Annotated in this window: 50 protein-coding genes and 1 tRNA gene (1 of these 51 running past the window's edge); 29 read left to right on the top strand and 22 right to left on the bottom strand. The window is 63.2% G+C overall.

Annotated elements, in window-relative coordinates:
• The 3 genes from NKH03_RS20945 to NKH03_RS20935 form a co-directional block, all read left to right on the top strand.
• A protein-coding gene (locus tag NKH03_RS20945) for an ABC transporter substrate-binding protein (RefSeq protein ID WP_352970240.1) crosses the window boundary here: on the top strand, nt 1–1,221 show its 3' portion. It extends 429 nt beyond the left edge of the window; only the last 1,221 of its 1,650 coding nucleotides appear in the window; its start codon lies off the left edge, out of view; its stop codon occupies nt 1,219–1,221.
• Between the two features lie 95 nt (nt 1,222–1,316).
• Nucleotides 1,317–1,796: a DUF3828 domain-containing protein gene (locus NKH03_RS20940; protein ID WP_352970238.1), complete on the top strand. Its 480-nt coding sequence runs from the start codon at nt 1,317–1,319 to the stop codon at nt 1,794–1,796.
• A 4-nt stretch (nt 1,797–1,800) separates the two neighbouring features.
• Complete coding sequence (locus NKH03_RS20935) at nt 1,801–2,415, top strand: YqhG/Tai3 family protein (RefSeq protein ID WP_352970236.1); 615 nt, start codon at nt 1,801–1,803, stop codon at nt 2,413–2,415.
• 8 nt (nt 2,416–2,423) lie between these two features.
• Here NKH03_RS20935 and queF read toward each other — a convergent pair whose 3' ends face one another.
• Nucleotides 2,424–2,885, bottom strand: coding sequence for a preQ(1) synthase (gene queF / locus NKH03_RS20930; protein ID WP_352970234.1), 462 nt, complete (start codon nt 2,883–2,885; stop codon nt 2,424–2,426).
• Between the two features lie 100 nt (nt 2,886–2,985).
• Here queF and NKH03_RS20925 point away from each other — a divergent pair, with 100 nt between their 5' ends.
• Complete coding sequence (locus NKH03_RS20925; RefSeq protein ID WP_352970232.1) at nt 2,986–5,031, top strand: oxidoreductase; 2,046 nt, start codon at nt 2,986–2,988, stop codon at nt 5,029–5,031.
• Nucleotides 5,032–5,167: 136 nt separating this feature from the next.
• On the opposite strand, the gene NKH03_RS20920 is transcribed toward NKH03_RS20925, so the two are convergent.
• Nucleotides 5,168–5,575, bottom strand: a complete 408-nt coding sequence (locus tag NKH03_RS20920; RefSeq protein WP_352869490.1) for a hypothetical protein — start codon at nt 5,573–5,575, stop codon at nt 5,168–5,170.
• A gap of 119 nt (nt 5,576–5,694) precedes the next feature.
• Between NKH03_RS20920 and NKH03_RS20915 the strand changes: the two genes are divergently transcribed.
• Entirely contained in the window at nt 5,695–6,123 is a 429-nt protein-coding gene (locus NKH03_RS20915; protein ID WP_352869492.1) for a MarR family winged helix-turn-helix transcriptional regulator, read from the top strand.
• Nucleotides 6,124–6,345: 222 nt separating this feature from the next.
• Here NKH03_RS20915 and NKH03_RS20910 read toward each other — a convergent pair whose 3' ends face one another.
• Nucleotides 6,346–8,412, bottom strand: coding sequence for a putative bifunctional diguanylate cyclase/phosphodiesterase (locus tag NKH03_RS20910; protein WP_352882205.1), 2,067 nt, complete (start codon nt 8,410–8,412; stop codon nt 6,346–6,348).
• Between the two features lie 303 nt (nt 8,413–8,715).
• Here NKH03_RS20910 and NKH03_RS20905 point away from each other — a divergent pair, with 303 nt between their 5' ends.
• Together NKH03_RS20905 and tdh are read left to right on the top strand one after the other, a co-directional pair.
• Nucleotides 8,716–9,903 (top strand): glycine C-acetyltransferase, encoded by a 1,188-nt coding sequence (locus NKH03_RS20905; RefSeq protein ID WP_352970230.1) that lies wholly within the window; start codon nt 8,716–8,718, stop codon nt 9,901–9,903.
• A 52-nt stretch (nt 9,904–9,955) separates the two neighbouring features.
• Entirely contained in the window at nt 9,956–10,990 is a 1,035-nt protein-coding gene (gene tdh / locus NKH03_RS20900; protein ID WP_352869498.1) for an L-threonine 3-dehydrogenase, read from the top strand.
• Nucleotides 10,991–11,064: 74 nt separating this feature from the next.
• Here the strand turns inward: tdh and NKH03_RS20895 are convergent, their stop codons facing one another.
• Nucleotides 11,065–11,532 carry a MarR family winged helix-turn-helix transcriptional regulator gene (locus NKH03_RS20895; protein WP_352882209.1) on the bottom strand — a complete coding sequence of 156 codons (468 nt, stop codon included), beginning with the start codon at nt 11,530–11,532 and terminating at the stop codon, nt 11,065–11,067.
• An 87-nt stretch (nt 11,533–11,619) separates the two neighbouring features.
• On the opposite strand from NKH03_RS20895, the gene hmgA reads away from it, so the two are divergent.
• From hmgA to NKH03_RS20870, 5 genes are read left to right on the top strand one after another with little or no spacing between them, the layout of a single operon-like run.
• Complete coding sequence (hmgA, locus tag NKH03_RS20890; RefSeq protein ID WP_352970227.1) at nt 11,620–12,933, top strand: homogentisate 1,2-dioxygenase; 1,314 nt, start codon at nt 11,620–11,622, stop codon at nt 12,931–12,933.
• 11 nt (nt 12,934–12,944) lie between these two features.
• Nucleotides 12,945–13,832 carry an MBL fold metallo-hydrolase gene (locus NKH03_RS20885; RefSeq protein ID WP_352970271.1) on the top strand — a complete coding sequence of 296 codons (888 nt, stop codon included), beginning with the start codon at nt 12,945–12,947 and terminating at the stop codon, nt 13,830–13,832.
• The gene (locus NKH03_RS20880) at nt 13,829–14,842 is read left to right on the top strand and encodes a fumarylacetoacetate hydrolase family protein (RefSeq protein WP_352970225.1); all 1,014 of its coding nucleotides are present in this window, start codon (nt 13,829–13,831) and stop codon (nt 14,840–14,842) included. The genes NKH03_RS20885 and NKH03_RS20880 overlap by 4 nt, the downstream gene beginning before the upstream one ends.
• A 4-nt stretch (nt 14,843–14,846) precedes the next feature.
• Complete coding sequence (locus tag NKH03_RS20875) at nt 14,847–15,146, top strand: hypothetical protein (RefSeq protein ID WP_352970224.1); 300 nt, start codon at nt 14,847–14,849, stop codon at nt 15,144–15,146.
• Nucleotides 15,143–15,679 (top strand): DinB family protein, encoded by a 537-nt coding sequence (locus NKH03_RS20870; protein WP_352882216.1) that lies wholly within the window; start codon nt 15,143–15,145, stop codon nt 15,677–15,679. The genes NKH03_RS20875 and NKH03_RS20870 overlap by 4 nt, the downstream gene beginning before the upstream one ends.
• Nucleotides 15,680–15,692: 13 nt before the next feature.
• Here NKH03_RS20870 and NKH03_RS20865 read toward each other — a convergent pair whose 3' ends face one another.
• The 3 genes from NKH03_RS20865 to hppD all read right to left on the bottom strand — a co-directional run bounded on the left by NKH03_RS20865 (nt 15,693) and on the right by hppD (nt 17,474).
• Nucleotides 15,693–16,070 (bottom strand): type II toxin-antitoxin system VapC family toxin, encoded by a 378-nt coding sequence (locus NKH03_RS20865; protein WP_352970222.1) that lies wholly within the window; start codon nt 16,068–16,070, stop codon nt 15,693–15,695.
• Complete coding sequence (locus tag NKH03_RS20860; protein ID WP_023780515.1) at nt 16,067–16,291, bottom strand: type II toxin-antitoxin system Phd/YefM family antitoxin; 225 nt, start codon at nt 16,289–16,291, stop codon at nt 16,067–16,069. Before NKH03_RS20860 ends, NKH03_RS20865 begins: the two co-directional genes overlap by 4 nt.
• A 70-nt stretch (nt 16,292–16,361) precedes the next feature.
• Nucleotides 16,362–17,474 (bottom strand): 4-hydroxyphenylpyruvate dioxygenase, encoded by a 1,113-nt coding sequence (hppD, locus tag NKH03_RS20855; protein WP_352970219.1) that lies wholly within the window; start codon nt 17,472–17,474, stop codon nt 16,362–16,364.
• A 137-nt stretch (nt 17,475–17,611) separates the two neighbouring features.
• Here hppD and NKH03_RS20850 point away from each other — a divergent pair, with 137 nt between their 5' ends.
• Complete coding sequence (locus tag NKH03_RS20850; RefSeq protein WP_023762149.1) at nt 17,612–18,079, top strand: Lrp/AsnC family transcriptional regulator; 468 nt, start codon at nt 17,612–17,614, stop codon at nt 18,077–18,079.
• A gap of 13 nt (nt 18,080–18,092) precedes the next feature.
• Here the strand turns inward: NKH03_RS20850 and NKH03_RS20845 are convergent, their stop codons facing one another.
• The 6 genes from NKH03_RS20845 to aztA form a co-directional block, all read right to left on the bottom strand.
• On the bottom strand, nt 18,093–18,431 hold the full coding sequence (locus NKH03_RS20845) for a protein tyrosine phosphatase family protein (RefSeq protein WP_352869514.1): 339 nt from the start codon (nt 18,429–18,431) through the stop codon (nt 18,093–18,095).
• Between the two features lie 68 nt (nt 18,432–18,499).
• A complete protein-coding gene (locus NKH03_RS20840) occupies nt 18,500–18,937 on the bottom strand; it encodes a DUF6691 family protein (RefSeq protein ID WP_352970216.1) in 438 nt (145 codons plus the stop codon).
• A 4-nt stretch (nt 18,938–18,941) separates the two neighbouring features.
• Entirely contained in the window at nt 18,942–19,364 is a 423-nt protein-coding gene (locus NKH03_RS20835) for a YeeE/YedE family protein (RefSeq protein ID WP_352970215.1), read from the bottom strand.
• Between the two features lie 119 nt (nt 19,365–19,483).
• Nucleotides 19,484–20,425, bottom strand: a complete 942-nt coding sequence (gene aztC, locus NKH03_RS20830; RefSeq protein WP_352970213.1) for a zinc ABC transporter substrate-binding protein AztC — start codon at nt 20,423–20,425, stop codon at nt 19,484–19,486.
• A 28-nt stretch (nt 20,426–20,453) separates the two neighbouring features.
• Entirely contained in the window at nt 20,454–21,329 is an 876-nt protein-coding gene (gene aztB, locus NKH03_RS20825) for a zinc ABC transporter permease AztB (protein WP_352970212.1), read from the bottom strand.
• Nucleotides 21,329–22,126: a zinc ABC transporter ATP-binding protein AztA gene (gene aztA / locus NKH03_RS20820; protein ID WP_352970210.1), complete on the bottom strand. Its 798-nt coding sequence runs from the start codon at nt 22,124–22,126 to the stop codon at nt 21,329–21,331. Before aztA ends, aztB begins: the two co-directional genes overlap by 1 nt.
• A gap of 227 nt (nt 22,127–22,353) precedes the next feature.
• On the opposite strand from aztA, the gene NKH03_RS20815 reads away from it, so the two are divergent.
• Nucleotides 22,354–22,698 carry a RidA family protein gene (locus tag NKH03_RS20815; RefSeq protein WP_352869526.1) on the top strand — a complete coding sequence of 115 codons (345 nt, stop codon included), beginning with the start codon at nt 22,354–22,356 and terminating at the stop codon, nt 22,696–22,698.
• Nucleotides 22,699–22,744: 46 nt separating this feature from the next.
• Here NKH03_RS20815 and hutC read toward each other — a convergent pair whose 3' ends face one another.
• Both hutC and NKH03_RS20805 read right to left on the bottom strand, forming a co-directional pair.
• Entirely contained in the window at nt 22,745–23,485 is a 741-nt protein-coding gene (gene hutC, locus NKH03_RS20810) for a histidine utilization transcriptional repressor HutC (RefSeq protein ID WP_352869528.1), read from the bottom strand.
• On the bottom strand, nt 23,482–24,834 hold the full coding sequence (locus NKH03_RS20805) for a formimidoylglutamate deiminase (RefSeq protein WP_352970208.1): 1,353 nt from the start codon (nt 24,832–24,834) through the stop codon (nt 23,482–23,484). Before NKH03_RS20805 ends, hutC begins: the two co-directional genes overlap by 4 nt.
• A gap of 96 nt (nt 24,835–24,930) precedes the next feature.
• Here NKH03_RS20805 and hutI point away from each other — a divergent pair, with 96 nt between their 5' ends.
• The 8 genes from hutI (at nt 24,931) to NKH03_RS20765 (ending at nt 43,081) form a co-directional block, all read left to right on the top strand.
• Nucleotides 24,931–26,166, top strand: a complete 1,236-nt coding sequence (gene hutI / locus NKH03_RS20800; protein WP_352970269.1) for an imidazolonepropionase — start codon at nt 24,931–24,933, stop codon at nt 26,164–26,166.
• On the top strand, nt 26,163–27,698 hold the full coding sequence (gene hutH / locus NKH03_RS20795) for a histidine ammonia-lyase (RefSeq protein WP_352970206.1): 1,536 nt from the start codon (nt 26,163–26,165) through the stop codon (nt 27,696–27,698). The genes hutI and hutH overlap by 4 nt, the downstream gene beginning before the upstream one ends.
• 64 nt (nt 27,699–27,762) lie before the next feature.
• Nucleotides 27,763–28,581 (top strand): N-formylglutamate deformylase, encoded by an 819-nt coding sequence (gene hutG / locus NKH03_RS20790; RefSeq protein ID WP_352970204.1) that lies wholly within the window; start codon nt 27,763–27,765, stop codon nt 28,579–28,581.
• 30 nt (nt 28,582–28,611) lie between these two features.
• The gene (hutU, locus tag NKH03_RS20785) at nt 28,612–30,282 is read left to right on the top strand and encodes a urocanate hydratase (RefSeq protein WP_352970202.1); all 1,671 of its coding nucleotides are present in this window, start codon (nt 28,612–28,614) and stop codon (nt 30,280–30,282) included.
• Between the two features lie 11 nt (nt 30,283–30,293).
• Nucleotides 30,294–30,881: a HutD/Ves family protein gene (locus NKH03_RS20780; protein ID WP_352970200.1), complete on the top strand. Its 588-nt coding sequence runs from the start codon at nt 30,294–30,296 to the stop codon at nt 30,879–30,881.
• A 267-nt stretch (nt 30,882–31,148) separates the two neighbouring features.
• Nucleotides 31,149–39,752, top strand: a complete 8,604-nt coding sequence (locus NKH03_RS20775; protein WP_352970198.1) for a glycoside hydrolase family 94 protein — start codon at nt 31,149–31,151, stop codon at nt 39,750–39,752.
• 511 nt (nt 39,753–40,263) lie between these two features.
• Nucleotides 40,264–42,045, top strand: a complete 1,782-nt coding sequence (locus NKH03_RS20770) for a glucan ABC transporter ATP-binding protein/ permease (protein WP_352869544.1) — start codon at nt 40,264–40,266, stop codon at nt 42,043–42,045.
• Nucleotides 42,046–42,277: 232 nt separating this feature from the next.
• The gene (locus NKH03_RS20765) at nt 42,278–43,081 is read left to right on the top strand and encodes a heme ABC transporter permease (protein ID WP_352970197.1); all 804 of its coding nucleotides are present in this window, start codon (nt 42,278–42,280) and stop codon (nt 43,079–43,081) included.
• Nucleotides 43,082–43,197: 116 nt separating this feature from the next.
• Here NKH03_RS20765 and NKH03_RS20760 read toward each other — a convergent pair whose 3' ends face one another.
• Nucleotides 43,198–44,256: a D-TA family PLP-dependent enzyme gene (locus NKH03_RS20760; protein ID WP_352970267.1), complete on the bottom strand. Its 1,059-nt coding sequence runs from the start codon at nt 44,254–44,256 to the stop codon at nt 43,198–43,200.
• 272 nt (nt 44,257–44,528) lie between these two features.
• Between NKH03_RS20760 and NKH03_RS20755 the strand changes: the two genes are divergently transcribed.
• A complete protein-coding gene (locus tag NKH03_RS20755; RefSeq protein WP_352970195.1) occupies nt 44,529–45,215 on the top strand; it encodes a D-lyxose/D-mannose family sugar isomerase in 687 nt (228 codons plus the stop codon).
• A gap of 438 nt (nt 45,216–45,653) precedes the next feature.
• Entirely contained in the window at nt 45,654–46,034 is a 381-nt protein-coding gene (locus NKH03_RS20750) for a hypothetical protein (RefSeq protein ID WP_352970193.1), read from the top strand.
• A 413-nt stretch (nt 46,035–46,447) separates the two neighbouring features.
• Here the strand turns inward: NKH03_RS20750 and NKH03_RS20745 are convergent.
• Together NKH03_RS20745 and NKH03_RS20740 are read right to left on the bottom strand one after the other, a co-directional pair.
• Nucleotides 46,448–46,521 (bottom strand) — tRNA-Gln (locus NKH03_RS20745).
• Nucleotides 46,522–46,693: 172 nt separating this feature from the next.
• On the bottom strand, nt 46,694–47,626 hold the full coding sequence (locus tag NKH03_RS20740) for a lysylphosphatidylglycerol synthase domain-containing protein (protein ID WP_352970191.1): 933 nt from the start codon (nt 47,624–47,626) through the stop codon (nt 46,694–46,696).
• Between the two features lie 299 nt (nt 47,627–47,925).
• Here NKH03_RS20740 and NKH03_RS20735 point away from each other — a divergent pair, with 299 nt between their 5' ends.
• Together NKH03_RS20735 and NKH03_RS20730 are read left to right on the top strand one after the other, a co-directional pair.
• Nucleotides 47,926–49,365, top strand: a complete 1,440-nt coding sequence (locus tag NKH03_RS20735; protein WP_502913539.1) for a Ppx/GppA phosphatase family protein — start codon at nt 47,926–47,928, stop codon at nt 49,363–49,365.
• A gap of 171 nt (nt 49,366–49,536) precedes the next feature.
• Nucleotides 49,537–50,283 (top strand): RlmE family RNA methyltransferase, encoded by a 747-nt coding sequence (locus tag NKH03_RS20730; RefSeq protein WP_352874033.1) that lies wholly within the window; start codon nt 49,537–49,539, stop codon nt 50,281–50,283.
• Nucleotides 50,284–50,289: 6 nt separating this feature from the next.
• On the opposite strand, the gene NKH03_RS20725 is transcribed toward NKH03_RS20730, so the two are convergent.
• Nucleotides 50,290–51,711, bottom strand: a complete 1,422-nt coding sequence (locus NKH03_RS20725; RefSeq protein WP_352970187.1) for an MFS transporter — start codon at nt 51,709–51,711, stop codon at nt 50,290–50,292.
• Between the two features lie 286 nt (nt 51,712–51,997).
• Here NKH03_RS20725 and guaB point away from each other — a divergent pair, with 286 nt between their 5' ends.
• The 3 genes from guaB to NKH03_RS20710 are packed head-to-tail and all read left to right on the top strand — an operon-like array spanning nt 51,998 to nt 54,531.
• The gene (gene guaB / locus NKH03_RS20720) at nt 51,998–53,500 is read left to right on the top strand and encodes an IMP dehydrogenase (protein WP_352970185.1); all 1,503 of its coding nucleotides are present in this window, start codon (nt 51,998–52,000) and stop codon (nt 53,498–53,500) included.
• Nucleotides 53,451–54,074, top strand: coding sequence for a hypothetical protein (locus tag NKH03_RS20715; protein ID WP_352874038.1), 624 nt, complete (start codon nt 53,451–53,453; stop codon nt 54,072–54,074). The genes guaB and NKH03_RS20715 overlap by 50 nt, the downstream gene beginning before the upstream one ends.
• Before the next feature lie 52 nt (nt 54,075–54,126).
• Nucleotides 54,127–54,531, top strand: coding sequence for an MAPEG family protein (locus NKH03_RS20710; RefSeq protein WP_352970265.1), 405 nt, complete (start codon nt 54,127–54,129; stop codon nt 54,529–54,531).
• A 51-nt stretch (nt 54,532–54,582) separates the two neighbouring features.
• On the opposite strand, the gene rnd is transcribed toward NKH03_RS20710, so the two are convergent.
• From rnd to NKH03_RS20695, 3 genes are all read right to left on the bottom strand, one after another.
• Complete coding sequence (gene rnd / locus NKH03_RS20705) at nt 54,583–55,734, bottom strand: ribonuclease D (RefSeq protein ID WP_352970183.1); 1,152 nt, start codon at nt 55,732–55,734, stop codon at nt 54,583–54,585.
• 75 nt (nt 55,735–55,809) lie between these two features.
• Nucleotides 55,810–57,054, bottom strand: a complete 1,245-nt coding sequence (locus NKH03_RS20700; protein ID WP_352970181.1) for an MFS transporter — start codon at nt 57,052–57,054, stop codon at nt 55,810–55,812.
• A gap of 75 nt (nt 57,055–57,129) precedes the next feature.
• Nucleotides 57,130–57,498, bottom strand: coding sequence for a hypothetical protein (locus tag NKH03_RS20695; RefSeq protein WP_352970179.1), 369 nt, complete (start codon nt 57,496–57,498; stop codon nt 57,130–57,132).
• Between the last annotated feature and the right edge of the window lie 173 nt (nt 57,499–57,671).

Genomic DNA, 57,671 nt, shown 5'->3' with positions numbered 1-57,671 from the left:
GCCGATGATGTCGTTCAAAATCTGACGCGCTGGTGCGAGAAAAGCGTCGCCGGCAACTCCATGGCCGCACGCGTCGGCGCACTGATCGTCGCAAAGACCGGCAAGGCTAGGGATGGCGCGATCACCAAGGTCGATGACAACACGGTCAAGCTGAAACTGAACGAACCCGACATTTCGCTGATCCCGAACTTCACCGACTATCCGGCGCTGGTGGTTCATCGCAACTTCGATGCCGACGGTGCCGATCCGATCAAGAAGCCGATCGGCACCGGGCCGTTCGAACTGGTCTCCTACGATGTCGGCCAGAAGGCGGTCGTCAAGCGCCGTGAGAACGGCAAGTGGTGGGGTGGGGAAGCGCCGCTCGACAGCGTCGAATTCATCGATTACGGCACCGATTTCAACGCTTCGATCAATGCATTCGATTCCGGCGAGATCGACCTCAATTTCGAGACGCCCGCCGACTTCATCGACATCCTCGACAAGATGGGTCTGGTGAAATCGGAGGTTGCGACGGCGACGACGCTCGTTGCCCGCACCAACATCACTCACAAGCCCTATGACGACCAGCGGGTCCGCAACGCCCTGCAAATGGCCGTCGACAACAACGCGGTTCTCGAACTTGGCTACGCCGGGCGAGGCACCCCTGGCGAAAACCACCACGTCGCGCCGATCCATCCGGAATACTATCCGCTGCCCAAGAAGACACGCGACGCCGCCGGCGCCAAGAAGCTGATGGCGGAAGCCGGGCAGGCCGACTTCGAGCATGAACTGATCACCGTCGAGGACGATTGGCAGAAGAACACGGGCGACGCGATCGCCGGCCAGCTGCGCGATGCCGGGATCAAGGTCAAGCGCACGGTGCTGCCGGGTTCGACCTTCTGGAACGACTGGACGAAATATCCCTATTCCATGACGATCTGGTACATGCGCCCGCTCGGCGTTCAGGTGCTGGCGCTCGGCTATCGCACCGGCGAGGCCTGGAATGAAACGGCGTACTCAAATCCTGATTTCGACGCCAAGCTCAAGCAGGCGCTTTCGCTCATCGACGTGGAGAAGCGCAAGGAGGTGATGAAGGATGTCGAGCAGATCCTGCAGGATTCGGGCGTCATCGTTCAGCCGTTCTGGCAGAAGCTCTACAGCCACATGAACAAGAAGGTAAAGAACTACGGTGTCCACCAGACCTTCGAGATGGACCTGCAGAACGTCTGGCTGGATGGTTGAAACAAGCGTTACGGGGCTTCATGAGCCGAAAAAAAGCCGATATGCAGGATGCGTGGTATTGGTAGGCTCAAGCCATCAAAAGCCGGAGATTCTGCATGAGACCGACAGTGCTCGTTGCCGCCCTTTCGATAGCCTTGCCGGCGGCCGCCGTCGCCGGACCGGCGTCCAACGCCGTGAAGTTCTTCTATGTTCCCGCAGTCAAGTTCGAGGCCGACGAGCAATACCGGGATCGGTTCACCGAGCCGGTGACGAAACTGTTCGACCTGAACGACCAGGCAACGAAAAAGAACCCGGACCAGGTCGCCTGCATCGATTTCGATCCTGGCCTGGACGCCCAGGATTTCGATCAGAAGACCGTCTCGAAAACGCTGAAACTGTCTGAGAAGCTGGATGGCGACAACGCAGAGGTTACAGCATCCTTCAGCCTTTTCTCCGAGGGCGACGATTCCAAACGCGAAATGGTCTGGTCGCTCAAGAAGATCGACGGCAAGTGGAAGATATCGGACATCGCCTCGAAGACCAGCGACTGGAAGCTCAGCGCGCTGGAATGCATGGCCGGCCAGACACCGGAGTGATGCGATGGCCCATCGCCCGTTCCTGGCACTGTCGACCATGTGCCTGCTGGCGGTGGGTCTGAGTGGCGCCGCCGCGCAAGGTTTATTGGGTGCGCCGCCGGCAAACGCGCCGGCTGACACTGCGCCGGGCGACAGCGGGGCGCCGCTCGCGAATGCGCCCGGCGGGGCCGTGGAACCGGCAACGCCCCCGGTCGGATGGTCGCCAGCCGAGGCAGCGCCGGCAGCACCCGTCCAGCAGGGATCCCCGACCGCTGTGGTGCGGCCGTTTTACGATCAGGTCGGGCTGGAGATCGATCCGTCAGAGCGCAGCCATTTCATCGATCCGGCGAAAACCGTGCTCGACAAGAGCGACGCCTTGCGCAAGTCCGGACAGGGCGAGTGCCTCGACCACAACATGGCGCTGGACAATGCGGATTATGACAAGGCGGAGATCGACAAGAGCCTGAAGACGCTCGAGGCGATCAAAGGCGACCAGGCCAAGGTCATCGTCGCCTTCGTCATCGCTGGCAACCCGCACCGGCTGGAGTGGAAGTTCAAGAAGGTCGACGGCGACTGGAAGATCACGGATCTGTTGTCGGTGACCGGTGAATGGGCACTCAGCCAATATCAGTGCGAATGATGAGCGAGCTAGCCGCGCCCGCGATAGGGCGCGACGCCGGTGTCAGGCAGCCAGGCGCCTTCGGGCGGCGCGCCGGTCTGCCAGAACACGTCGATCGGAATGCCGCCGCGCGGATACCAATAGCCGCCTATGCGCAACCACAGCGGCTTGGTTGCCCCCACAATGCGCCGGCCGATCATGACGGTGCAGTCTTCATGGAAGGCGCCATGGTTGCGAAACGAGGTCATGAACAGCTTGAGCGACTTGGATTCCACCAGCAGCGCATCGGGCGCGTAGTCGATGACGATATGGGCGAAATCCGGCTGGCCGGTGACCGGGCACAGCGAAGTGAATTCCGGGCAAGTGAAGCGCACGATCGCCGGCGGCCCGTCGCCGCGCGCAAACGGCACGGTCTCCAGGACCGCTGCTTCGGGGCTCTGTGGCGTCTCGACGTGCGCGCCGAGCTGGGTGAGGGTCCTGGTGTCGATCATAAACGGGTTCCTTATCGCATGTCGCCGGGAAGTGTGGGGACGACATGCTTGAAAACGAATTTTGCCGCTCATTAGCACAATTTAAAACCGCAGGAAGACGATGACCAGCAGCGATCCGCTTCTCCAGCCCTACCAGCTCAAACATCTGACGCTGAAGAACCGGGTCATGTCGACCAGCCACGAGCCGGCCTATTCCGAGGATGGCATGCCGAAAGAGCGCTACCGGCTCTACCATGCCGAAAAGGCCAAGGGCGGCATGGCGCTGACCATGACCGCCGGCTCGGCGATCGTTTCGCGCGACAGTCCGGCGGCCTTCGGCAACCTGCATGTCTATGAGGACAGGATCGTGCCGTGGCTGGCCGAACTCGCCGATGCCTGCCACGAGCACGACTGCAAGGTGATGATCCAGATCACCCATCTCGGCCGCCGCACCGGCTGGAACAAGGCCGACTGGCTGCCGGTGCTCTCGGCTTCGCCCGTGCGCGAACCGGCGCATCGCGCTTTCCCGAAGACCATCGAGGACTGGGACATAGAGCGGATCGTCGCCGATTATGCCTCAGCCGCGCAGCGCTGCCAGGCCGCCGGCCTCGACGGCATCGAGTTCGAAGCCTATGGCCATCTGATCGACGGCTTCTGGTCGCCGGCCACCAACCACCGCGATGACGAGTTCGGCGGTTCGCTCGACAACCGCCTGCGCTTCACCAACATGGTGCTCGACGCCGTGCGTGCGGCGGTCGGCGACAAATTCGTCGTCGGCATCCGCATGGTCGCCGACGAAGATTTTGAAAAAGGCCTGTCGAAGGCGGAAGGCGTCGAGATTGCAAAGCGGCTGGCCGGCTCCGGCAAGGTCGATTTCCTCAACATCATCCGCGGCTCGATCGAGAGTGACGCGGCACTGACCAAGGTTATCCCGGTGACCGGCATGCGTTCGTCGCCGCATCTCGATTTCGCCGGCGAGGTGAGGGCGGCGACAAAATTCCCGACCTTCCATGCGGCGCGCATTTCCGACGTAGCCACCGCGCGGCACGCCATCGCCACCGGCAAGCTCGACATGGTCGGCATGACCCGCGCCCACATCGCCGATCCGCACATCATCAAAAAAGTGATGGAGGGCCGCGAGCACGAGATCCGCCCTTGTGTCGGCGCCACCTATTGTCTGGATCGCATCTACGAAGGCGGTGAAGCGCTGTGCGTCCACAATGCGGCGACCGGCCGCGAGGCCGACATCCCGCACATCATCGTCAAGACCGAAGGGCCGAAGCAGAAAGTCGTCGTCGTCGGCGCCGGCGCCGGCGGGCTGGAGGTGGCGCGGGTCGCGGCCGAGAGAGGCCACAAGGTAACGATCCTGGAAGCGTCGAGCCAGGCCGGCGGCCAGGTTCGGCTGGCGACGCAGAACCCGCGCCGCAAGGAATTGATCGGCATCATCGACTGGCGGCTGGCCGAACTCGACCGGCTCGGTGTCGAGATTCGCTACGACACCTGGGCGGAGAAGGACGACGTTCTGGCCCTGTCGCCCGACGTGGTGGTGGTCGCCACCGGCGGCCTGCCGCAAAACCCGCCGCTGACGGCTGGCGACAACCTTGTCACCTCGAGTTGGGACATCATGGCCGGCAGCGCCAAGCCGGCCGAAAATGTGCTGCTCTATGACGACAATGGCGGCCATCAGGGCATGGGCGCGGCCGAACTGATCGCCAATGCCGGCTCAAAACTCGAGCTTGTCTCGCCGGAGCGGTTCTTCGCACCGGAAATGGGAGGCATGAACCACGTGCCCTATATGCGCGCCTTCCAGGAAAAGGGCGTCACCATCACCATCAACACGCGGCTGCGCTCGGTATGGCGCGAGGGCAACCAGTTGGTCGCGGAACTGGCCTCGGACTTTGCCGATGGCTGGCGCGGCGAGCGGCGGGTCGACCAGGTGGTGGTCGAGCACGGCACGTTGCCGCTCGACGATCTCTATCTCTCGCTGAAGCCGCTGTCGAAGAACGGCGGCGCGGTGGATTACGAGCGGCTGGTGAGCGGCGGCGACATTTTTCCGGCGCGCAACCCAGAAGCACGCTTCGTGATGTTCCGGATCGGCGACGCGGTCGCCTCGCGCAACATCCATGCCGCCATTTATGACGGCATCAGGTTCGGCTTGCGGATTTGAAATTCGTTATCGCGAGAATTGGTGGCGCGCGGTCGGACCTGCGTACGAGAGCCCGTGTACTTCGGTCCGACCGCGCGCCCGCACGTCATTGGCTCGTCGCCAGACAACGTACGATTCCGTGAAGTTGTGCCGCGCCTCAAACCATCCGCGCGACGGCCATGCATAGCACGGTGATGACCAGTAGACCGCCGGCGATGCGCTCGCCTCTTGTCATTTTCGCGCGCAACCTGGCTTCCGTCGCCGCGTCGGCGCCGGCAAGCTTCCTGGTGGCGGAACCCACCAGCGCGCCCTGTACGCCGGCGGCAATTAGAGCCGTGGCGATGCCCAGCGCCAGCACCTTCTCCATCGGGCCGAAAAGGCCTTCATGGAAGAAATACCAAAGCAGTATGCCGGTGAGGAAAACGAGACCGGCCGCGCCCATTTGGGGCCGGAAGAACCGTTCCGCCCGGATCTCCGGATCGCGGCCGACCGCGATGGTGGTGCCGGCCCAGAACACGCCCGCCATGACATGAAGACCGAGGACGACGATGTAGACATATTGCATGACCGCATTTCCTCTTTTCTGCCCGCTGTTCGCATATAATTAGATATCAAATGATTAGATGTCAATGTATAACCTGTCACTCGGTTCCCTCTACGGAAAACACCGTCTAGTGTCCGACGATGACGCCCTTTGACCGCCCACCAGTCGGCATGAATCTTGGCCGCACAGCCAAACTTGTCGCCCAAGCCTTCGATGCTGCTCTTGTCGAAGCGGGCGGTACGTTGCCGGTCTGGCTCACTCTGCTGTCTGTCAAGTCGAGCAAGCTTGCCAATCAGCGCGAGCTTGCCGGCATGATCGGCATCCAGGGGGCGACGCTGACCCACCATCTCAACGCGATGGAGGCGCAGGGCCTGCTGGTGCGCCGCCGCGATCCCGTCAACCGCCGGGTTCATCTGGTCGAACTGACCGCAGCCGGAGAGGCGATGTTCGAGACGTTGCGCAAGGCCGCGCTTTCCTTTGACAAGCGGCTGCGGGTCGGACTGTCCGACGAGCGGCTGGCGGAGTTCGCGCAGGTGCTGGCGGCATTGCGGGCGAATGTGGAAAGCTAGGGCAGGATAGGGCTCAGTCGTCGTAGCCCCGGATTGTCCCAAGGGTTAATGGCGCAGCTTCAGCGTGGTGATCAAGTTGATCAGCTTCGTCTTGCCGTCGAAGCCGTCCTGGAACATGTCGCCCAAAAGTGCGCAGCGGTTTTGAGATAACGACATGCACAAAACAAAGACGCAAAGCGCGTCGCTCGACTCCGCTCAAGCGCGACGCGCTTTGGGCAATGGCTATGCCAGGCTTCCCTGCAGCACGGTCAGCTTGGCCTTCTTCGGCATGCGGGCGGTCAGCCATTCCAGCGCCTTGTCGTGCGGCATCGGGAAGGCGATGGAGTAGCCCTGCACCTGGTCGCAGCCGATCGCCATCAGCGATTCGAGCTCGGCTTCGGTTTCGGCGCCTTCGGCGACGATGGAGATGCCGAGGCCACGGGCAAGCTCGGTGATGGCGCGCACGATCTTCGAGTTGTCGCCATTCTCATGAATGTTCTGGACGAAGCGGCGATCGATCTTCAGCCGGTCGATCTCGTTCGGATTGACATGGCTTAGCGAGGCATAACCGGTACCGAAATCATCGAGTTCCAGATGGACGCCGGCTGCCCGGATGTGACGCAGCTTGGCGGCGATACCCGTTTTCTCGTCGTCGAGGATGACGGATTCCACGATCTCCAGCGACAGTTTCTGTGGCGGCAGCCCGGCCTTTTCCAGTGTCTCGAACAGAAACGCATCGAAATCGGGCTCGCGCAATTCGGTGCCGGAAACATTGACCGCAAGGCGGCCGAAGGCAATGCCGGCGCGGTTCCATTCGGCGGCTTCCTTGATCGCCTTGGTGATGACGATGCGGCCGATCTCGGGCATGAAGCCGCATTTTTCGGCGACCGGGATAAATTCGCCCGGTGGGATCATGCCGCGCTCGGCATGGTTCCAGCGCACCAGCGCCTCGATGCCGCTGATCGTACCGTTGGTCAGCGAAACCTGCGGCTGGAAATAGACCTGGAATGCCCGCTCCGCGATGGCGACCTTGATGTCGTGCTCGAGCTGCTTGCGATAGTCGAGCTCGCGGCGCAACTCTTCGGAGAAGAAGGAGAAGTTGCCGCCGCCCAGCTTCTTGGCGGAATAGAGCGCCAGATCGGCATGAACCAGCAGATCCTGAGCATTGTCGGCGTCGATCGGGTAAACGGCGATACCGGCGCTGGCGCCCGGGAGAATGGTCGTGCCCTGGAAGACGATCGGCTCGTTGATATGCGCCAGGATGCGCCGCGCCAGCATGTTGATGTCTTCGGTGCCGCCGGCGCCACCGAGGATCATGACGAACTCGTCGCCGCCCAGGCGTACGCAGAGATCCGAAGCCCGGCAGGAATCGCGCATGCGCTGTGCCGTGACAACCAGTACATAGTCGCCGGCGGCGTGGCCGAGCGTATCGTTGATCTGCTTGAACCGGTCGAGGTCGAGCTGGACGACGGCAAGTCGCTCGCGACGCCTGTGCGTGCCCTTGATCAGCGTATCGAAATGATCGGTCAGAAACGTGCGGTTGTGCAGGCCGGTGAGGCCGTCATGCACCGCGATGAAGGCCATGGAATTGCGCGCGTCGATCAGCTCATGCGTCTTGCGCAGGATAGCGTTCGACATCGGCCTGAAGATGAAAAGCGCCACCAGTACGATGACGCCCAGGGTGGCGTAGAACAGCGTGCGGTGGAGAGCGAGCAGCTTCTCGGAACGCTCGTCGGCATCGGCGCTGATGCGCTGGCCAAGCGCGGCGTAGCCCGACAAGCTCGCATTGGCGACGGAGGCGTCGAGGTTGACGCGCTCGTCGCCACCCTTGTAGCCACCATTGCCAGTGAACTGGGATTCATAGGCCGAGATCAGGCGGTCGCCATTGGCGATCAGCCCGACCGAGAAATAGTCGAGGTGAAAGGGCTTGGCGAAAAGGACGCTCTCGATCGACTTTGGGTCGAGCTTGGCCGGCGATTGCGGATCGGCTCCCGTCTGCTCGAGCAGCAGATCGTAATTCGTCTCGAACTCCGCCGTCGCCTGCTTGAGCGCGCTGACCAGCGCCGGCTGTTTGTCACGCGAAGCAGCGCCCGTTGCGCCGGCCAGGAAGACGATGCGCTGCGAAAGCGTCTTTTGCGTGCTGACGATGTCGAGCAACGTGTTGTTGTGCTGTTGGGTGGCCATCATCTGCTGCAGCAGGATGAAGGAGGCTATCACCATGGCGGCAATGATCAGGAGGGCCAGCCAGTAGCCAGCTTTGATCAGCAGTATAAGTTTGCCTGAAACGGTTTGCGCCGGCTGCTGCGACATTTTCGGGGGCGGTCCTCTCGCCAACGGATTCCTGCTGCGAAGACCATTGGCCTGCAAACATTAACAGGTCTGGAAATCGACAGCCGTCCGGCAAGGGGGAGACGTGGAAAGATCGCGAAATGGTTATCGGCCCGTTTAGCGCCGTGCCGGCATTTGAGCGATCCGCCAGAACCATTTGTAGTAGCGTCGCTTTTGCGACCATCGAGGCCGCATCGGGCCGCTTGCCACCGATCCGGTCGTTTTTGCGATGGATTTTTACCTCGGACGAGACGACAGTCGGCCCACATCAAACGAGGCCCGACCATGACCGCAGCATTCCTCTCTCACATCGACAGCGAGCTCGCGGGGCTCAAATCAGCCGGCCTCTATAAATCCGAGCGCGTGATCTCCTCGACCCAGTCGGCTGAGATCGAGGTCGGTGGGCAGAAAGTGCTCAACTTCTGCGCCAACAACTATCTCGGCCTCGCCGACAGCGCCGACCTGCGTGCGGCGGCCAGCCAGGCGCTCGACCGCTATGGCTATGGCATGGCATCGGTGCGTTTCATCTGCGGCACGCAGGAGGAGCACAAGCAGCTCGAGGCGACGATTTCATCCTTCCTCGGCCTGGAAGACACCATCCTTTACGGCTCCTGCTTCGATGCCAATGGCGGCCTGTTCGAGACGTTGCTCGGTGAAGAGGACGCGATCATTTCCGATGCGCTGAACCACGCTTCGATCATCGACGGCGTGCGGCTGTCGAAGGCCAAACGCTTCCGCTACGCCAACAACGACATGGCCGATCTCGAGGCGCGCCTGAAGGAAGCCGGGGACTGCCGCTTCCGGCTGATCGCCACCGACGGTGTGTTCTCGATGGATGGCATCATCGCCAATCTCAGGGGTGTCTGCGACCTCGCCGACAAATACGACGCCATGGTGATGGTTGACGACAGCCATGCGGTCGGCTTCGTCGGCCAGAACGGCCGCGGCTCGGCCGAGCATTGTGGCGTCGAGGGCAGGGTCGACATCATCACCGGGACGCTCGGCAAAGCGCTTGGCGGTGCATCCGGCGGCTACACATCGGGCAAGAGGCAGGTGGTCGATTGGCTGCGCCAGCGCTCGCGGCCTTATCTCTTCTCCAACACGCTGATGCCGGCGATCGCCGGCGCTTCGATCAAGGCGTTCGACCTGATCCGCAATGGCGATGGCTTGCGCGAGCACCTCTATGCCAATGCGGCGCGGTTCCGGTCGCGGATGGGCAAGATCGGTTTCACGCTGGCCGGCGCCGACCATCCGATCATTCCAGTGATGCTGGGCGATGCGACGCTGGCGCAAGAGATGGCGGCGCGCATGCTGAAGCGCGGCATCTATGTCATCGGTTTCTCCTTCCCGGTGGTGCCGAAGGGCCAGGCGCGCATCCGCACGCAGATGTCGGCGGCGCATTCCGCCGCGGACATCGACCGCGCGGTTGAGGCATTCGAAGCGGTCGGCAAGGAATTGGGCGTGATTTCCTGAAAGGCCGGGATCGAAAAGCGATTCCGGATCAAGAGATTCAAGGGACAAAAGCATGTCGAACATGATGAAGGCGCTGGTGAAGGCCAAGGCCGAGCCGGGCATCTGGATGGAAGAGGTGCCGGTGCCGGAGATCGGCCCCAACGACGTGCTGATCAAGATCCGCAAAACGGCGATCTGCGGCACCGACGTCCACATCTACAATTGGGACCAGTGGGCGCAGAAGACGGTACCGGTGCCGATGGTCACCGGTCATGAATTCGTCGGCACGGTTGCCGATTTCGGCGCCGCGGTCACGGAATACAAGATCGGCCAGCGCGTGTCGGGCGAAGGTCATATCGTCTGCGGCCATTGCCGCAACTGCCGCGCCGGGCGAGGGCATCTCTGCCGCAACACGCTCGGTGTCGGCGTCAACCGTCCCGGCGCCTTCGGCGAGTATCTTGCAATCCCGCAGCACAATGTCGTGCCGATCCCCGACGATGTGCCGGATGAGATCGCCGCGATCTTCGATCCCCTGGGCAATGCCGTCCACACCGCACTGTCCTTCGATCTGGTCGGGGAGGATGTGCTGGTCACCGGGGCCGGACCGATCGGCATCATGGGCGCGCTCGTCGCGCAATGCGTCGGCGCGCGCAAGGTGGTCATCACCGACATCAACCCTGTGCGGCTGGCGCTGGCGAAAAAGCTCGGCGTCCAGCATGTCGTCGACGCCTCGCAGGAAAAGCTGCGCGACGTCATGCCTGCGCTCGGCATGACCGAGGGTTTTGATGTCGGCCTCGAAATGTCGGGCGCCGCACCCGCCTTCCGCGACATGATCGACACCATGAACAATGGCGGCAAGATCGCCATCCTGGGGATTGCGCCCACCGGTTTCGAAATCGACTGGAACAAGGTCATCTTCAAGATGCTGCATCTGAAAGGCATCTACGGCCGCGAGATGTTCGAAACTTGGTACAAGATGATCGCGCTGGTGCAAGGTCCGCTCGATGTTTCGGGCCTGATCACGCACCGCATCGGCATCGACGATTTTCAGGCCGGCTTCGATGCCATGCGCAGCGGCAGCTCGGGCAAGGTGGTGATGGATTGGTAGCGCCTGACAGGAGGTGTTGCGATCCTTCGCGCCTCCCCTCTGTCCCGCCGACATATCAACAATTCTCCTGGTACCTAGTCTTTCCCCAAGGCCGTTTCTAGCGCTGCCAGTCCTTCTATGATCGCCCCACGCTCTTTGGCGCTCAATTTCGACAACAACTGCCGCTCGAACGCCTTCGCCAGCGGCACCATCTCGCGATAGGCGGCGAGGCCTGCCCTGGTCAGCGTCAGATGTTCGAGACGGCGGTCTTTCTCATCTGGCGTGCGCGTTAGCCAACGCCGCCGTTCAAGCTCAGCCACCGCGCGCGAAACCTTGGTCTTGTGCATGGCCGACTGCTCACCGAGTGCGGACGCCGTCATTGTGCCGTGCTGCCCAAGCCCGGAAAGGGTGCGCCATTCCGGCCGTGTAAGGCCATGGCTGTCCTTGTATATCCGCGAAAATTCGCGGCTGACGGCGTCGGCAAGCCGGTAGAGCCGGTAGGGCAGGAAATTTTCCAGGTTGAGAATTTCAGGCGCGTCGGACACTTCGCTCTTGATCGCCATTTTTCAAAGCCGCCATTGATGGTTACATTTTCGATGGTTACAAACGAAACCAGTTTCGTCAATTGAGATCCATTCCGGGAGGAAGCGATGGCCTTTTCCTACATGCCGGGCTTCGGCAACGATTTTGAAACCGAGACTTTGCCGGGTTCGCTGCCGCAGGGGCGGAATTCGCCGCAGCGGCCGGCCTACGGCCTCTATGCCGAGCAGCTTTCGGGCTCGCCCTTCACCGCCCCGCGCGGCACCAACGAGCGTTCCTGGCTCTATCGCATTCGGCCGAGCGTCAAGCACACCGGCCGCTTCAAACCGGCGAGCTATCCCTTGTGGAAGAGCGCGCCCAATGTCGGCGATCACGAACTGGCGCTCGGCCAATACCGCTGGAATCCGGTGCCGATGCCGAAGGAGCCGACCGATTTCATCGCCGGCATGCGCAGTATCACCACATCAGGCGATGTGCTGGGGCAGACCGGCATGGCAGCGCATGTCTACGTCGCCAACCGCTCGATGGCGGACGATCATTTCTTCAACGCAGACGGCGAATTGCTGATCGTGCCGCAGGTCGGTGCCTTGCGCTTCGTCACCGAGATGGGTGTGATCGAATTGAGGCCCGGCGAGATCGCCGTGCTGCCACGCGGTCTGGTCTTCAAGGTCGAGCTGGTCGACGCCGAAGTGCGCGGCTATGTCTGCGAGAACTACGGCGCCAAGCTTACGCTGCCTGACCGAGGCCCGATCGGCGCCAATTGCCTGGCCAATCCGCGCGATTTCAAGACGCCTTGCGCCTGGTTCGAGGAGAAGGAAACGCCGTGCCGGCTGGTGGTCAAATGGTGCGGCAATTTCCATGTCACCGAGATCGGTCATTCGCCGCTGGATGTCGTCGCCTGGCACGGCAACTACGCGCCTTATAAATATGATCTGGCAACCTTTTCGCCGGTGGGCGCGCTGCTGTTCGACCATCCCGACCCGTCGATCTTCACCGTGCTGACCGCGCCGAGCGGCGAGGAAGGCACCGCCAACATCGACTTCGTCATCTTCCCGCCGCGCTGGCTGGTTGCCGAAGATACGTTCCGGCCGCCCTGGTATCACCGCAACATCATGAGTGAGTTCATGGGGCTGATCCACGGCCAGTACGACGCCAAGGAAGAGGGTTTTGTGCCCGGCGGCATCAGCCTGCACAACCTGATGCTGGCCCATGGGCCTGACTCGACAGGTTTTGAAAAAGCCTTCCGCGCGGACCTGAAACCGGTCAAGCTCGACAACACCATGGCTTTCATGTTCGAGACCCGCTTTCCGCAGATGCTGACCCGCTACGGCGCCGAACTGGAAACCCGGCAGGATAATTACATCGACTGCTGGGCGGACCTGAAGAAGCGTTTCAACGGCACGCCAGAGGGCGACTGGTCTTGAGCACCGAGCCAATGCCGGACCAACTGGTGATTTTGGGCTCGAAGGGTGGCCCGGCGCTGCGGCCGGGTGGTCCATGGCCGAGTTCGTCGCTGCTGCAGATCGGCGGCCGCACGGTCGTTGTAGACTGCGGACTTGGCGTGACGCGCGGCCTGGTCGACGCCGGCATCAGCCTGAAGTGGCTTGACCTGATCTTCATCACGCATCTGCATTCCGACCACGTGCTGGAACTAGGGCCGTTGCTCCACACCGCCTGGACGGCAGGTCTGGCCACGCCCGTCGGCGTGTTCGGCCCGCCCGGCATAGGCCACTACTGGCGGCGCTTTTGTCAGGCGATGGAGTTCGACATCGAGATCCGCATCGTCGACGAGGGCCGGCCGGATATCCGCGAGCTGGTTTCGATCGTCGAATTCGGCGAAGGCCAGGTGGTCGAGCAACGCGGCCTGAAGGTCTCGGCACTGCGCGTCGACCATCCGCCGGTGACCGACTGTTTCGCCCTGCGCTTCGAATACGCTGGGAGAAGCGTGGTCTTCTCCGCCGATACGGCCTTTTATCCGCCGCTCGCCGATTTTGCCCGGGGCGGCGATATTCTGGTTCACGAGGCCATGCTGGAACAAGGCATCGAGCGGCTGGTGGCCAGGACCGGCAATGGCGCGCGGCTGAAAGAGCATCTGCTTGCCAGCCACAGCTTTGCCGAAGAGGCCGGGCGCATCGCCAGCGATGCCGACGTAACGAGGCTGGTGCTCAATCACCTCATTCCGGCCGACGATCCCGAGATCGGCGAAGCCGAATGGATCGCCGCTGTCAGGAAAACATGGGCCGGCGACTTGACGATCGCCCGGGACGGCCTTGTTGTGGAGTTAAGCAGCGCCAAAGCTGCACAAGGAGGGGAAACCGCATGAAGCTTGCCACATTGAAGGACGGAACGCGCGACGGAAAACTCGTCGTCGTCTCGCGCGACCTGACACGCTTCACCGACGCCTCGTTCCTGGTGCGCACGCTGCAGGCGGCGCTCGACGACTGGCGGCGCATCGCACCGCACCTCACGACAATAGCGGAATCGCTGGAGAACAACGCGGTGCCGGCGGAGCGCTTCCACGAGCATGACGCCCACTCGCCGCTGCCGCGCGCCTATCAATGGGCCGACGGCTCGGCCTATGTGAACCACGTCGAGCTGGTGCGCAAAGCCCGCGGCGCCGAGATGCCGGCGAGCTTCTGGACCGACCCGCTGATCTACCAGGGCGGCTCGGACTCCTTCACTCCGCCACGCGATCCGATCCGGATAGTCGACGAAGCCTTCGGCATCGACATGGAAGGCGAAGTCGCGATCATCGTCGACGATGTGCCGATGGGTGCAAGCCTCGATGAAGCGCGCGCCGCGATCCGGCTGATCATGCTGGTCAACGACGTCACGCTGCGCGCGCTCACCGGACCGGAGTTGGCAAAGGGTTTCGGCTTCTTCCAATCAAAGCCGTCCTCGGCGTTTTCGCCTGTCGCGGTGACGCCGGACGAACTGGGCGACGCATGGGACGGCGGCAAGGTCAGCCTGCCGCTGCTCGCCGATCTCAACGGCGAGCCGTTCGGCCGGGCCAATGCCGGTATAGACATGACCTTCGACTTTCCGGCGCTGATCGTTCACGCGGCAAGGACACGGCCATTGGCCGCCGGCACGATCGTCGGCTCGGGGACTGTCTCCAACAAGCTCGACGGCGGGCCGGGCAAACCTGTCTCGGCTGGCGGCGCCGGCTATTCCTGCATCGCCGAACTGCGCATGATCGAGACCATTGTGTCAGGCGAGCCCAGAACGCCGTTCCTGCGCTTCGGCGACACGGTGCGCATCGAGATGAAGGACAGGACGGGTCATTCGATCTTCGGCGCCATCGAGCAGAAGGTCGAGAAATACGAGAGGTGAGGGAATGACGGGGGATGCATTCTATCGGCTGGTGGGCATCTGGGCCCTTGCCTTGCTGGCAGCCTTCACCCAGGCGATCCGGCTGGGTTACCGCATCGAGGCGCGCTCGCCCGGCCTGACCAACCGCAGCGGCTTTCCGCGCAAGGCGATGATGTTCCACACCATCACCAACATCAACGTCGCGCGGGACGAGGAAACCCAAGCGATGCGGCGACGGATGAGCCGGTTGCTGCTGATTGTGCTCGCTGGATTCGTGGTCATGGGTGGGCTTGTATCTGATCCGCTCCTCAGGGTGAGGGCATGAACCTGCTTGATCATCTGCGCCGCATGGCCGCCAACAATCTTTGGTCGAGCGACCGGCTCTACCGGGCGGTGTTATCCCTTCAGCCCGGCGAGTTCGAGGCCGTGCGCACCAGCTTCTTTCCGTCGATCAAGGCGACGCTCAACCACATACTGGCGGTCGATCTTCTCTATCTCGATTTTCTCGAAGAGGGCGGTCTCGGCGCGGCCGCCCATGACGATTTCGTGCCTTTCGACGAGCCGCGGGCGCTGTTTGCCGCGCAGACCGTGGCCGATCGGCGACTGATCGCTTTTTGCGACGGGCTGTCGGAGGCTGATCTCGACCGCCGCGTCATCACCGACCGGCGCCGTGACGGCATGATTCCTGAGCGCATCGGCGATATCCTCGCCCATGTCTTCCTGCACGACATCCATCATCGCGGTCAGGTGCATGCAATGCTGTCGGGCACGTCAGTCAAGCCGCCGCAGCTCGACGAGTTCTTGCTCGATTATGATGCGAAGCTCAGGAAAGCGGAAATCGAGCGGCTGCGTTTGTAAGCCAGGCCGCCAATCATGCCAGAGCGACATCGTAACGGGCGAAATGTCGGTCGGATGTAAGGATGGTCAGATTCTCCAGTTGCGCTTGCGCAATCAGCAGCCTGTCGAACGGATCGCCATGGTGGTGAGGGAGGCCGCTGACGGCATCCGCATGCTGGAAGGTTATGCCAAGCGGCTGAAATTGCATCTGTGGAAGCAGCGTCGGCAGATCGTCCGGTGCATGGAGTTTGCCGACAGAACGCTTAATGGCAATTTCCCAAACGCTTGCCGCGCTCGCGAACACCACCGCCTCCGAAGCCAGGATAGCGCGGTGTTGCTCGCTGAGACGCAGATCGTCCGAAATCGACCAAAGGATGATATGGGTGTCGGCGAGAAACGGGCCGACAGTCATTTCACGTACTCGTCCCATTCGGGACCGAGTTCGTCAAAGTCGTCCGCAATCCAGATCTTGCCTTTCAAGGCGCCGATACGCGGCAGGGGTTCGGCTACTGCCGGTGGTACGATACGCGCGGCCACCTTGCCGTGGCGTGTGAGCACGATCTCCTCACCGGCTTCCGCGCGGCTGACGAGTTCCGACAATTTGGCCTTGGCCTCCGCGATGGAAACATTCATGGCGTGATCCTTTATGACCATAATTTAGGTCATAATTGGCCGCACCACAAGAGTCTCAGTTCGGGTCGACTCATTCCGCCGCCTGAACCTTGATCACCCCGCGCTTGATCTGGTCCTGCTCGATCGATTCGAACAGCGCACGGAAATTGCCCTCGCCAAAGCCTTCGTCGCCCTTGCGCTGGATGAACTCGAAGAAGATCGGTCCGATCACGGTTTTCGAAAAGATCTGCAGCAGGATCTTGGTCGTGCCGCCGTCCACGACACCTTCGCCGTCGATCAGGATGCCGTGCTTCTTCATCCGCTCGATCGGCTCATCATGGCCGTTCACCCTGGCATAGGACATGTCGTAATAGGTATCCGGCGGGCCGGGCATGAATTTCAGCCCGTTTTCGGCTAGCCTGTCGGTGGCGGCATAAATCTCGTCGGTGCCGACCGCTATGTGCTGGATGCCTTCGCCATTGTACTTCTTCAGGTATTCGGCGATCTGGCTGGTCTCGTCCTTGGACTCGTTCAGCGGAATGCGGATCTTGCCGCAGGGCGAGGTGATGGCGCGGCTGACAAGGCCGGTGATCTTGCCGTCGATGTCGAAGAAATGGATCTGCTTGAAGCCGAACAGATTGCGGTAGAAATCCCACCATTTGTCCATCTGGCCGCGATAGACATTGTGGGTCAGGTGATCGAGGTAGTAGAAGCCGACGCCTTCCGGCCGCGGGTCACGCTCGCCCAGCCATTCGAACTCGGCATCATAGGCCGAGCCCTTCTTCCCGTAGGTCTCGATGAAATAGAGCAGCGAGCCGCCGATGCCGACGATTGCCGGCACGTCGAGCGCCTTGTCGGCGCCTTCGTAAGGCGTGGCGCCTTTGGCGACAGCGTGGTCGAAAGCGTGTTTGGCATCGACCACGCGCCAGGCCATCGAGGCGGCGCAGGGGCCGTGCTTGTCGGCGAATTTCACCGCATGCGAGCCGGGCTCGGCATTGACGACATAGTTGATGTCGCCCTGGCGCCAGACTGTGATGTCCTTGGTGCGGTGCTTGGCCACCGCGATATACCCCATCCGGGTGAACAGTTCGGCGAGCTTCCGCGGCTCCGGATGCGCGAATTCGACGAACTCGAACCCATCCGTGCCGGCGGGGTTGTCCTTGCTGATCTTGGCGGGTGGGGCGTCGTGCGGGAAGGGGCCCATGATATTCCTCCGAATCTGGCTTGGCCTGGAAAGGCCATCTGACGCCATCATAACGCGGACGCGGTGCATGGTGCTTGCATTCAAACGCTTGAAATGGTCATCTCATGCGCGAAATATGCATGATGTGGACCAAAGCCATGGATGAGACGCGCATTGACCAGTTCGACCGCAAGATAATGGCGCTGTTGCAGGGCGATGCGCGGCTGACTAACAATGACCTTTCGGAGCGGGTGAACCTGTCGGCGTCGCAATGCTCGCGCCGCCGCCAGCGGCTGGAGGAGGACGGCTTTATCAAGGGGTATCGGGCGGTGCTCGACCGCGACAAGCTCGGTTTTTCCTTGGTCAACGTCATCTCGGTGACATTGGCCACTCACAATCGCGACAATGCGCGGCGCTTCGGCGAACTGGTGGCGCGGCTGCCCGAGGTGCAGGAAGCGCACGCGCTGACCGGCGAGATGGACTACATCTTGAAAGTGGTGACGCCCGATTTGAAGTCGCTGTCGGAATTCGTCAACGGCGTGCTCCTGCCGCACGAATCCGTGCAGCATGTGAAGACGGCGATCGTGCTGGAGACACTGAAGGAAACCGGCGCGCTGCCGATTTGACCCTTGAGCCGATCTAACCCTTCGACTGCTGGATCAGCCCGTAGAGATTGGTGCAGCGCGCCCCGGAGCGGCAATAGGCGAAGACCGGGCCGTCGAGCTCATCCAGTGCCTCGGCCTGATCCTCGACATTCTCGGCCGTGATCTGGCCGCTGATGACGGGGATATAGCGGAAGGCGAGACCGGCGGCTTCGACGGCCATCTTGAGCGTGTCGGCCGAAGGCTGGCCGGGCTGCTCGTCGTCGGGTCGGTTGCAGATGACGCTCTTGAAGCCGGCGGCCTTGATGGCGGCGACGTCTTCGGGCTGGATCTGGCCCGAGACCGAATAGTCCTCGCTGATCTCACGATATTCCATGACGATGTCCTCGCAATCTGATTTGCCGGGAGTCTTGCCATTCCCTGACGTGGCCGGCAACTCGAATCCTATGCCGCGGCCGGCTGAGCGAGCCTTGCCCTGGCGAAACGCGCCACGACGATACCGGCAATCACTGCCGCGACAAAGATTGGTGTCGCTGAATCGCCAAGGCCAAGGGCAGGGATGGCACCGCCGGGACAGAAGCCGGCAATGCCCCAGCCGATACCGAAGATTGCGGCGCCGCCAATCAGCTCCGCGTCGATGGCGCGCTTCGTCGGCAGCGCGAAGGCGATTTCGAACACCGGCGCCTTGCGGCGGCCGAACACCAGCCGGTAACCGGCGAAGGCGACCACCAGACCGCCGCCCATGACGAAGATCAGGCTTGCATCCCATGTACCGGCAATGTCGAAGAAGTTCAGTACCTTTGCTGGATTGATCATTCCGGAAACGGCAATGCCGAGGCCGAAAACCCCGCCGATCAGGAATGCCGAGACGAGCTTGTTCATGGGTTCAGCCTCCGACCACGTGGCGGACGATGAAGACGGTGGCGAAGGCGGTGATCATGAAGGTCGCGACGGCAGCGAACGAGCGTGGCGACAGGCGCGCCATGCCGCAAATGCCGTGACCGCTCGGGCAGCCGGCGCCGAAATGCACGCCGACGCCGACGAGCAAGCCGCCGACGATAAGTGCGAGCGTCGGCACGGGCACGCTGAAGGCGATGTGTCCGCCGACAGCTTGGTAGGCAAGCGGCGCCGCAACGGCGCCGACGAGAAAGGCGGCCCGCCACCGCCATTCGGAGGAAAGTGGCGGGATGATACCCGTGAGGATGCCGGTCATCCCGGCAATCCGGCCATGAAAAGCCATCAGCAGCGCCGCCGACAGGCCGATGAGAGCGCCGCCAAGCAGCGACTGGAACGGGGTGAAGTCTGTCATGGAGCGCCAGCTTTCGAACTGAGGTATATCCGCGTGAGACGATTATAACGCGGATATACATTTCCGGCGGAAAATCCGGCTGGGCTATCTCGTCCGGCCGGATCGAAGGTGTCGGTCAATCAGCTGCCGAGGATCGCTCCTTTTATTTGGCGGATGTTGTTGTGCATCATGTCGATATAGGTCGAGGCCGGGCCGTCGGGCTGCGACAGCGCATCCGAATAGAGAGTGCCGCCGACCTTGATGCCGGTCTCGCTGGCGATTTGCTCGATCAGGCGCGGGTTGGTGATGTTCTCGACGAAGATCGCGGCCGCCTTGTCCTGCTTCACCTGGGTGACCAGCTTGGCGACATCGGCGGCGGACGGTTCGGAGTCGGTCGAGATGCCTTGCGGAGCCAGGAAGGTCAGGCCGTATGCGTGTTCGAAATAGCCGAAGGCGTCATGCGAGGTGATGACCACGCGCTTCGCTTCCGGGATCGAGGCGATCGCCGCTTTCACTTCACCTTCGACCGCATCGAGCTTCTTGGTGTAGGCGGCGGCATTGGTCTGGTAGCTGACGCAGCCGTCGGAGTCGGCCGCGCAGAAGGCCTCGGCGATGTTGTTCACATAGATCTTGGCATTGGCGATCGACTGGAAGGCGTGCGGATCGGTCACCGTTTTGCCGCCGCCGGTGCCGGCACCTTCGGCCGCGTCGGCATCGGCGAATTCAGGCTTGAAATCGATCGGCGTCACGCCCTTGGTCAAGGTGACGATCGAGGCCTTGGTGGCGCTGGCATCGACAAGCCGCTGCAAAAAACCTTCGAAATGCAGGCCGTTGACCAGCACGATATCGGCCTTGGCCATGGCCACCGCGTCGGCCGGGCTCGGCTCGTAGACATGGGCGTCGCCATCCGGCCCGACAATGGTGGTAACATCGATGCGGTCGCCGCCGACATTTCTGGCGAAATCGGCGATGACGGTGAAGCTGGCGACCACCTTCAGCGGTGCCGCGAAGGCCGACGATGCGCCAAAGGCGGTTAATGTTATAACGCTCATCGCCAGGGCGGCGCGGATCGATTTCAACATGGGCGGGTCTCCTTTTAGGGGCGGGGGATCAGGCCGTTCTGTGACGGTGATGGATGATGCGGGCGCGCAGGATGCCGCGCGTGCCAAACAGGATCGAGGCGAAATAGATGACACCGGCCGACAGGATGATAGCCGGGCCGGACGGCAGCGACGCGTTATAGGACAAAAGCAGCCCGGCGACGCAGGAGGCAAAGCCGATCAGCACCGCCAGCACGCACATCGGCTCGACGCGCACGGTCCAGAAACGGGCGGCGGCGGCCGGCAGCATCATCAGACCGACCGAAAGCAGCGTGCCGAGCGCCTGGAAGCCGCCGACGAGATTGAGCACGACGAGGCCGAGGAAGATGAAATGCACCGGACTGCCGAGCCGGCTGACCGAACGCAGGAACAGCGGGTCGAGGCATTCGGCGACCAATGCCCGCCAGAAGATGGCGAGGCTGACCAGTGTCACCGCGACGATGCCGCCGATCAGTGTCAGTGCTTCATCGTTGAGCGCCAGCACGGTGCCGAACAGCACATGCATGAGATCGACGCTGGAGCCGCGGATCGACACCATCAGCACGCCGATGGCGAGCGAAATCAGATAGAACGCCGCCATCGAGGCGTCCTCGCGCTGGATGGTGAAGCGCGATACGGCGCCTGCGCCGAGCGCGACGATGATGCCGGCGATCAGGCCGCCGATGGTCATCGGCAGGATCTTCAGCCCATAGAGCAGGAAGCCGGCGGCAGCTCCGGGCAGGATGGCATGCGCCATGGCGTCGCCCGACAGGCTCATGCGCCGCAGCATCAGGAAGACGCCGACCGGGCAGGCACCGAGCGACAGCATCAGCGAACCGATCAGGGCCCGCTGCATGAAGCCGAAATCGGCGAAGGGCGCGATGAAAAGACCGTAAAGCGTGTCCATCAGGCGGCCCTCGGTCCGATGCCATGGTGATGGTGGTGATCGTGCCCATGGCCGTGAGCCTGCTCGTCTGGCTCGCACCAGGGCGCATTCTCTTCCCAGGCTTCGTGGAAGCGGCGAGCGCGCAGCAGGTTTTCGGGCTTCAGCGTTTCCCTTGTCTCGCCCCAGGCAATCGGCTGGCGGGCGAGAAGCAGCGTTTCGGGGAAATTCTGCCGCACCAGATCGAGGTCGTGGACGACCACCATGATGGTCCGTTCCTCGCCATGCCAGTGCTTGATCAGGGCAATGAGGTCGCCGACCGTCTTGGCGTCGACGGCGTTGAACGGTTCGTCGAGCAGGATGAGGTCGGCGTCCTGCAGCAGGACACGCGCAAACAGCGTGCGCTGCAGCTGGCCTCCCGAAAGTGTGTCGATCGGACGCTTCTCGAAGCCGCCGAGGCCGACCGCCATCAGCGCCTTGCTGACGTCGTCGCGATCTTGCCTGGTGTAGCGGCCAAGCAGGCCACGCCGTGGCCACAGGCCAAGCGAGACCAGATCCACCACCCGTGCCGGAAAGGAGCGGTCGAGTTCCGATTGCTGCGGCAGGTAGGCGGCGCGAACGCCAGGCGCACGGATGACCTCGCCGGCCATTGGTTTCAGCACGCCGACAATGCCTTTCATCAGCGTCGATTTGCCGGAGCCGTTGGCGCCGACGACAGCCGTCAGCGAGCCCTTGCGGATGGTGCCGTCGAGATGATGGATCGCCGGATGGCTGCCGTAGCCAAGCGTCAGGTCGCGGAATGTCAGGCAGGTGTTTGTCATTCTGCGATCCGTGGGGCGGCGAAATCCGGCTGCTGTTAGCGGCCGATTGGATATGTGATGTTATTACATTAGTCAACAAGCCAATCCGGCGGAATTGCGGCTGCCGGGTCAACTTGCCGTGTAAGGACGTCACGCGCCGTTGGCCCAAGGGGATTTGACCGGGCGACCTTGCCCGAAGTCGGCTGCAACTTTAAAGAGACGCAACCGACACTGGAAGGAACCATCCAATGAGCATTCGTCGCATCGATGTTGGCCCGCGCATGAGCCAGATCGTCATCCACGGCAACACCGTCTATCTGGCCGGTCAGGTCGGTCAGCCGACCGGCAACGTCGCTTCGCAGACCAGGGACATCCTGGCGGCCGTCGACGAACTGCTGGCCAAGGCCGGCTCCGACAAGACCAAGATCCTGCAGGCGATCATCTGGCTGGCCGATATGGGCACCTTCGCCGAGATGAACGCGGAGTGGGACAAGTGGGTGCCGCAAGGCAACACGCCGGCCCGCGCCACCGGCGAAGCAAAGCTCGCCGGACCGGAATATCTGGTCGAGATTATTATCACTGCCGCGATCTGAGGCGACGGTGAAGCTGCTGATCTCCCCCACGAGGGGGAGATCAGCCTCACCCCTGCGACGGCTTGAACCGCGCCACCAGCGTGTGGCTCTCCGCCGCATAGGTGAAGCGCACATGAGTGACCGGATGTTCGGCGCTCCATGTCCGCCGTTCGACCACCAGGCACGGCGCGCCGGCTGCGATATCGAGCGCGGCCGCGATATGCCTGTCGGCGGCGACAGCGCGAATCCGGTGCTCGGCTTCGCTCCACGGCACACGGCCGATCAGCCATGGCCCTGGCGCGATGGCGAGAAATTCCTCGTCGGCTGCTTCAGGCACGGCGGCAAGGTTGATCACCCGCTGTTCATGCGCGAATGGCCGCTCGCCGGCGAAATGCCGACACTCCAGCGCCAGCACCGGCCCGGCCACGCCCAACTCCAGCAGCGCGCGATCCTCGGCGCTGCTGAGCCTCTTGTGTCGCGCCACGCGCTCGTAGCGATAGGCTAGGCCGAGCGCTTCGACCTCGATGCGGATGTCGTGGATTTCCAGCACCGCCGCCTGCGACTGCGGCCGGCGGACGAAACTGCCCGAGCGACGCCGGCGCTCGATCAGCCCGGCCTTGGCCAGTTGCGACAGCGCCTTGTTCACCGTCATGCGCGAGCAATTGTATTGCGTGCTCAGTTCGTGTTCGAACGGAATGCGGTGACCAGGCGCCCAGGCGCCGGACATGATGCGTTCGCTGATGTCGGACAGGATGCGCTGGTGCAGCGAGCCGCCGCCTTCCGTCCCTATTGTCCCGGTCATGCTCATGCCGAAAGCGCCATCATCACGCTGCGAAACCGCTCAGCGATGGCCTCGCGCTTGACATGCCTGCCGCCGCTGACCTGTTTTTGGCCATGCACCCAAACGCAATCGACCTTGCTGCCGTCGGCAAAGATCCAGGCGTCGAGGATAGCGTCGCCGAATTTGCCGGCCAGCGAAGGACTGCCGGCGTCGAGCGAGACGAGATCGGCGGGTGCGCCGGCGGCGATCGCTGAGGCGCCGGCACCAAGCGCGACGCTGCCGCCGTCAAGCGCGGCGTCGAACAGCGCGCGGCCGGTCGAGCCGCCGGCGACCGCGAGCACGTTGCGGGCGCGGTGGGCGAGGCGCTGCGAATATTCGAGCTGGCGCAATTCGTCGGGCAGCCCGATCAGAACGTTGGAATCGGAGCCGACCCCGAAGCGGCCGCCATGCTCTCTGAACAGCGGCGCGGCAAAAGTGCCGTCGCCGAGATTGGCCTCGGTGATCGGGCAAAGACCGGCAATCGCGCCGCTCTTGGCCGTGCCGATCGTTTCCGCATCGGTCATATGCGTGGCGTGGATCAGGCACCAGCGTTGGTCGACCTCGGCATGGCCAAGCAGAAATTCGACCGGCCGCGCGCCCGACCAGGCAAGGCAGTCCTCGACTTCCTTCACCTGCTCGGCGACGTGGATGTGGATCGGCCCGTCCGGCGCAATGGCAGCCACCTCGGCTAATTCCTGTGGTGTCGCCGCACGCAAACTGTGCGGGGCTACCCCGATAACCGCTTGACCCAAAGCGCGAAGGGATTCCCGGCTTTTCTCAACAAGCCGGGAGAACCGATTCACATCGTTGACGAATCGCCGCTGGCCTTCGTTTGGAGCGGCGCCGCCGAAAGACGAGTGCGCATAAAACACGGGCAGCAGTGTCAGGCCGATACCCGTTTCGCCGGCCGCCGCCGCAATGCGTTCGGCCATCTCGGCGAGGTTGGAATAGGGTTTTCCGTCGCTGTCGTGATGCAGATAGTGAAATTCGCCGACGCGCGAAAAACCGGCCTCCAACATCTCGACATAGAGTTGCGCCGCAACCGCCTCGACCTGATCGGGCGTCATCGACAGGGCGAAGCGGTACATCACCTCGCGCCAGCTCCAGAAACTGTCGGCGGAGGGGCCGCGAAGCTCGGCAAGGCCCGCCATGCCGCGTTGGAAGGCGTGGCTGTGCAGGTTGGGCATGCCGGGCAGCAGGATCGCGTGACGTTCGTCGCCGGCCAGCGCTGTGGCTCCAGGTTCGACGGCCGTGATGCGTCCATTGGCGCAGGTGAGCCGCACATTGTCGTGCCAGCCATTGGGAAGGAGTGCCTGTTCCGCGAAGATATCAGTCACTTTTCTCTCCGGTTCTCTGTCTCTCGTGCGATGATGGCTTGCAGTGCGTTTCAATATGTATATACATAATCGCCATCGATTGAAACGGAAAAGATGATGGTTGCAGAGAGCAAAAGCCGGGCGGGGGCGATTCGCATCTGGCGCGACGCACGCTTGGCGACGTTGGCCGAAAACGCGGCCGGACTAGGCATCGTCGAACATGGCGCGATCGCCGCACGTGACGGCCGGATAGTCTATGCCGGTCCCGAATCGGAGATCCCCGCGGCATTTGCCAAGGGTGCCGAGACGATCGATTGCGAGGGCCGCTGGATCACGCCAGGCCTGATCGATTGCCACACCCATCTGGTCCATGCCGGCAACCGCGCCAACGAATTCGAGATGCGGCTGGCCGGCGCCACCTATGAAGAGGTCGCCAGGGCCGGCGGCGGCATTGTCTCCTCGGTCAAATCCTTGCGGGCCGCCAGCGAGAGCGACCTGGTCGCGCAATCGCTGCCGCGCCTCGATGCGCTGATCGCCGAGGGTGTGACCACCGTTGAGATCAAGTCGGGCTATGGGCTTGATCTGGAAAATGAGAAAAAATCGCTGCGTGCCGCACGCCGGCTGGGCGGTGAGCGGCCGGTGACGATCCGCACAACCTTCCTCGGCGCCCATGCCCTGCCGCCGGAAGCCAAGGGCGACAAGGACGCCTTCATCGATCTAGTCGCCAAAGAAATTCTCCCGGCGGTTGCCGCCGAGGGGCTGGCCGATGCGGTCGACGGCTTTTGCGAGGGCATCGCCTTTTCGCCGGACCAGATGGCGCGCGTCTTCGATGCCGCCAAGGCGGCCGGCCTGCCGGTCAAGCTTCATGCCGACCAACTGTCCAACCTGCATGGCGCCGAACTCGCCGCCCGCTATGGCGCGCTGTCGGCCGATCATCTCGAATACACCGATGAAGCGGGTGCGGCGGCGATGGCCAGGGCGGGAACCGTGGCGACGATCCTGCCCGGCGCTTACTATTTCATTCGCGAAACAAAGAAGCCGCCGATCGGCCTGTTCCGCCAGAACGGCGTCAAGATGGCTGTCGCCACCGACAACAATCCCGGCACCTCGCCGCTGACCTCGCTGCTTCTGACCATGAATATGGCGGCGACCTTGTTCGGCCTGACAGTCGACGAATGCCTTGCCGGCGTCACCCGCGAGGCCGCCCGCGCGCTTGGTTTGCTGGGTCAAACCGGCACGCTGAAGGTCGGTAAATCCGCCGACCTGGCGATCTGGAACATCGAGCGCCCCGCTGAACTCGTCTATCGCATGGGCTTCAACCCGCTGCATGCCCGCATCTGGAGAGGACAATGACCGAACTGACCCTGAAGCCCGGCAATGCGACGCTGGCCGACTGGCGCGCGATCTATCGCGGCGCCGTGCCCAAGCTTGACAATGCCTGCCGGCCGAAAATCAAGGCGAGCGCCGAGGCCGTCGCCAGGATCGTTGCCAAGGGCGAGCCGGTCTACGGCATCAACACCGGCTTCGGCAAACTGGCCAGCGTTCGTATCCCCGCCGAAGACCTTGAGACCTTGCAGCGCAACATCGTGCTGTCGCACGCCGCCGGCGTCGGCGAGCCGATGCCATCAGCCATTTGCCGGCTGATGATGGCGCTGAAGCTGGCCAGCCTGGCGCAGGGCGCCTCCGGCGTGCGCCCGCAGACCATCGAGTTGCTGGAAGCGATGCTGGCCAACGACGTCATCCCGGTGGTGCCGGCGCAAGGCTCGGTCGGCGCCTCCGGCGACCTTGCCCCGCTGTCGCACATGACGGCGGTGATGATCGGCGTTGGCGAATGCTTCACCCCGCATGGCCGTTTTCCGGCCAAGGTCGCCTTTGTCTCGCATGGGCTGGAGCCGGTGACATTGGGCGCCAAGGAAGGTCTGGCGCTGCTCAACGGCACGCAATTCTCGACGGCCTATGCGCTCGCCGCTCTGTTCGAGGCCGAAGTGCTCTACCAGTCGGCGCTGGTCGCTGGCGCACTGTCGACCGATGCCGCGAAAGGCTCGGACGCCCCCTTCGACCCGCGCATCCATGCGCTGAGACAGCATCGCGGCCAGATCGAAACGGCGGACGCCCTGCGCAATCTGATGGCCGGCAGCGCCATCCGTGAATCGCACCGGGTTGGCGACGAGCGCGTGCAGGATCCGTATTGCCTGCGCTGCCAGCCGCAGGTCATGGGCGCGGCGCTCACCGTCCTGCGCCAGGCCGCCGACACGCTGGGCACCGAGGCCAATGGCGTCACCGACAATCCGCTGATCTTCGCCGAGGATGACACGGCCCTTTCGGGCGGCAATTTCCACGCCGAGCCGGTGGCCTTCGCCGCCGACATGATCGCGCTCGCGGTCTGCGAGATCGGTTCATTGTCGGAACGCCGCATCGCCATGCTGGTCGACCCGGCATTGTCGGGCATGCCGGCCTTCCTGACGCCGAAGCCCGGCCTGAACTCCGGCTTCATGATCCCGCAGGTAACGGCGGCGGCCCTGGTTTCCGAGAACAAGCAGAAAGCCTATCCGGCCAGCGTCGATTCGATACCGACTTCGGCCAACCAGGAGGACCACGTTTCGATGGCCGCGCATGGCGCGCGCCGGCTGATCGGCATGGTCGAGAACGCCACCGCGGTCATCGGCATCGAATTGCTGGCCGCGGCACAAGGCTGCGACTTCCACGCCCCGCTGGCATCGAGCGCGCCACTTGAAGCCGTGCGCAAGCTGGTCCGGGCCGAGGTGCCGCATCTCGACAATGACCGGCATTTCCACCCAGATATGGAAAAGGCGATCGCCATGGTGCGCAGCGGCGCGACTATTAAGGCAGCCGGCGCGATAGCGCTGCCGGGGATTGCGTCATGAGAATGCTCGCCATCATAGGCTGCGTTCCTTCGCGCCGTAGGGCTCCAACGCAGGGGGATCTCTCATGATGTCACCCTCCTGGCTCACGGTCACGCGCGGCACGGCCCCGTTGCTGGTGTCGATCCCGCACACCGGCATCGATCTCGCGGGCCTCGAGAACCGGCTGGTGTCGCCCTGGCTCGGCCGCCGCGATTGCGACTGGTGGATCGACAAACTTTACGATTTCGCCACCGACCTTGGGGCGACTGTCGTGCATACGTCGATTTCGCGCACGGTCATCGACGTCAACCGTGATCCGTCCGGCGCGTCGCTCTATCCCGGTCAGGCGACGACTGGCCTGTGTCCGACCGAGACTTTCGATGGCGATCCGCTGTATCGGGAGGGCGAAGAACCGGGGCCGTCGGAGATCGACGAGCGGCGTGAAAAATTCTTCGCACCCTATCATGCCGCTCTGCAGGCCGAGATCGACCGGCTGCGAGGCCTGCACGGAAAGATCGTCGTCTATGACTGCCACTCGATCCGCTCGGTGCTGCCGCGCCTGTTCGATGGCATGCTGCCGGTGTTCAATCTAGGCACCAATGACGGCAAGAGCGCCGATCCGGCCCTGCAGGCGATGATCGGTCAGATCATGGCCGAAACCGGCGAATCCGCTGTCGTCAATGGCCGCTTCAGGGGCGGCTGGATCACACGCCATTTCGGCCAGCCACAACAGGGCGTGCATGCGCTGCAGATGGAGCTCTCCAACCGCGGCTACATGCGCGAGCCCGACGGCAAGGGTATGCCGGACAATTGGCCAGTGCCTTACGATGCCGAGTTCGCAGCACCGATCCGCGCGACGCTGCGGAAAATCCTCGAGGCCGCGACATCCTGGGCGCGCGTCTGACAGACATCAGGTCCTTTTTGGAGTGACGCCATGAACAATCCTCGCCACAACATCCGCGAAGTCCGCAGCCCGCGTGGCAGCGAAATCAGCGCGCGCTCCTGGTTGACGGAAGCGCCGCTGCGCATGCTGATGAACAATCTCGACCCGGACGTCGCCGAAAATCCCAACGAGCTCGTTGTCTATGGCGGCATCGGCCGGGCGGCACGCACCTGGAACGATTTCGACCGTATCGTCGCCTCGTTGAGGACGCTGGCCGATGACGAGACTTTGCTGGTCCAGTCGGGCAAGCCGGTCGGCGTCTTCTGCACCCATCCCGACGCGCCACGCGTGCTGATCGCCAACTCCAACCTCGTGCCGCATTGGGCGACCTGGGAGAAATTCAACGAGCTCGATAGGAAGGGCCTGATGATGTACGGCCAGATGACGGCCGGCTCGTGGATCTACATCGGCACGCAAGGCATCGTCCAGGGCACCTACGAAACCTTCGTCGAGGCCGGCCGCCAGCATTATGGCGGCAATTTGAAGGGAAAATGGATACTGACCGGTGGACTTGGCGGCATGGGCGGCGCCCAGCCGCTCGCCGCCGTCATGGCTGGTGCCTGCTGCCTGGCGATCGAATGCAATCCCGACTCGATCGATTTCCGCCTGCGCACACGCTATGTCGACGAGAAAGCCGAGACACTCGATGAAGCGATGGCGATGATCGAGCGCTGGACCAAGGCCGGCGAGGCGAAGTCGGTCGGCCTGCTGGGCAATGCCGCTGAGATCGTCCCCGAAATATTCAGGCGCGGTATCCGCCCCGATATGGTCACCGACCAGACTTCGGCTCATGACCCCATCAATGGCTATCTGCCGAAGGGCTGGAGTATGGCCGAATGGCGCGAGAAGCGGGTCAGCGACCCCAAGGCGGTCGAGAAGGCCGCCCGCGCATCGATGCGCGAACATGTCGAGGCGATGGTGGCGTTCTGGAACGCGGGTGTGCCGACGCTCGACTATGGCAACAACATCCGCCAGGTGGCCAAGGAAGAGGGGTTCGAGAACGCTTTCGCCTTCCCCGGTTTCGTGCCGGCCTATATCCGTCCGCTGTTTTGCCGCGGCATTGGCCCGTTCCGCTGGGTGGCCCTGTCGGGCGATCCGGAGGATATCTACAAGACCGACGCCAAGGTGCGCGAACTGACGCCCGGCAACACCCATCTCCACAACTGGCTCGACATGGCGCGTGAGCGCATCGCCTTTCAAGGCCTGCCGGCGCGTATCTGCTGGGTTGGGCTCGGCGACCGGCATCGGCTCGGCCTCGCCTTCAACGAGATGGTGGCCAAGGGTGAGTTGAAGGCGCCCGTCGTCATCGGTCGCGATCACCTCGATTCCGGCTCGGTCGCCTCGCCGAACCGTGAGACGGAATCCATGAAGGACGGCTCGGACGCTGTGTCCGACTGGCCGCTGCTCAACGCACTGCTCAACACGGCATCGGGCGCCACCTGGGTGTCGCTGCACCATGGCGGTGGCGTCGGCATGGGCTTTTCCCAGCACGCAGGCATGGTCATCGTTGCCGACGGCACGCGCGAAGCGGCCAAACGCCTGGAACGGGTGTTGTGGAATGACCCGGCGACCGGTGTGATGCGCCACGCCGATGCCGGTTACGAAATCGCCATCGAATGCGCCAAGGAGCACCAGCTCAACCTGCCCGGCATTCTCGGCTGATTGCCTGACCGATGCGCATCCTGCGGGCAGCCGAATACCGGTCGATGCCGTGGAAGAACGGCGGCGGCGTGACGACCGAGATCGCCGTTTCGCCGACTGGCGCCGGGCTCGACGACTTCGACTGGCGCGTCTCGATTGCGCGCGTCGAATCGAGCGGCCCGTTCTCGCAGTTTGCCGGCATCGATCGCACCCTTGCCGTGCTCGAAGGCGAGGGCATCGTCCTCGAGATTGCCGGTTATCCGCCGACATCCATAAACAGGGCGACCGCCCTGTTTTCCTTCCCGGCCGACGTGCAGACCTCGGCCACGCTGATCGGCGGGCCGATCACCGATCTCAATGTCATGACCCGCAGAAGCCGGATGACGCATTCGGTCGAACGCCTGGTCGTTTCGGCTCCCGTGGAAATCAGGACCGAGGCGAGGACGACCCTGATCCTATGCCTGGACGGGGACATCACCGTGGGCGACATCGGATCGGTTCTCCTCGGAGCTTTGGACACGCTGGTAACGGACCCGAGCACCGCTGGCGTGCTTGTCCAGCCTGCCCACGCCACGACACTGTTCGTGATCCGGATCGGCGGCATTTCCGACAACGGTTAACGCCTGTTTCCAAACATGATCGCGATGCCGACGAATTATAGCGTAAGCTGACGGCGGGCATCACGAAAAAGCCCGAATCCTTTCCGTCGATCGATCCCGACGGGAAGAGGGGCGCTCATCGTTGTTTTTCGCTGAGATGACGCCCTGTCGTGGTGCGGAAACAAACTTTCGGCAAATGGGGTTTATGCAACCAATTGCATTTGAATCGGTTTTAGGGCCATTGCCGTGGCGGTGACGCCGCTGACTGCCCCGCTTACGGAATTTTCAATGAATATTCAGACGACCCCTGCCCAAATCGAGAAGACAAGCGCGAGCTTCCCGGCCATCACCGAAGAGCCGATCCGCTCCAATTACCTGCCTGAAGAGCGCCTTCGGCTGCTCGGTGAAAGGCTGGCAAAAGGCGACCTCACGGATTTGTTCGGCCTGACGCCTTTCGATTTTCAAGCCCGTGTCCGTGACAGTGCCAAGAAGATTTTGGAAGTCTACCGGTCGACGAATGCGGCGCAGGCGAGGGGCGAGACGATCACGCCGTCGGCTCAGTGGCTGCTCGACAACAATTATCTGGTCGAAGAGACTATTTTCCAGGTCAAGCGCGATCTGCCGCGCCGCTTCTATCGCCAGCTGCCGACCCTGAAACTGCCGGATAACGATAGCGTTCCGCGCGCGCTGGCGCTGGCCTGGACCTATGTGGCGCATTCGGACAGTTCCGTCTCGGCGACGATGTTCAAGGCAATCGTCCAGGGTTTTCAATCGGTCGAGCCGCTGAAGATCGGCGAACTCTGGGCGCTGCCTTCCCTGTTGCGCTTCGTCCTGATCGAAAATCTCCGCCGGCTGGCGGTCAGGGTCAACCGCACCCGTCAGATGCGCCAGATCGCCAATGATGTGGCGGACAAGGTTCTGGCCACCGACGACAGTGCCGACCGGCAGGCGATCCTGTCCAACTTCAGCGCCCATGCGCAGGACACCACCTTCGCCACCCAGCTGCTCTACCGTCTGCGCGACGGATCGCAGAATGCCGGCAAGGCCCTGGAATGGCTGGAAAGCGAACTCGAAAAGGCCGGTTCCGACGCCGAGGAAATCATCATTTCCGAACATCACACGCTGTCTAGCGGCAATGTGACGACGGGCAACATCATCCGCGGTCTGCGCCTCATCAACGACATCGACTGGACCGTGTGGTTCGAAGGCGTCAGCCGCATCGACACAGTGCTGCGCGAGCGCACCGATTTCTCCGCGCTCGACTTCTTCTCGCGTGATCAATACCGGACCGCGATCGAGGAACTGGCGCGCCGCTCGGGCCTTTCGGAATATCGCGTCGCCGAAAAGGCCATCGAGCTGGCCGGCCACGCCGCCGGCGAGACCATGTCGGGCGATGACATAGCCAATGCCGTCCCTGCCGCATCCGCCCATACCGATGTCGGGTTCTTTCTCGTCGGACCGCGTCGCCTGGAGCTGGAGAAGGCGATCGGCTATCGGCCGACCATCAGCCAGACGGTCAAACGCACCTTCCGCAAGACCGGGTGGCTTGGCATCGTCGTACCGGTGTTTGCGCTGACGGCCCTGCTTCTCGTCCTCTCCGGCAACGCACTCACCAATCTCGGTCTGTCGGTGCCGTCGATCGTCCTGATGCTGGCGCTGTTTGCCGTGCCGGCCAGCGAGGGCGCGCTCGCCTTCTTCAATACTGTCGTATCGCTGTTCCTCAAACCGACGCGCCTCGTCGGCTACGATTACAGGCACGGCGTACCGCCCGAGGCGCGCACGCTGGTGGTGGTGCCGTCGCTGATCGGCTCGCGCGACGATGTCGAGGAGAACATTCGCAATATCGAGGTGCATCATCTCGCCAACACGGCCGATGAAATCCATTTCGCGCTGCTGTCAGACTGGCCCGACAGCAAGACCGAGGTCGATGCGGCGGATACTGAAATCCTCGAGTTCGCCCGCGCCGAGATCGCCCGTCTCAACGACCGCTATCCCTCCGAAGGCGCGCCGCGTTTCTACATCCTGCACCGGCGCCGGCTGTTCAATGCGGCTCAAGGGTTCTGGATGGGCTGGGAGCGCAAGCGCGGCAAGCTGCACGAGCTCGACCTTCTGCTGCGCGGCGACAGCGACACCACGTTCTTGCCGCTCGACGTGCCGCTGCCGGAGAGCGTCGTCCATGTGATGACGCTCGATGCCGACACGCGCACCACCCGCGACGCGGTCGCGACCTTGGTCGGCAAGCTTTGCCACCCGCTCAACCGCCCGCATTTCGATGCCAGCAAGCGCGTCGTCACCGCCGGCTACGCGATCCTGCAGCCGCGCATCACCGCGTCGCTGACCAGCGGCGACGACGCGTCGTTTTTCCAGCGGGTCTTCTCGGCCAATCGCGGCCTCGACCCCTATGTCTTTGCCGTGTCCGATCTCTATCAGGACGTCTTCGGCGACGGTTCCTTCACCGGCAAGGGGCTCTACCATGTCGATGCCTTCGAGGCGGCGCTGCAGGGCCGCATCGATGAAAACACCATCCTCAGCCACGATCTGCTGGAAGGCGCGCTGGCGCGCGCGGCGCTGGTCACCGACGTCGAACTGGTCGAAGACTATCCGACGCGCTACTCTGTCGATGCCTCGCGCCACCATCGCTGGGCACGCGGCGACTGGCAGCTCCTCGGCTTCATGCTCGATCCGCGCTCCGGCGTGCCGGCTCTGTCGCGCTGGAAGATGATCGACAATCTGCGCCGCTCGCTGACGCCGATCTTCTGGGTGATGGCGGCGATCGCCGGCTGGACGCTGCTGCCCTTCACGCAGGCCGCGCAATGGCAGGCCCTGCTGATCCTCAGCCTGTTCATGGCGCCGACATTCGACATCGTCAACGCCATTCTGCCCAAGAGTGGCGACCAGACGCCGCGCGGCCATTTCTCGGCCCTGGCACGCGACGTGGCCTTCGGCACCGCCATGGTGGCGCTGAAGATCGTGCTGATGGCGCACAACGCCTGGATGATGGGCGACGCCATTGTCCGCACGCTCTACCGGCTGTTCGTCAGCCGCCAGAACCTTTTGGAATGGCGCACCGCCTCGCAGGCGCACAAGGCGGGCGACAATGATGTCGGATCGTATTACGGCATGATGTATGGCGCCGTGATCATCGGCTTCGTCGGCCTTGCCATTCCGGTGCTGGCCGATTCGACCGGCGCCTTCGTTGCCTTCTTCTTCGCCCTGTTCTGGATTGGCTCGCCCGCCATCGCCAGCTGGATCAGCCGTTCGGCTGAAACCGAGGATCGTCTGCGCATATCGCAGGCCGACATCCATACGTTGCGCACGGTGGCGCGGCGCACATGGCACTATTTCGAAAGCTTCGTGACATCGGAGCATCACCATCTGCCGCCGGACAATTTCCAGGAAAGCCCGGCGCCGGTGGTGGCGCCGCGCACCTCGCCGACCAATATCGGCGTCTACCTGCTGTCCGTCGTTTCCGCCCGCGATTTCGGCTGGATCAGCCTGTCCGACGCCATCACCCGCATCGACGCCACCATGTCGACGATCGAGGGCATGCCGCGCGACCGCGGCCACCTCTTCAACTGGTATGACACGACGACGCTGAAGCCGCTCTACCCGCTCTACATCTCGGCTGTCGACAGCGGCAATCTTGCCGGCCATCTGGTGGCGGTGGCGGCAGCCTGCGCCGAATGGGCGGAAGCGCCCTCCGTCCATCTTCAGGGCGATTTCGAAGGCATTCTCGACACCGTCACCATCCTCGGCGAAAGCCTCGATGAGCTACCCGACGACCGTCGTCAGCTGCGCCCCCTGCGCCAGCGCCTCGCCGACCGTCTCGACGGCATGCGGCGCGCGGTCGACACCATCAAGGCGCAGCCGGAAATGGCGTCGATCCGCACCATCAACCTGGCTGTCCTGGCCGGCGAGATCCGCAAGCTTGCCACCGCCATCCACACCGAGGCGGCATCGCCCCAGAGCGACGTTATCGTCGACTGGGCGGCAAGGCTGGAAGCCACCTGCGAAGCCCACGTCCTTGACGCGCACAGCGACGACAACGCCGTCGAGGCGCTGCGTGCCAAGCTGCTCACCTTGCGCGAGCGCACGCGCCGCTTCGCCTTCGAGATGGATTTCTCATTCCTGATGCGGCCGGAACGCAAGCTGCTGTCGATCGGCTACCGGGTCGAGGAACACCAGCTCGATGAAAGCTGCTACGACCTTCTGGCTTCCGAGGCGCGGCTGACCAGCCTGTTCGCCATCGCCAAGGGTGACCTGCCGACCGAGCACTGGTTCCGGCTCGGCCGGCCGATCGTCGAGATCGGTTTCCAGGGCGCGCTGATGTCCTGGTCCGGCTCGATGTTCGAATATTTGATGCCGCCGCTGGTGATGAAGGAGCCGCAAGGCAGCATTCTCAACCAAACCAGCAAGCTGATCATCAAGCGCCAGATCCAGTATGGCCGCCAGAAGAACGTGCCGTGGGGCATTTCGGAAGCGGCCTACAATGCCCGCGACCGGGAACTGACCTACCAGTACACCAATTTCGGCGTGCCTGGGCTCGGGCTGAAGCGCGGCCTTGGCCAGAACACGGTGATCGCGCCTTACGCCACGATACTCGCGGCACAGTTCAACCCGCGCGAAGCCGTGCAGAATCTCGCCCGCCTCAGGGAAGTCGGCGCACTAGGCCGCCACGGATACTACGATGCCGTCGACTTCACGCCGCAGCGCGTGCCGGAAGGCACCGACCATGTCGTCGTGCAGAACTACATGGCGCACCATTCGGGCATGTCGATCGTGGCGGTCGCCGACGCCATTTTCGAAGGTCGCATGCGCGACCGCTTCCACAGCGATCCGGTCATCGAATCGGCCGAATTGCTGCTGCAGGAGCGGGCGCCACGCGACATTCCGACCGCGACCGTCAGGACCGAGGCCGACGAACGCTCCAAGGACGAGACCGAGATCGAGAGCCCCGACACCCGCATCGTGCTCAACCCGCTGCAATCGCTGCGCTCGACCAACGTCATGTCGAACGGCCGTTATTCGGTGATGGTCACGGCGACCGGCTCGGGCTACAGCCGCTGGGGCGATCTCGCCGTCACCCGCTGGCAGCCGGACCCGACCGAGGACCGGCTTGGCTCCTACATCTTCCTGCGAGACGCCGATACCGGCGACTGGTGGTCGGCGACATCGGAGCCGAAGCGCGCGGCCGAGGAAACGGCGCAGACCTTGTTCTCCGACGACAAGGCGAGCTTCGTCAAATCGGTGGGCACGTTGCGCTCCGAGGTCGAATGTATCGTCATTTCGGAAGGCAATGGCGAGGGTCGTCGGGTCACGCTCTACAATGACGGCCCATCCGACCGTCGCATTGAAGTAACCTCCTTTGCCGAACTGGTGCTCGGCCTGGAAGCATCTGATTACGCGCATCCGGCGTTCTCGAAGATGTTCGTGGAAACCGAAATCTCTACGAATAACGCGGCGATCTTCGCCACACGGCGTAAGCGCGAGACCAGCGAGCCGGATATCGCCATGGTGCATTTCGTCACCGATCCGTCCGGATCGGCGCGCGACGCCGAGGCCGAGACCGACAGGCGCGCCTTCATCGGCCGAGGCCGTACCATCGTCGACGCAGCCGCGTTCGATCCGGGCGCCAGGCTCGGCGGCCATTCAGGCTTCACGCTCGATCCCGTCGCCTCGCTGCGCCGGCAAGTGCGCGTGCCGGCCAACAAGAAGATATCGTTGACCTTCTGGACCGTGGTCGGCGCCGGGCGTGCCGAACTGGACGAGGCTATCGCCCGGCTCGATCATCCCGAAAGTTTTGCCCGCCAGGCCATGCTCGCCTGGACGCGCAGCCAGGTCCAGACGCGTCATATGGGCCTCAGCCTGACCGATGCCGCCAATGTGCAGAAGCTGGCGCGCTATCTGATCTATCCGGATCCGTTCCTGCGTCTTCCGGCCGAATCCATCACCACGGGGCTGGGCAAGCAGTCGAGCCTGTGGCCGACCAGCATTTCCGGAGATTTCTCGATCTTCCTGGTCAGAATCGGCGATGTCGCCGATCTCGAAATCGTTGCCCAGGCGCTGCGTTTCCAGGAATACATGCGCACCCGCGGCATGATGATCGATTTCGTCGTCGTCAACGAGCAGGCGTCCTCCTATGTCCAGGACCTGCAGCGAGCGGTCGAGACGCTGTGCGAAAACAGCCGCTTGCGCGGCAAGGAGCTCGGACCTCGCCAGCACATTTTCGCGGTGCGCCGCGACCTCATGGACGAGACGACCTACAAGACGCTACTCGCTGTCGCCCGCGTCGTCCTGCACACGCGCAACGGCACCATCTTCGACCAGATCGAGCGGGCCGAGGCGGCGGCCCTGCAGGCCCGCGACGCCCTGCTGCCGGCGGCTTTGCCGGTTCCGCGTGAACTGCCGTCCCTGGCGCCCACGATGCAAGCATTTACCTCGCAGGCGATCGCTAATGTCAGCGCCGATGGAAGCGGGCTCCGCCAGTGGAATGGATTTGGCGGTTTCGACGGCGACGGGCGGCACTACGTCGTGCGCCTGGCTGGCCGGCGCACCACACCGCAGCCATGGATCAACGTCGTCTCCAACGCCTCGTTCGGCTTCCATACCTCCGCCGAGGGGGCTGCCTTCACCTGGAGCCGCAACAGCCGCGACTACCAGTTGACGCCATGGTCGAATGATCCGGTCTCGAACCGGCCGGGCGAGGGCCTCTATATTTACGATCAGGCCAGCGGCAAGGCGTTCTCGCCTCTCGCCGCCATGGTGCGCGATCCCTCGATGACCTACGAGGCCTGGCATGGCCAGGGTTTCTCGACCTTCCGCGCGAAGCGCGGGCCGCTGTCGATGGATCTCACCCATGTCGTCGATCCGGTAGACCCGGTGAAGATTTCGCGGCTGCGTATTCAGAATTCCGGCTCGGTGCCGGCGCGCCTGCGTGTCTATGCCTATGCCGAATGGGTGCTCGGCGGGCATCGGTCGCGCACGGCGGCAACCATCGTTCCATCTCGGGACGCTGCCAGCGGCGCGTTGCTGGCGCAAAACCCCTACGGCCTCGATTTCAGCGAGCGGGTGGCCTTCCTTGCCACCGATGGCGGCGTGCACTCGGTGACATCAGATCGCTCGGAGTTCCTGGGCCGGCACGGCTCCAGCGAGCTTCCGCAGGCGGTGCTGAGCGGTGCCGCACTATCGGACCGTGTCGAGGCCGGCGATGATCCGTGCGCGGCGATCGCCCGCGACATCGAGATCCCGGCCGGCGGCGACGTGACGCTGCTTTGGCTGCTCGGTGACGCCGAGTCCGCCGAGGAGGCGAGCACCTTGGTGCGGGAGCACCGGGTCAAGGATTTCGACCAGCGTCTGGCCGACAATGAGCGCGAGTGGCGCGGCTTCCTCGACACCATCCAGGTGGAGACGCCGGACAAGTCGCTCGACGCCATGGTCAATCATTGGCTGCCCTATCAGAGCCTGGCCTGTCGCATCCGCGCCCGCTCCGCCTTCTATCAGGCCAGCGGTGCCTTCGGCTTCCGCGACCAGCTGCAGGATACGCTGGCGTTGCTGGCGCATGACCCGCAGCTGGCGCGTGACCAGATACTCAACGCGGCGCGGCGGCAGTTCCCCGAAGGCGACGTGCAGCACTGGTGGCTGCCGCGCACCGGCGCCGGCGTGCGCACGCTGATCTCCGACGACGTGGTCTGGCTGGCCCACGCCACGGCCCGCTATCTGCTGGTCACCGGCGATGCCACCATCCTGAAGGAGCAACTGCCCTTCATCGACGGACAGGCGTTGGGCGAGGGAGAGCACGATGCCTTCTTCACTCCCGAGGTTTCGAAGAAGACGGCGTCGCTCTACGACCATTGCGCGCGGGCGCTCGACCTCGCCATCAAGCGCAGCAGTCCCGCGGGCCTGCCGCTGATCCTTGGCGGCGACTGGAACGACGGCATGAACCGCGTCGGCGGTCAGGGCAAGGGCGAGAGTGTCTGGCTCGGCTGGTTCCTGTTGAAGACTCTGGGTGACTTCGCCCCCGTTGCCAAGTCCGAGGGCGATGCCAAGCGTGCACAGGCCTGGGCAAAGCATGCCGATGTGCTGAAGCGGGCGCTTGAAAGCACGGCATGGGACGGCGAATGGTACCGGCGCGGCAGCTTCGACGACGGCAGCCCGCTGGGGTCGCGGACCTCGCGGGAGTGCAAGATCGACTCGATCGCCCAGTCCTGGAGCGTGCTTTCGGGAGAGGGCGATCCGGCACGGTCGACGACGGCGATGGAGCAGGCGACGAAGCTGCTCGTCGACGACAAGCTCAAGATCGTCAAGCTGTTCACGCCGCCCTTCTCGAAGACGGAGAAGGATCCGGGCTACATCAAGAGCTATCCGCCCGGTGTGCGCGAGAATGGCGGCCAGTACACCCACGCCGCCACATGGTTCGTCATCGCGCTCGCCGAGATGGGGCGCACCGACGAGGCCTATCGCTGTTTCTCGATGCTGAACCCGGTCAACCATGCGACCGACGAGGCCTCGGCCGAGCACTATCGCGTCGAGCCCTATGTCGTGGCGGCCGATATCTATGCCGGGGACGACAATGCCGGCAACAGCAAGGGCGGCCGTGGCGGCTGGACCTGGTACACGGGCTCCGCCGGCTGGCTCTACAGGGCGGCGGTCGAAGGCATTTTGGGCATCGAGCGGCGCGGCAAGCGCGTCCAGTTCAAGCCGAAACTGCCCAGTCACTGGGACGGCTATTCGGCGACCCTCAAGATGCTGGGGGCGGAACTCAAGGTTCGTGTCATCCGCGACAATAAGGCCAAGGCCGTGTCGCTGGAGGTGAATGGGGCAAAGACCAAGGCTTCGGCGCTCGAACTGAAGGATGGCGAAGTTACCGACGTCGTCGTCAGGATCCCGGCCTGATGCATGTTGCCTAAAAAGCGCGCTCTCAGGCCCGGGCCCGGGAGCGCGGTTTTTGGACGATGACAGGATTAGAGGCGCCATGCCGCCCGGCGTTGCCATCGGCCCGACTGAAGGGCATGCCCCAGAGAAGCGCATGAAATCAAAGGCTTGAGGGCGCCATAGGAGTCGCGTCGAGCTGCGAGACGTGGGCTCCTGTCGCCTGGAGGGGCGCGCGGCCGCTTAGTTTTGTCCTATACTGTGCAGAAGGCGATTTCGGCCCCAGTCATCCGCCCGACATTGTTGCTGATTAAAATTATGGCAGCACCCGCCAGCTGCCATGATTTCGCCGCATGCCTGACATTTTACCTGTCTTCTCAAACCGTTAGGTGATCACGGCAGATTTCGGAACGTCGCCATCTTTTGTTCGCTCCGAGGGAACTGAAGAGGTACACGGCCATTGTTTTGCGACGTATCAACCGGTACGAGTCAAAATGATGCAGTGCACAATAAACAGCATGGCGGAGTAACTGGGGTGACCCTTCTGCAAATCTACTGGCGAGCGCTCGGATATCTCGCCGCGGACAGGAAACGCGTCGCGTTGATCTGTTCGGCCAACGTGGCTCTCGCCATCATCGCCATTCTCGAGCCGATTATGTTCGGACGGGTGATCGACGCGATTTCAGAACGCGGCTCGGTGTTTATGACACTTGCCCTATGGGCTGGCCTGGGCGCCTTCAACATCGTGGCATTCGTCCTGGTGGCGCGTGGCGCGGACCGCTTTGCCCACAGGCGCCGTAGCGAGGTGCTTTGCGACTCGTTCGAGCGCGTGATCACCATGCCGCTTGCCTGGCACCACCAGCGCGGCACCTCCAACGCCCTGCACACCCTGCTTCGCGCGGTCGAGACGCTGTTCAGCCTGTGGCTCGAATTCATGCGTCAGCACCTGTCGACGGTGGTTGCGCTGTTCCTGCTGATCCCGACCGCGGTCAGCATGGATCTGCGCATGTCGCTGGTGCTTCTGGCGCTCGGCGCGCTCTATGTCGGCATCGGCCGGCTGGTGATGAAGCGCACCAAGGCGGGTCAGGCCGCCGTCGAGCGCCACTACCACAAGGTGTTCGCGCACGTGACCGACTCGGTCAGCAACGTTGCCGTGCTGCAGAGCTACAATCGTCTCGGCCACGAGGCCGATACACTGCGCCGCTATGTCAAGAACCTGCTCGACGCCCAGAACCCGGTGCTCGACTGGTGGGCGATGGCCAATGCGCTGCACCGCCTGTCGTCGACGATCTCGATGATGGTCGTACTGTTGATCGGCGCCTATCTGGTCACCCACGGTCAGCTGCGCATCGGCGACGTCATCGCCTTCACCGGCTTTGCCACGCTGCTGATCGCCAGGCTCGACCAGATGTCGGCGTTCGCCAACCAGATTTCGGAGGCCCGTGCCAAGCTCGAGGACTTCTACCACCTTGAGGATTCCGCGGCCGACGCCGCCGAGCCGGACGGCTTGCGTGATCTCGCCAATGTCACCGGTCATGTCCGCTTCGAGAATGTCGGCTTCGAATTCGCCAATTCGGGCCATGGCATCGACGACGTCTCCTTCGAGGTCCAGGCCGGCCAGACCGTCGCCATCGTCGGCCCGACGGGCGCCGGCAAGACGACGCTCATCAACCTGCTGCAGCGTGTCTTCTCGCCGTCGCATGGCCGCATCCTGATCGACGGCATCGACACCCGCACCGTGACCCGCAAGTCGCTGCGTCATTCGATCGCCACCGTGTTCCAGGATGCGGGCCTGCTCAATCGCTCGATCGAGGACAACATCCGCGTTGGCCGCGCCGATGCGAGCAACGACGAGATCCATGCCGCCGCCAACGCGGCTGCCGCGCAGGACTTCATCCTGTCCAAGAGCAATGGCTACGACACGCTTGTCGGCGAACGTGGCGGCCAGCTGTCGGGTGGCGAGCGTCAGCGCATCGCCATTGCCCGCGCCGTGCTCAAGGACGCGCCGATCCTGGTGCTCGACGAGGCGACCAGCGCGCTCGACGTCGAGACCGAGGACCGCGTCAAGGAAGCGATCGACGAGTTGCGGCGCGACCGCACCACCTTCATCATCGCCCACCGCCTGACCACCGTCCGCGACGCCGATCTGGTCGTATTCATGGACAAGGGCAGGGTGGTCGAGATGGGTGGCTTCACCGAGCTGTCGCTGCGCAATGGCCGCTTTGCCAGCCTGCTGCGCGCCGGTGGCCTGCTCAACGACGAGGAGGTTCGCCGCCTCAGCCGCACCGTGCTGCAACAGCAGGAAGCAGCGGCCTGAGTTGGCTGTCTCTGCCTTCTCCCCTTGTGGGAGAAGGTGGCCTCGCGAAGCGAGGTCGGATGAGGGGTGTTCCAGAAAACACCAACGCCTCATCCCGTCCAGAACCCCTCATCCGTCTCGGCGCTGCGCGCCGATCCACCTTCTCCCACAAGGGGAGAAGGGAAGCGCTGCCCAGACCTGCGACACCACCGCTCGATTGCCCCGAACGCGCCGGCGGTCTATGTAGAGCCGCATGATCGATACGACTTCACGCCTGACCGGCTGGATGGATCTTGCCAACCCGACGCGCTTCGTCGGGCTGGCCGACAGGATCGTGCCGTGGCTGGCGTCCATCGCCGCACTCATCCTCGCCGTCGGGCTCTATATGAGCTTCGCCGCGCCCGAGGATTTCCAGCAGGGCATCACCGTTCGCATCATGTACATCCACGTGCCTTTCGCCTGGCTCGCCATGATGTGCTACACGCTGATGGCGATCTCGGCGCTCGGCACGCTCGTCTGGCGGCATCCGCTGGCCGATGTCGCGCTGAAATCGGCCGCACCCATCGGCGCTGTCTTCACCGCGCTGGCGCTGATCACCGGTTCGATCTGGGGCAAGCCGATGTGGGGCACCTGGTGGGTCTGGGACGCGCGGTTGACCTCGGTCTTCGTGCTGTTCCTGATGTATCTCGGCATCATCGCGCTGACCCGCGCGCTCGATGACGCGAGCCGCGCCGCCTGGGCCGCCGCCATCATCACGCTGGTCGGCTTCATCAACATTCCGATCATCAAATTCTCGGTCGACTGGTGGAACACGCTGCACCAGCCGGCTTCGGTGTTCCGCATGGGCGGCCCGACCATCGATCCCAGCCTGCTGTGGCCGTTGCTGGTGATGGCGCTCGGCTTCACCGTGCTGTTCTTTGCGCTGCATCTGATGGCGATGCGCACCGAAATCCACCGCCGCCGGGTCATCGCCATGCGCCGTGTCGCGGCACGGCAGGCCGAGCGGTCTCCCCCTTCTCCCCTTGTGGGAGAAGGTGTCGCCGAAGGCGACGGATGAGGGGTGTTCCAGGGAACGCCAACGTCTCACTCCGCTGGAACACCCTCTCATCCGTCTCGGCGCCGCGCGCTGATCCACCTTCTCCCACAAGGGGAGAAGGGAAGGCGATTCCTAGTTCACCCCATCCTTCCGCGCGCCGCCACCGGCAGCGTTTCCAGCACCGTGTCGCCGTCGATCAGATTGACCTCGTTGAACAAATTGGTGACGACGCAGCAATGGTCGGGCACGACGCGCACCCGTTCGCCCATGCGCAGCTTGGCCTGGTCCGAAAGCGTGACGGTGCCATGCTCCTCGCTCAAGCCCGTCACCCGCGCTCCGGAAATGCCCAGCAGTTCGCCGAAGTCTGCCAGGCCCAGCGTATCGCTGGACAGCGCCTTGCTGCCGCTGTCCAGAATGGCGCGGGTTGGCGTGGGGTGGCTGACCACCGTCGACAGCACCGTCAGCGCGCAATCGTCGAGGCTGCCGACGCCTTTGGCGACCTGGTAGCGGTCGAGATAGATGTAGGTGCCGGGGCGATACTCCGTGACGACCGATGCGTCGCTGGAGCGCCAGATGTCCGGCGTGCCGCCGCTGGAGATGCGTTCGCAGGCCAGACCCGACTCGGCAAGCGTCTGCTTGGCGTCGGCAAGCCAGGCTTCGGCCTCCGCGGCGCGGCCGGCGGCGGGGTAGGTCATCAGCCCACCGAAGGCGAGGCCGCCGGCTCTGTCGATCCGTCTTGCCAGCGCAACCGCTTCATCCGCCGTTTGCACGCCGCAGCGGCCCATGCCGGTGTCGCATTCGACCAGCACCTCCAAACGATGACCGGCATCGGTGAAGGTCGCCGCCAGCCCTTCCAGCGTCTCCATACTGTCCGCTGTCACCGACAGGGTGACGCGGCCATGCAGCGCCTTCAGCCGCTCCAACTTGGCACGCCCAAGAATGTTGTAGGGGAGAAAAATATCGGTCAGCCCGGCATCGGCCATTACCTCGGCTTCGCCGATCTTCTGGCAGGTGATGCCGACGGCGCCGGCCGCGACCTGCTTCTTCGCCCAGTAGGGCAATTTGTGCGTCTTTATATGCGGCCTGAGCTTCAGCCTGTTCTTGTCGGCATGGGCCTGCGCGCGGGCAATATTGGCTTCGGCGCGCGCGGCGTCGATCAGGATCGATGGCGTGTCGAGATCATGGATGGTCGGCATCATCTGTCATCCTGTGAAAATCCGCAGGGTTATGGCCTCGAACGAGCGTGATGTCACGCGGCCAGCGGAACCGATCTGTGGTCCATGTGCTCGAGTCGGAAGGTCTGGCAGGATCGACACCGCATCGGCGTTCGGCTATGCGGTTTGCCAATGCATGTCGCCCAAAAGTGTGCAGCGGTTTTGGGATCACGACATGCGCGCTAACAACCCTAAAGCGCGTCGCGTACCAGACGCGACACGCTTTGACCAAATCGACACGAAGGATCATGATCATGAAACGCTCCGCCATCAACGATATCATCCGCGAAGCCGACGCTTTCATCCGCTCGTTCGGCTACATCATGCCGCCCTTCGCCTATTGGTCGCCCGAGGAGGCGAAGGCGCGTCAGGTCGACTCGTCGGCCGTGTTTACCTCGCGGCTCGGCTGGGACATCACCGATTACGGCCAGGAAAAGTTCAAGGAGCTCGGCCTGTTCCTGTTCACCGTTCGCAACGGTCGCTACGAGGACATGAAGAAGGGCATGGGCATGCTCTATGCCGAGAAGATCATGATCTCGCGCAAGGACCAGCTGTCGCCGATGCACCGCCACAACATCAAGGCCGAGGACATCATCAACCGTGGTGGCGGCAAGCTGGTGCTGGAACTGTTCATGCACGATCGCGACGGCGGTATCGATCCCAAGGCCGAGGTCTCGGTGCCTGTCGACGGAACCATCCATAGGCTCCCGGCGGGCGGGCTCCTGAAGCTCGACCCGGGCCAGAGCGTCACGCTTTTGCCCGGCGTCTGGCATGCCTTCTGGGCCGAGGGCAAGGATGTGCTGATCGGCGAGGTGTCGACCGTCAATGACGATCTCACCGACAACGTCTTTCGCGAGCCGATCGGCCGCTTTTCAAATATCGACGAGGATGTCGCCCCCGTGCACCTGCTGGTGTCCGACTATGAGAAGTGGCTGGGCTGAGAGGCAACGCCGGCGCCGCCCGGCGCCTCAATGACAGCGGCTTGCGCTCGTGCCGCGCAGGCAGGATGAACTGATCGGCACGTCCGCCCTGGCCAGCGCCATGGCAAGGCTCGCCTGCAGCCCTTCACTCTCGCCGCGTCGTTTCAGGAATTCCACCAGCCCGTGCAGCGCCCGGACATTGTTCGGATGCTGGTCAGCGCCGCACCTTAGGGGACAACGTCATATCGCTCGCGCTCGCGCTCATCCTGGCCAGCGGCTTAAGAGCGGCGGCCCGGCGTCGAGGGGTGTCTTGAGGACTGGCGCCGAGCCTGACCGGCTTACGGGGGACAGTGCCGGCTGTCCGAATGATAAGCTATTTTATGCATTTCTGCTAATTTAATATAAAATCATGTTCCGTTCCCTACGGCTAGGCCGACCGAGCCAAGAAGCGAAACCCGCGTGAAGCATTCCGCTGCGTTCGGCGTCAATTATCGGGCGACCGAAATGTCCGGTGACAGCCGCTACGGATTTTCCGAATCTGTTCAAAAGAATCCTGATCAGTGTCCACCCCTAGGGGCGCACTCCAATCGAAAGCGTCATGTGGCCGGAAGATATGAAGTCGCAGGAAGTGCTGGTGTCGCTATGACCAGCCGTGACAGCCTTGGTGTCTTCAACCGCATAGCGACCGATGCCGAGACGCAGGCGAGATCAACGGTGGAAGAGGTCGAAGTGCTGGCTCGCATCATCATGGAGAAAATGCAGAGCCTTCACGGTGACAGCTATCGGATCGACCTCAACCAGCGCTGCGGTTACGTCCTCGTAACGAAGCACAACCGCTGACATACGCGACCATCGCATTTGGTCCGCTGCCGTTGGTGGCGGGGCTTTCTTTATCTTGTGGCAGAAAAGTCACGCAGCTTGAATATGCAGAGATGCAACCGGCGCGAGCTTATTATCCAGCTAAGCGAGGCGTACCGTCGTCAAGGGGCAAAGGGGACGCCCCTTGACCGCGACGCGGTTTCATTTCCTCCCGAACTAGCGCCCGCTGCCTCACGGCGGCGGGCTTTTTAGCGTGGACATGGCAGGAACAAATCAGCGATTCCGTGTTGCAGTCATGTTGCACCGACAACAAGGTACAGGACGGGACATGCCCGGAATACAAGGGTTTGCGCGTGACACAAGGGGAAAACCCATGCAACACGGTTGTGCCGGGACCGATCTTCCTAAGCTCTTGATATCATTAGAAGAACGGTTGGCTGGGGAACCTGGATTCGAACCAGGACTAACGGAGTCAGAGTCCGTGGGTCTACCGTTAACCTATTCCCCAGCAGGCGCGGTCATGAACCGTGCGGGCCGAGCGGCTGAGCCGCGTGAGCGCTGCCTTGTAGCTGCCAGCGGAAAATAGTCAAGCCTGCTGAGTGCTTCAAACGGCAGGTTTCGTCAGCCAGTTCAGATGCCGCGTTTCGAACGTCGCGTCGGCTCCGAGTTCAATCTCGTGCTCAGCTTTCTGTCCGGCTGAACTGCGAGCGCTCGAAGAACAGCACGATGCCCAGGCCGAGGAACAACGGAATGATCAGGTAGAACAGCCGGAACGCCAGCAGCGCCGCCAGCACGCCGACGGGTTCCATATCGGAGAGGCCGGCGAGGAAGACGACTTCGAACACGCCGAGGCCGCCCGGCGCGTGCGAGATCTGCGCGATCGAGAAGGATACGAGGAAGACGCCCAGCACGACGAAATAGCCGGGATTGTGGGCTTCGGGCAGGGCAAAAAAGATGATCGCGGCGGCCGCCAGCAGTTCGATCGGGCCAATCAGCAGCTGTCGCGCGACGATCGGCAGCGCCGGATAGTGCAACTGGAAGCTGGCGATCTTCAGCGGGCGCAGGTGCAGCCAACTGCCGAAAATGTAGGCGGCCACCAGCAGCAGCATCGCGACCCCCGCCGCCTCCGACAGGCCGTGATGGGCAATGCCGGAAAACCGGTCGAGTATCTCGGGCTCGAAGACCAATACGAGGCCGGAGGCGAGAATCGTCGACAGCACGAAGGTGATCCAGCAGACCGCCACCAGCACGCCGACATCCTGCCCGGTCAGGCCCCTGGTGCCGTAGGCGCGGTAGCGGATGACGGCGCCGGAGAACACCGATCCGCCAATGTTGTGCGACAGCGCATAGGTGGTGAACGAGCAGAGCGTGACGAACAGCCACGACACGCGCTTGCCGATATGCAGGAGCGCGATGTGGTCGTAGCCGGCGAGCGAGGCATAGGCGATGACCGAACACAGTGCGGCGAGTATCCAGCCGCGGGCCGGAATGGCTGATATGCCGTCCCAGACATCGTCGAGCGAAATGCCGCGCAGTTCGTGCCAGAGCAGCGCCAGCGAGAAGATCACCGCCGCGATGCCGACGACCGGCCAGAAATAGCGTCTCCAGTTCATTGCCTGCTTGCCATGCGTTGCGGATCCGCTTCCTCTTCCGCTGGTGATAGGGTGAGGCCGGCTGCGCCGGATTCTTCCGCCCATTTCAGAAATGCCTCATTGAAGCCGGCTATTCAACCGCGAACGTTTTTCGCGGCGACAAACGGCCAGCTTTGTTCGTGCAAGCGGCTGAACGAGACGCCAGCAGTGTTGCACCTGCCAATCCAGGCTTGCGGATACATTACGCGACAGGGCCGGAACGGCGGTTAGCTGACAGCCGGCAAAATTCGGCACGCGGCTCTTGGTGATCGGGCGCGGCACTGTTAGTCTGGCGGCAACTTAAAACACTGAAGCGCCTGCTGCGTCCGTCATCGGTTCGCGCGGCGCCGGAAGGAACGACAGTGGAAGACCACGACACCGGCGCCGGCGCGCCGGAGGTGGGCGTGTCCAGCACTTCCCTGGGGTCATCTGGCCCGAGGACCGCCAGCTGGCAGCAACGCCGCCCGACGGAGCCCCGCTCCGCCGACGGGCAGGCGGGCGACGCGCCCCAGAAAGGCAAGCCCAAGAAGCGGCGCAAGCGAAGGCGCGGGCGCAAGGTTTTTGCGCGCGACGAAGCGCGTCCCGCGGAGAATCGATCGCCGGCGCCAGTCAAAACCAGTGCCCCGGCGGCGGAGGCGCACAGACCCGTGGAATCGGTGGCCTCGCCCGCGGCTGCGCCGGCGCGCTTCGAACAGGGCGCCCGCCGGGCGCCAATGCACGAACTTCCCGTCTTTGCGGCCCTCGACCTCGGCACCAACAATTGCCGGCTGCTGGTTGCCGTGCCGACGCGGCATGGCCAGTTCCGCGTCATCGACGCCTTTTCGCGCATCGTCCGGCTGGGCGAGGGGCTCACCGCCAATGGCAGGCTCGGCCAGCCGGCGATGGACCGCGCGGTCGAGGCGCTGAAGATCTGCGGCGACAAATTGCGCAACCGCAAGATTCGAAAGGCCCGGCTGATCGCCACCGAAGCTTGCCGCACGGCCGACAATGGCGTCGAGTTCCTCGACCGCGTCGAACGCGAAGCCGGCTTGAAGCTCGAGATCATCGATCGCCAGACCGAAGCGCGGCTGGCGGTGTCCGGCTGCGGCTCGCTGGTCGAGCGCGATACGCAAGGCGTCGTGCTGTTCGATATTGGCGGCGGCTCCTCCGAAATCGCGCTGATCGATCTCGCCGGCCGCCGCTCGCCGAGGCTCGCCAACCATATCGTGTCGTGGACGTCGCTGCCGGTCGGCGTCGTCTCGCTGGCCGAGCGTTTCGGTGGCCGCACGGTGACGCGCGAGATTTTTGCCGCCATGGTCGACGACGTCGCCGGCCGGCTGGCCAGCTTCGACGGCCGCGACCGGCTTAGCCATCTCAAGGCCAGCCCGAATTTCCATCTGCTCGGCACTTCCGGAACGGTGACGACGCTGGCCGGCGTTCACCTTGACCTCGAACGCTACGATCGCCGCCGTGTCGACGGGCTGTGGATGGACCGCGACAGCGTCGACCGCATGGTCGAACGACTGGTCGGCTGGGATTTCCAGCAGCGCTGCGCCAGCCCTTGTATCGGCGCCGATCGTGCCGATCTAGTGCTGGCCGGCTGTGCTATCCTCGAAGCGATCCGCGCGGTGTGGCCGTCGGAGCGGCTGCGCGTCGCCGACCGGGGCCTGCGCGAGGGCATATTGAGCGAGCTGATGGCCGATGACGGTGTCTGGCGCAACGATGGGCGCGGCAGAGCATGATCCCGGAAGCGTTGCTTTGGTGAACAGTCGACCCCCACTCCGTCGAGCATAGCTCGACAACATTGGCCGTAGAAGCCGCGCCGGAGTGGGGGAAGCCCATAAACAAACACCTAGCCGCCCAAAAACCGCCACACCACATCCCACCACAAAACTCAGACAAGAAATCAGGCAATGATCAAGAAACCGGAAAAACCAGGATCCGCCAGCATTCGCGTGCTGAAGACGCGGATCAAGAAGAAGAGCGGCCTGAAGGAATCGTCGCGCCGCTGGCTGCAGCGCCACATCAACGATCCCTATGTCCAGCGCTCCAAGGCTGACGGCTATCGCTCTCGCGCGGCCTACAAGCTGATCGAGATCGACGACAAGCATCATCTGTTGAAGCCCGGCATGAAGGTGATCGATCTCGGTGCCGCTCCCGGCGGCTGGTGCCAAGTCGCGGCGGCGCGGACGAAGTCGACGGCCGACAAGCCGCATGTCATCGGCATCGATTATCTCGAGATGGACGCCGTGCCCGGCGCGCCGGTGCTGCTGATGGATTTCCTCGATCCGCTGGCGCCGCAAAAGCTGGCCGAGGCGCTGGGAGGCGACCCCGATATCGTGCTGTCCGACATGGCGGCACCCACCACCGGCCATAAGCGGACCGACCACATCCGAACCATGCATCTGTGCGAGGTGGCGGCCGATTTCGCGCTGTCGGTGCTGAAGCCGGGCGGGCATTTCCTCGCCAAGACCTTCCAAGGCGGCGCCGAAAACGAGCTGCTCTCCATGCTCAAGAAGAACTTCCGCTCGGTGCATCATGTGAAGCCGCCGGCGTCGCGCGATGAATCGGTAGAGCTTTATCTGTTGGCCAAGGACTTCAAGGGGCGAGAGCCGCCGTCAGGCGGATCGGAACGTCCAGAGGGCGAGCCCGAAACTTAAGCCGCATCAATTGCCGGGCGGGCTTACCGTTTCCAGCGTCTTGGGCACGGTCAACCGGCCATGGCCGGAGACGGCGTTGCCGGCGTCGGGCGCCAGCCGCATGAACGACAGCGACGCGGCGGCGCAGATCGCCGCGACGACGAAAAACGCGGTGTGGAAATCCGCCAGCGTCAGCGACCGGTCGTGCAGGCTGGTGGACACCTCCAGGATGCCGCCGGCCACCGCCACGCCAAGCGCGATCGACAACTGCTGGAAGACGGCGGCAATCGGCGTCGCCTTGCTGGTGTCTTCAGCCGAAACCTCGGCATAGGCGAGCGCATTGACGCCGGTGAAGAACATCGAGCGGATGAAGCCGCCGACGAGCAGCATGGCCAGCACCAGCAGATAGGGTGTGTCGGGTGTGAACAGGCCGTTGATGGCGATCGAGGCCGCGGCGACCAGCGAACCGACAACCAGCACGCGGCGGAAGCCGGCGACGCGGAAGATCAGCGCGGTGACGAATTTCATGCCGATGGCGCCGATCGCCGAGACGAAGGTGATCATGCCGGACTGGAACGGCGTCAGCCCGAAGCCGATCTGGAACATCAGCGGCAGCAGGAACGGCACGGCGCCGATGCCGATGCGAAACAGTCCGCCGCCAAGCACCGAGGAGCGGAACACCTGGTTGCGGAAAAGTTGGAGCGCCAGCAGCGGGTTTTTGGCGTGGCGCGCATGCAGCAGATAGAGCGCTCCCGACAGCAGGCCAACCGTCACGGTGATGACACCGACGATTGGCGGCAGATAGGGCAAGCTGACTACCGACAGGCCGAACACCACGCCGGATGCCGCCAGCCCGCTCAGCACGAAGCCGATGAAATCAAGTGGCGGGGTCTGCGCGGGTTCGGTCTCCGGCAGGAAACGCGTCGCCAGCCAGATGCCGACCACGCCGATCGGCACATTGATCAGAAAAATCCAGTGCCAGGTGAAGTAGGTGGTGATGAAGCCGCCGACCGGCGGCCCGACCAGCGGCCCGACCAGTGCCGGAACGGTCAGCCAGGACATCGCCGCGACGAGTTCGCTTTTCGGTGTCGCGCGCACCAGCACCAGCCGCCCGACCGGTGTCATCATGGCGCCGCCGATGCCTTGCAGGAAGCGCGACACCACGAAAGCCGGCAGCGAACCGGAAAGGGCGCAGGCGATCGAGCCGACGATGAAGACCGCGATCGCGGCACGAAAGACATTCTTGGCGCCGAAACGGTCGGCCATCCAGCCGCTGATCGGAATGAAGATCGCCAGCGACACCAAATAGGCAGTCAGCGCCAGCTTGAGCGCGATCGGGCTGGTGTGGATATCGATTGCGATCGCCGGCAGTGATGTCGCGATGACGGTCGAATCCATGTTTTCCATGAAAAGGGCGACCGCCAGTATGAGCGGGATGGTGCGGTTCAAGGAACGCGTCCAGACGTGAATGTTGCGTCGCCGCTTGCATGTCGGCTTGAGGCGGACGGTTATCAGGCCTTCGCCGGGATGTCGCATTAATTTGCTGTCATTTTTATGCGACTGGCAACCCCAGGTGGCATCCCCTGGCGAAAAATCACCTTTCCGGGAGCGTGAAATCATCGGCTTTTCATCGACGCCGGGACGTGGTACCAGCCAGCGCCAATCCTGAAAGGGAAGAAACGAGTCGGCGCTGTCCATTCCGGTCCAGCGCTTTTTTGTATTCCGAGGGCTGGCCATGGCAAAAATCATCGAAACGTCCACCGGCGCATTGGCGCTGACCTTTGACGACGTGCTGCTGCAGCCGGGTCATTCCGAGGTCATGCCTGGCGAGACCGATGTCCGCACCCGCATCGCCGGCGACATCGACCTCAACGTGCCGATCCTCTCGGCGGCGATGGACACCGTCACGGAGGCGCGGCTTGCCATCGCCATGGCCCAGGCCGGCGGCATTGGCGTCATCCATCGCAATTTCTCGCCGGCCGAACAGGCAGAGCAGGTGCGCCAGGTCAAGAAATTCGAATCCGGCATGGTGGTCAACCCCGTCACCATCGGCCCCGACGCGACGCTCGCCGACGCGCTGGGCCTGATGCGCAGCTATTCGATCTCGGGCATTCCAGTGGTCGAAAATGGTGGCAGCGGCGGCCACAAGGTCGGACGGCTGGTCGGCATCCTGACCAATCGCGACGTGCGCTTCGCGTCCGATCCGGCGCAGAAGGTCCATGAACTGATGACCCGTGACAACCTGATCACGGTCAAGGAGAACGTCGACCAGGACGAGGCCAAGCGGCTTCTCCACCAGCACAGGATCGAAAAGCTGGTCGTCGTCGACAGGCAGGGCAATTGCGTCGGGCTGATCACGGTCAAGGACATCGAGAAGTCGCAGCTCAACCCGCACGCCACCAAGGACGTGCAGGGCCGCTTGCGCGCCGCCGCCGCCACCAGCGTCGGCGATGACGGTTTCGAGCGCGCCGAGCGCCTCATCGATGCCGGCGTCGACCTTCTGGTGATCGACACCGCGCATGGCCACTCGCAGCGCGTGCTGGACGCGGTGACGCGCGCCAAGAAGCTTTCCAACTCGGTTCGCATCCTGGCCGGCAACGTCGCCACCGCCGAAGGCACGCAGGCGCTGATCGATGCCGGCGCCGACGCCGTCAAGGTCGGCATCGGTCCGGGTTCCATCTGCACCACCCGCATCGTTGCCGGCGTCGGCGTGCCGCAGCTTTCGGCGATCATGTCGGCGGTCGAAACGGCGTACAAATCCGGCGTTTCGGTGATCGCCGACGGCGGCATCAAGTACTCCGGTGATCTCGCCAAGGCGCTCGCCGCCGGTGCAAGCGCCGCGATGATCGGCTCGCTGCTGGCCGGAACCGACGAAAGCCCGGGCGAGGTCTATCTGCACCAGGGCCGCTCCTTCAAGGCGTATCGCGGCATGGGCTCGGTCGGCGCCATGGCCCGCGGTTCCGCCGATCGCTACTTCCAGGCCGAGGTGCGAGACACGCTGAAACTGGTCCCGGAAGGCATCGAAGGGCAGGTTCCCTACAAAGGACCTGTGTCTGGCGTGCTGCACCAGCTTGCGGGCGGCTTGAAAGCCGCTATGGGTTATGTTGGTGGCCGCGACCTTGCCGATTTCCGCGAACGCGCCACTTTTGTGCGCATATCCAATGCCGGACTTCGTGAAAGCCACGCCCATGACGTCACGATCACCCGCGAAAGCCCGAACTATCCCGGCGGAGCCTGACCAGTACGGGATCGGGCGGAACCTCACCGCGACGATCCTGCGGCTGTCGCGACACGCGGCCGCGCTCTGTTTCCTGTCGGCGGCGGTATTCATCGCCATGACTGCGATGGAATTCTTCTACTTCCGCCAGTTGAGTGGCGGCTTGTCGTCACTCGACATGCGCGTTTTGGGCTTCACGCCCGACGAAGGCATGGCCTGGCTGACGGCGCTCGGCCGGCGCGGCGGCGAGATCATTCTCGTCTGGCACTATCTGACCTTCGATCTCCTGTTCCCGGCGCTGCTGTCGGTGACGCTGGTCAGCCTGATCCTGGCCACGGGCCGGCGATTGAAGAACTTCCGCGTGCTGCCAGGGCAGTTGCAGTCGATCTTAGCGGTGGTCCTGGTGCTGCCCTACACGCTTGCCGACTACGCCCAGAACATCGCGGTGGCGCGGCTTCTGTCGGATTTCCTGTCGGCCAACCCGGATTCGCTGTCTTTCGCCTCCGCGCTTATCGTCACCAAATTCGCGCTTTTCGCCATTCCGGTGTTTGTCATTGCCGCCTTCTGGCTGAGAGGCCAGAAACACCAGGCTTGATGCCGCGCGGAAAGCCCAACCGGGAAGGGGGCACTTCGCGAACCAGACCACGATCTTCTGGCCCGTTCTGGCGCATGTGCTGCTGATCTACATCGTCTACGCCGTCCTGGGTCGGCGGCGATACGGTGCGGTCAAATCAGGTGGGGCCAGAGCCGGCCAGTACAAGGCGCGCTCGATCGAGCCGACCTCCAGCACTACCGTTGCCGCCAATCTCATCAACCAGTTCGAGCTGCCGGTGCTGTTTTATGTGCTGTGCCTGACGCTGCACCTGACCAACGGCGTCAACTACCTGACCCTGGCGCTCATGTGGATTTTTGTCGCGTCGCGCTATTTCCATGCCTGGATTCACCTGACCAGCAACAATCTGCAGCTGCGCAGCCGTTCCTTCTTCTTCGGCGCGGTGATTCTTTTGCTGGGATGGATCTGGTTCGCGCTGCACCTGCTCGGAGTGGTTTGAGCCGGGGCAGTTCTCCCTTCTCCCACAAGGGGAGAAGGGAAGTCCGCTCGCCTAAAGATCAAACAGTGCAATCTTGCGATTGTCGAACTTGATGCCGATCTCGCCGCGCACCAGCTTGAGCGCTGCCTCGCCGAACACCGCGCGCCGCCAGCCCTGCAGGGCCGGTACGTCGGCCTCCTCGCCTTCGGCCGCGATGCGATCGATGTCGTCGCTGGAGGCCAGCACTTTCGAGGCGACACCTTCCTTTTCGGCGACGATCCGCAGCAGCACCTTCAACAGTTCCGCAGCAGCGTTCGAGCCCTCCGGCGGCTGAAAATTCTTCGGCAGTTTCGGCATCTGCTCCTTGGGCAAGGCAAGAGCGGCGTTGACCGCGCCAAGCAGCGCCGTGGCCGTCGAGGAGCGTTCCCAACCCTTCGGCGTGGTGCGCAGCTTGCCAAGGCCTGCCGTGTCGCGCGGCGCCTGTTGCGCCACCTCGTAGATCGCATCGTCCTTGAGCACGCGGCCGCGCGGTACGTCGCGTTCGCGCGCCTCGCGCTCGCGCCACGCGGCCACGGCCTGCACGATCGCCAGTTCCTGCGGTTTGCGCAGCCGCATCTTCAGCCGCTTCCAGGCGTCCTCGGGATGCGGATCATAGGTCTCGCGCGAGGTCAGGACATCCATTTCCTCGTTGAGCCAATGGGCGCGGTTTTCTCGCTCCAGCTCGGCGCTGAGGTGCTGATAGACCTCGATCAGATGGGTGACGTCGGCCAGCGCGTAGTCGAGCTGCTTGTCGGAAAGCGGCCTGTGACGCCAGTCGGTGAAGCGCGACGACTTGTCGAGCCGCGCACCGGTGATCCGCTGCACCAGCTGGTCGTAGGAAACACTGTCGCCGAAGCCGCAGACCATCGCCGCGACTTGCGTGTCGAACACCGGGTGCGGGACCAGGTCGCCGAGATGGACGATGATTTCGATGTCCTGCCGCGCGGCGTGGAAGACCTTGACCACCGCCTCGTTGGCCATCAGCTTGAAGAAGGGCTTCAGGTCGATATCGGGCGACAGCGGGTCGATCAGCGCCGTCACGCCGGGCGCGGCCATCTGGATCAGGCACAGGATCGGCCAGAAGGTCGTTTCCCGGATGAATTCGGTGTCGACGGTGACGAACGCCGACTTTTCGAAAGCGGCGAGAACGGTCTCGAGTTCTTTCTGGGTGGTGATGACGTGCATCAAATCGCTTTTGGCAGGAGTAAGGTCTTCCTAGATTTCAGCCGGCGGGGCTTTCGTCAAGCTTTGGCGCCATCTTCACGAGCCAGCCGGCCCGTCGGAATCGGTGTTTCTTCTGGCTAGCCGTGAGAAAACCGTCGAGGTGCGCAACAGCGCGGTGAAACGGCGGCGCCTGCCTGCCGGCACGCCGGACCGGGCCTGCATCCGGTAGAGGATGACGCCGATGAAGATCGCATAGACCACCGCGCTGAATACAAACAGGGCGCCCGGTCCGAAATACTGCATCGCCGTCGAGGCGGCGAACGGGCCGCCAATCGCGCCGAAGGAATAGAACAGCATCAAGGCCGCGTTGATCAATACGAACTCGCCGGTATCGGCGCGGTCGTTGGAGTGCGCCGCCGACAGCGAATAGAGCGGCATGGCGAAACAGCCGAAGATGAAGACGAGGACGAAGTTGAGCGCCGGATTGCTGCCGGCGATGAACACCAGCGCCAATGCTGAAAGCATCGCGCAGCAGGTCGTCATCAACAGCACCCTGCGCCGGTCCCAGCGGTCGGAGAGGTAACCCAGCGGATACTGGATGATGGCGCCGCCGAAAATGCCGACGCTGACGAAGGTGACGACATCGGCGACCGACATGCCGATCTGCTCGGCATAGACCGGCGACAACGTGCGAAAGGCGCTGTTGGTGACGCCGACGGCGATGCAGCCGAAGCAGCCCAACGGCGAAATCCGCCAGACGCGCGCCAGGTCGAGCTTGACGTCCTCGGGCGGCGTCGGATTGGAGCGGTCGCCGAGCGAGACCGGCACAACTGAGAACGTGATCATCATCGACATGATGGCGAAGATGGCGAAACCGCCGGCGCCGAAGATCGGGATCAGGAACTGGGCGCCGGTCACCGAGCCAATATCGACCATCCGGTAGATCGCCAGCACGCGCGCGCGGTCATGATTGCCGACGCCGGAATTCAGCCAGCTTTCGACGATCGTGAACAGCCCGGCGAAACAGAAACCGCCGGCAAAGCGCACCGCGCACCACATCACCGGATTGAGAACCAGCACCAGCAAAAGGGTGCCGACAGAGGCGATCGCCGCCAGCGCCGAAAATGCCCTGATATGGCCGACGGCCTTCATGATGCGGGTGATGGCCAGGCAACCGAGCAGGAAGCCGGCGAAATAGAAAGTGCCCATCAGGCCGATGCCGGAGGCGGAAAACCCTTCCTGCGCGCCGCGCAGCGCGATGAGCGTGCTCTGCAGCCCATTGCCGCCAAGCAGAATGCCGGCGGCGAGAAGGAGCGGGATCATCGGGCGGATGGAGGACATGAAGAGGCAATCACGTGTCGGTGATCCCTTCTTGAACCATCGCCTTGCCCAATGCCAGCGGCAATTCCCGGCAAACTACAGCGAGGATATGTCCAATTCTTCGTGGAAGGTCCAAACGCTTATGAACGGGCCGTCGTTTAGGTCCTTGCTGCAGAGGGTAAGGATTACCCTTTGTTGCCGACGGTCGCGCGCAACCAACTGGCCGATGATGAGCCGGAAACCATCAGGAGTTATTTCGACGCCAAATTGTGGTTCCAGGTCTATTCGATCGTAGTCAACTACCAGCCGCGAGCCATCGAACTGCTCCCGCATCGATTCGTCGTTTGCAAAGTCGCCGTCCGAAAGCGCCTTGAACCGCGCCCAATCGTCTATGCGAGCCGCGTCAAGCAGGTTGACGATGCGGCTACGCTCTTGAGGTGTCAGAAAGAGCTCCTGGTCTTGCATATCCTGATCTCATTTGCCGCAAACGCAGCGGCAAAGGATATCGCTATCCATTGTGCCGCCCAAGTTTACAACTGATTTCCTGCCCAACGCAGGGGAATCGGGTGAGTTAATTATCGTGAGATGACGCTTACGAGGAATTCGTCGTCCCACGCCGCCACTTTTCGTTTCAATCG

Source organism: Mesorhizobium sp. M1406, assembly GCF_040317555.1.
Classification (GTDB): domain Bacteria; phylum Pseudomonadota; class Alphaproteobacteria; order Rhizobiales; family Rhizobiaceae; genus Mesorhizobium.
Note: the sequence above shows the minus strand (reverse complement) of the source record. Positions and strands in the feature narration are given on the sequence as shown.

Coding starts and splice junctions, on each gene's coding strand:
- NKH03_RS20940 (WP_352970238.1), top strand. CDS start 1,317: ATGAGACCGACAGTGCTCGTTGCCGCCCTTTCGATAGCCTTGCCGGCG.
- NKH03_RS20935 (WP_352970236.1), top strand. CDS start 1,801: ATGGCCCATCGCCCGTTCCTGGCACTGTCGACCATGTGCCTGCTGGCG.
- queF (WP_352970234.1), bottom strand. CDS start 2,885: ATGATCGACACCAGGACCCTCACCCAGCTCGGCGCGCACGTCGAGACG.
- NKH03_RS20925 (WP_352970232.1), top strand. CDS start 2,986: ATGACCAGCAGCGATCCGCTTCTCCAGCCCTACCAGCTCAAACATCTG.
- NKH03_RS20920 (WP_352869490.1), bottom strand. CDS start 5,575: ATGCAATATGTCTACATCGTCGTCCTCGGTCTTCATGTCATGGCGGGC.
- NKH03_RS20915 (WP_352869492.1), top strand. CDS start 5,695: ATGACGCCCTTTGACCGCCCACCAGTCGGCATGAATCTTGGCCGCACA.
- NKH03_RS20910 (WP_352882205.1), bottom strand. CDS start 8,412: ATGTCGCAGCAGCCGGCGCAAACCGTTTCAGGCAAACTTATACTGCTG.
- NKH03_RS20905 (WP_352970230.1), top strand. CDS start 8,716: ATGACCGCAGCATTCCTCTCTCACATCGACAGCGAGCTCGCGGGGCTC.
- tdh (WP_352869498.1), top strand. CDS start 9,956: ATGTCGAACATGATGAAGGCGCTGGTGAAGGCCAAGGCCGAGCCGGGC.
- NKH03_RS20895 (WP_352882209.1), bottom strand. CDS start 11,532: ATGGCGATCAAGAGCGAAGTGTCCGACGCGCCTGAAATTCTCAACCTG.
- hmgA (WP_352970227.1), top strand. CDS start 11,620: ATGGCCTTTTCCTACATGCCGGGCTTCGGCAACGATTTTGAAACCGAG.
- NKH03_RS20885 (WP_352970271.1), top strand. CDS start 12,945: ATGCCGGACCAACTGGTGATTTTGGGCTCGAAGGGTGGCCCGGCGCTG.
- NKH03_RS20880 (WP_352970225.1), top strand. CDS start 13,829: ATGAAGCTTGCCACATTGAAGGACGGAACGCGCGACGGAAAACTCGTC.
- NKH03_RS20875 (WP_352970224.1), top strand. CDS start 14,847: ATGACGGGGGATGCATTCTATCGGCTGGTGGGCATCTGGGCCCTTGCC.
- NKH03_RS20870 (WP_352882216.1), top strand. CDS start 15,143: ATGAACCTGCTTGATCATCTGCGCCGCATGGCCGCCAACAATCTTTGG.
- NKH03_RS20865 (WP_352970222.1), bottom strand. CDS start 16,070: ATGACTGTCGGCCCGTTTCTCGCCGACACCCATATCATCCTTTGGTCG.
- NKH03_RS20860 (WP_023780515.1), bottom strand. CDS start 16,291: ATGAATGTTTCCATCGCGGAGGCCAAGGCCAAATTGTCGGAACTCGTC.
- hppD (WP_352970219.1), bottom strand. CDS start 17,474: ATGGGCCCCTTCCCGCACGACGCCCCACCCGCCAAGATCAGCAAGGAC.
- NKH03_RS20850 (WP_023762149.1), top strand. CDS start 17,612: ATGGATGAGACGCGCATTGACCAGTTCGACCGCAAGATAATGGCGCTG.
- NKH03_RS20845 (WP_352869514.1), bottom strand. CDS start 18,431: ATGGAATATCGTGAGATCAGCGAGGACTATTCGGTCTCGGGCCAGATC.
- NKH03_RS20840 (WP_352970216.1), bottom strand. CDS start 18,937: ATGAACAAGCTCGTCTCGGCATTCCTGATCGGCGGGGTTTTCGGCCTC.
- NKH03_RS20835 (WP_352970215.1), bottom strand. CDS start 19,364: ATGACAGACTTCACCCCGTTCCAGTCGCTGCTTGGCGGCGCTCTCATC.
- aztC (WP_352970213.1), bottom strand. CDS start 20,425: ATGTTGAAATCGATCCGCGCCGCCCTGGCGATGAGCGTTATAACATTA.
- aztB (WP_352970212.1), bottom strand. CDS start 21,329: ATGGACACGCTTTACGGTCTTTTCATCGCGCCCTTCGCCGATTTCGGC.
- aztA (WP_352970210.1), bottom strand. CDS start 22,126: ATGACAAACACCTGCCTGACATTCCGCGACCTGACGCTTGGCTACGGC.
- NKH03_RS20815 (WP_352869526.1), top strand. CDS start 22,354: ATGAGCATTCGTCGCATCGATGTTGGCCCGCGCATGAGCCAGATCGTC.
- hutC (WP_352869528.1), bottom strand. CDS start 23,485: ATGAGCATGACCGGGACAATAGGGACGGAAGGCGGCGGCTCGCTGCAC.
- hutI (WP_352970269.1), top strand. CDS start 24,931: ATGGTTGCAGAGAGCAAAAGCCGGGCGGGGGCGATTCGCATCTGGCGC.
- hutH (WP_352970206.1), top strand. CDS start 26,163: ATGACCGAACTGACCCTGAAGCCCGGCAATGCGACGCTGGCCGACTGG.
- hutG (WP_352970204.1), top strand. CDS start 27,763: ATGATGTCACCCTCCTGGCTCACGGTCACGCGCGGCACGGCCCCGTTG.
- hutU (WP_352970202.1), top strand. CDS start 28,612: ATGAACAATCCTCGCCACAACATCCGCGAAGTCCGCAGCCCGCGTGGC.
- NKH03_RS20780 (WP_352970200.1), top strand. CDS start 30,294: ATGCGCATCCTGCGGGCAGCCGAATACCGGTCGATGCCGTGGAAGAAC.
- NKH03_RS20775 (WP_352970198.1), top strand. CDS start 31,149: ATGAATATTCAGACGACCCCTGCCCAAATCGAGAAGACAAGCGCGAGC.
- NKH03_RS20765 (WP_352970197.1), top strand. CDS start 42,278: ATGATCGATACGACTTCACGCCTGACCGGCTGGATGGATCTTGCCAAC.
- NKH03_RS20760 (WP_352970267.1), bottom strand. CDS start 44,256: ATGCCGACCATCCATGATCTCGACACGCCATCGATCCTGATCGACGCC.
- NKH03_RS20755 (WP_352970195.1), top strand. CDS start 44,529: ATGAAACGCTCCGCCATCAACGATATCATCCGCGAAGCCGACGCTTTC.
- NKH03_RS20740 (WP_352970191.1), bottom strand. CDS start 47,626: ATGAACTGGAGACGCTATTTCTGGCCGGTCGTCGGCATCGCGGCGGTG.
- NKH03_RS20730 (WP_352874033.1), top strand. CDS start 49,537: ATGATCAAGAAACCGGAAAAACCAGGATCCGCCAGCATTCGCGTGCTG.
- guaB (WP_352970185.1), top strand. CDS start 51,998: ATGGCAAAAATCATCGAAACGTCCACCGGCGCATTGGCGCTGACCTTT.
- NKH03_RS20715 (WP_352874038.1), top strand. CDS start 53,451: ATGACGTCACGATCACCCGCGAAAGCCCGAACTATCCCGGCGGAGCCT.
- rnd (WP_352970183.1), bottom strand. CDS start 55,734: ATGCACGTCATCACCACCCAGAAAGAACTCGAGACCGTTCTCGCCGCT.
- NKH03_RS20700 (WP_352970181.1), bottom strand. CDS start 57,054: ATGTCCTCCATCCGCCCGATGATCCCGCTCCTTCTCGCCGCCGGCATT.
- NKH03_RS20695 (WP_352970179.1), bottom strand. CDS start 57,498: ATGCAAGACCAGGAGCTCTTTCTGACACCTCAAGAGCGTAGCCGCATC.